We start from the raw sequence: 57,671 nt of genomic DNA, 5'->3' as shown, positions 1-57,671 counted from the left end.
AACCTGCTTGGCGTGCAGGGCAATTTAGAGCGCAACTAATGAGTTCAGACTCATTAAATGGTGAATTTTTGAGTTTGCAGCTAAAACCAAGCAAACAATGGCCCGCACATACAGCAGGGCAGCATGTTAGTTTGACCATTGAAATGAATGGACGATTATTAACGCGCGTTTTTACAGTTGCTTCAAGCGTTAAATATTTCAACGAAACGGGATTTATACGTTTGTTAATTAAAACAAGCGAACAAGGACGATTTACCGGTTTATTAAATAACAAAGCAAAAGCGGGAACATGGTGCAACATATCTGCTGCAACGGGTGAGTTTGTATTTAAAAATACACATACTCCTGCCACATTAATAGCTGGAGGATCTGGTATAACGCCGATGCTAGCAATGCTTGACGATTATTTAGCGCAAACAACTAAAGCAATAAATTTAGTGTATTACGCAAAATCGGGCGAACATCAATGTGTTGATGAGTTGCGTGAATTAGCCACACAATTTAGTCATTTTTCATTTTTATTATTAACTCGTGAGCAGTCGAGCGACATTACTAGCAATATTAAACATTGGGAGAATCCAGATATATATTGCTGTGGGCCGCTAGGGTTTATGCAAACGGTACAAGCGTTTGCTCAAAAACATGATCTTAATTATTACCAAGAGGCATTTGGTTTAGCGTTACCCAAAGTAAACAATGAAGATCAGTTTACTGTAAAGGTGAACAGCCAAGCTCATATAGTTGAAGGAAATGATGTACTTCTTAGCCAGTTTGAAGTTAAAAAATTACCGGTAAAGCGTGGCTGCGGAATTGGTATTTGCCATCAGTGCCAATGTATTAAAAAGTCGGGAATAGTACGTAATTTAAAAACAGGTGAAATGTCAGACAACGGTGAGCAATTAATCCAACTTTGTATAAGCCAACCTGTGAGTGATTTGGAGTTACAATTATGAAAAACATAAACTTTGATCAGCTTGCAAGCGATTTAGATACTATAAAAATGAATACGCTTGCTAAAGTAGGTCAAAAAGATGCTGACTACATTCGCTCTGTCGTTCGAAAGCAAAGGCTATGTGAGTGGAGTGGGCGAATACTATTAATGCTTGGATTTATTCAGCCTTTACTTTGGGGTGCCGGTGTTTTGTTACTGGCTTTGGCTAAAATTCTCGATAATATGGAAATTGGCCACAATGTTATGCATGGTCAATACGATTGGATGAACGACAAACAGCTTAACTCTCAGCAATACGAATGGGACATAGCCTGCGATGGCCAAAGCTGGCATCGGGTTCACAATTTTGAGCACCACACTTACACTAACATTATTGGTAAAGACCGTGATTTTGGCTACGGGTTGTTACGTTTGAGTGATGATTTTAAGTGGCGTTTTAAAAATGTGTGGCAGTTTTTTACTTACATAAATTTAAGTGTTTTGTTTCAGTGGGGTGTGTCATACCATGAGCTGGCAGCAGAGCGTGTTTTTATAGGTAAAAAGAAAGAAAATCGTGAAGGGGGTGTATCGCATGCTACTTTAAAGCAGCGTTTTTTTAGTAAAGGCGCTCGCCAGTTAATTAAAGATTATGTGATCTTCCCATTACTTGCAGGGCCACTGTTTTTATGGGTGTTAGCGGGTAATTTAGTGGCAAATTTGCTTCGTAACTTATGGACATCGACAATTATATTTTGTGGCCACTTTACCGAAGAAACCGAAACATTCAAAGAACAAGACTGCGTAAACGAAACCCAAGGCCAGTGGTATTATCGTCAAGTATTGGGCTCGTCTAATATTAAAGGGGCAAACTGGTTTCATATTTTAACGGGCCATTTGAGCTGCCAGATTGAGCACCACTTATTTCCTGATATGCCGTCGTCGCGATATCAAGAGGTGGCGCCTCAGGTGCAGGCAGTTATGCAAAAGCACGGTATTGATTACCACACTGGCGGATTTTTTAAACAATACGGCTCGGTGTTAAAGCGAATTATTAGATACTCATTTAAATAGTGATAGGGTGCATTAAGCGCCTTAAAAGCTAAAACATAAACCGGCATGTGTAAGCGCATATGCCGGTTTTTTGCTGTTGTGTTTAATAAACATACAGTGCGTTTGGTTTTTTCTTATTGTTAATTAAAAATCCGTTACTTTAGCTATGGTTAATTGATGCGTGATTGTCATACAATGGAGAAAAATAGACCACACAAGAGAGATAAAAAATGGCCGCATTTGGTACTGTGTTTATGCCACAGATGATTCAAGCTCGTTTTTCAGATAATCAATGGGGCGAAACCTCAGTTGTTCCATGCGATAAGCTTGAGTTTCATGCTGGTGCACACGTTCTTCATTATTCAAGCACCTGTTTTGAGGGCTTAAAAGCATTTCGTCATGAAGATGGGTCTGTTTATATTTTTAGAATGGATGCAAACATAGCACGTATGCAGCAAAGCTCTGCACTTTTAAGCTTACCAAGTTTTGATGGCGATATGCTTAAAACGATGATTATTGATATTGTTCGCCAATATGCCGATGAAACCCCATTACCGCCTGGCTCTATGTATATTCGCCCAACACATATAGGCACAGAAGCGGCAATTGGTAAGGCGGCAGCCCCTTCAATGAGCTCATTGTTGTACACTTTACTTTCACCCGTGGGTGATTATTTTGCCGGTGGTGCTACGGCATTACGAGTGTTACTTGAAGAAGACGGTATGCGCTGTGCACCGCATATGGGTATGGTTAAAAGCGGTGGTAACTACGCCAGTGCACTTGGCCCAATTAGCGCTGCACGTAAACAGTATCAAGCAGATCAAATATTATTTTGCCCAGGTGGTGATGTACAAGAAACGGGCGCTGCAAACTTTATTTTAATTGATGGCAACGAAATTATAACCAAAGCACTCGACTCCACCTTTTTACACGGCGTAACGCGTAATAGTATTTTAACGATTGCTAAAGATTTAGGCATGACTGTGAGCGAACGTAATTTTACAGTGACTGAACTTTTAGAGCGTGCTGCAAAACCAGGCACAGAAGCTGCGCTTTCAGGCACTGCTGCGGTATTAACGGCAGTGGGAACGTTTATTCATAACGATAAAGAATATAAAGTAGGCACAGGAGAGCCAGGGCCAACAACTGCACGTTTGCGCCAAGCATTGAACGACATTCAATGGGGTAAAAGCGAAGACAAGCATGGTTGGTTAACTAAAGTGGTATAGCGTTAAATACCCACGTTATTTGCACCAAAAAGCCACCTAATTAAGGTGGCTTTTTGGTGCGAGTAACTTTATTAAAATTTTATTTTTCCGGTTAATATATCTTTAAACATAACCCAGTCTCCCCACAAACTATAAAATGGGTGTTTAAATGTAGCTGGTCGGTTTTTTTCAAAAAAGAAATGCCCAACCCACGCAAAGCCATAGCCAATAACGGGTAGCAGCCACAATAGCGCAAATTTTTGACTTAATAATGCGCTAATAATAACCATAAGTACTAATAAGCTACCTATAAAATGCAAGCGCCTGCAGGTTACGTTGCGATGCTCCTTTAAATAATATGGGTAAAAAGCTTTAAAACTGTTGAAAGTGGGTTCTTGTTTTTCCATAAATCACGCTTTATTTTTATTGTATGTTTTTACTATTAAAGCGTAAGTTTACACTTGTTTACAGCGATAAATGGCACTTAACGCATCTTAATAGACATAAGCTTAAAAAACTCATAAATTATTCCTACTACTTAATCAATAAAAAGAACACAAATTATGTTACTCAAACGTACTCTTGCATGTGCTGTATTATTGGCACTTAGTGGCTGTTCAGAGCCAACCAATACATCAGATCAAAAAGAAGTAAAATCATCTATGAATCAAGTTAACTCAGTCGTGTATCCCGAAACCAAAAAAGGTGATGTAGTTGATACCTATTTTGGAGAAAACGTTGCCGACCCTTATCGGTGGTTAGAAGACGATATGAGTGCAGAGACTGCTGATTGGGTAAAAGCGCAAAATACGGCTACTTTTTCATACTTAGAACAAATCCCTTACAGAAACAAGCTCAAAGAGCGCCTTGAAAAACTAATGAATTACGAAAAAATAGGTGCGCCATTTGAAGAGGGCGGTTACACCTACTTTTATAAAAACGATGGCTTACAAAATCAATATGTTTTATACCGCAGCAAAGGCGATGAAGCGCCAGAGGTATTTTTAGATCCTAATAAATTTAGCGACGACGGTACAACGTCTATGTCGGGTTTATCGTTTTCTAAAGATGGTAGTTTATTAGCGTATCAAGTTTCGGAGGGTGGCAGTGATTGGCGTAAAATTATCGTTATTAATACAACGACTAAAGAGCAAGTAGAGCAAGCTTTAGTTGATGTGAAATTTAGTGGTATTGATTGGTTAGGTAACGAAGGATTTTATTACTCAAGCTACGATAAACCAAAAGGCAGTGAACTATCGGCTAAAACAGATCAACATAAAGTGTATTACCATGCTTTAGGTACATCGCAGAATGACGACCGCGTTGTATTTGGTGACAGCGAGGCGCAAAAGCATCGTTACGTTGGCGCCGATGTGACACATGACGGCAAGTACTTGCTAATTTCTGCCAGTGTTTCAACGTCTGGAAACAAGCTGTTTATAAAAGACTTAAGTAAAGAAAACAGTGATTTTATTACTGTTGTAGGTAACGCAGATTCAGATACATCTGTGATTGATAACGATGGCGATACGCTCTACTTAGTTACAAATTTAAACGCACCAAACAAAAAAGTGGTTACGGTAAATGCAAATAACCCAGCGCCTGAAAATTGGGTCGATTTTATTCCAGAGACCGATAACGTACTTAACCTAAGCAAAGGCGGAGATACTTTTTTTGCTAATTACATGGTGGATGCAATTTCGCAGGTTAAGCAATACAACAAACAAGGTGACTTAATCCGTGAAATTAACTTACCCGGCGTAGGGAGTGCACGTGGTTTTCGCGGTAAAAAAGATCAAACAACGCTTTATTACTCGTTTACTAACTATAAAACCCCAGGGACTACTTTTTCGTTTAATGTAAGCACTGGCGAGTCAAAGGTCTATCGTGAATCGGCAATCGATTTCAATACTAACGATTACACCTCTGAGCAAGTTTTTTATACCTCAAAAGATGGGTCAAAAGTGCCGATGATCATCACTTACAAAACGGGTATAAAATTAGATGGTTCAAACCCGACTATTTTATACGGTTACGGTGGTTTTAATGTAAGTTTGACGCCAAGTTTTAGCCCCGTTAACGCGCTTTGGCTGGAGCAAGGTGGAGTGTATGCCGTTGCAAATATTCGCGGTGGTGGTGAATATGGAAAAGATTGGCACAATGCTGGTACAAAAATGCAAAAGCAAAATGTGTTTGATGACTTTATTGCAGCAGCAGAGTACTTACAAGATAAAAAGTACACGTCTAAAAAACGTTTAGCACTGCGCGGTGGTTCAAATGGTGGTTTATTAGTAGGTGCTGTGATGACGCAGCGACCTGACTTATTTCAAGTTGCATTACCAGCGGTAGGCGTACTTGATATGCTGCGTTACCATACATTTACAGCGGGCGCTGGTTGGGCATACGACTACGGTACTAGTGAGCAAAGTAAAGAAATGTTTGAATATATAAAAGCTTACTCGCCATTGCATAACGTTAAAGCGGGCGTTGAATATCCTGCCACTATGGTAACAACCGGTGATCACGATGATCGTGTGGTGCCATCTCATTCATTTAAATTTGCTGCTGAATTACAAGCTAAGCAGGCTGGAAATAACCCTACACTTATTCGTATTGAAACAAATGCGGGTCATGGTGCGGGCACACCAACCAGCAAAGTTATAGATTTATACGCAGATATGTTTGGTTTTACGCTATATAACATGGGTGTAAAAGAGCTATAAAACACGTTAACGTTACCTTGTTTTAAAGTAAAAAAGCCGAGTAAATTTACTCGGCTTTTTTATTAACTTTATTTTGGAGTCAAAAACCTGTTTGTTGACTACTGCGCAGGCAAAAATAATCGCTGATAGGTTTTATATGCGTATTCATCACTCATACCACTTAAGTAGTCACAAATAATGCGCATGCCTTGATTATGTTTTTGAGCCTCAATATATTGCGCTTGCGTTGTTTCGGGTAGTAAACGAAGCGGATCGCTTGCAAACGCTGTAAACAATTCAATAAGTAGGTTTTGCCCTTTAAACTCAATCTGTTGCATTTCAGGGTCACGAATTAAGCGTTGAAATACAAAGTGCTTGAGTATGTGTAGTACGTTTTCATACTCTGGGTGCAACTTAGCAGTGTATTTTAAAATAGGGCATTCAAATGCTTCGTTTTGTATGTCTAAATGAATGTGAATAATGAAGGTGTTTACCAGCTCACCTATGGCGTCTTTTCGTTCAAAATCATTTTTTGAAAATAGTCGAGATGTTAACGTTTCAAGCACGGTATTCAGCCACTCAAAATTAAGCGCTTGCAAGTGCGGAAGTGCGTGCGTTTGCCAGTCATCTAATGTCAAAACACGGGTTGCAATGGCGTCTTCTAAATCGTGCACGGCGTATGCTATATCGTCGGCATGTTCCATTATGGCGCTGTCGAGGGATTTATAAAGTGTTTTAGCGCGGTGTTTATCTATTGTTGCGTGGGTATTTAATAACGTTCTGTCGTTTTGGCTTAATGGTTCAACAATCCAGTCAAATATGTGTGCGTCGTCTTGGTATAACCCTTTTGCTGGGCGCCAATCATCGGCTTTGATAAAAGCACGTGAGTTATGCGTATCGGGTATGGTGTGCCACAACTCGTTTATAAAGGCTGGGTATTTAATAAACCCGAGTAATGTACGGCGTGTAAGGTTCATACCATAACCATTACTGTAGGGCTCTAGTTTTGCAACTATTCGTAAAGTTTGAGCATTTCCTTCAAAGCCGCCATGGTCTCGCATCATATAGTTAAGAGCAATTTCACCTCCGTGGCCAAATGGTGGGTGGCCAATATCGTGCGCCAAACAGAGTGTTTCGAGTAAACCGGTTGATGGAAAATGGTTAAAATCACTGTGTTGTGTCTTTAAGTGCCTTAAAATACCAGTGCCAATTTGTGACACCTCTAACGAATGAGTAAGGCGGGTACGATAAAAGTCGTTTAGGCCAATCCCCATAATTTGTGTTTTAGCTTGTAAGCGTCTAAATGCAGCGGCATGAATAATTCTTGAGCGGTCAACCTGCCAGGGAGATCGGTTGTCGTTAGGTCTGTGTTTATATTGCTCTATTATTCTACTTTGCCAAACTTTGTCCATACTGCTCAATCACCATTAAACCTGTTTAGTGTTTAGTATACCCATGCACTTATAAATTGCGAATGAACATATTTTTGTAATTCGCGTTTATATAGTGGCTTAGGTATAATGAATGTTCGTATGTGTGTGTAGTTACCATACATAAATAGTTGTTTGAATGAGACAATACATGCTTAAAATTATCTTTCAGTTTTTGTTAGCCATCCTTTTTATATGGGCGCTTGCGTACCCGTTTGTACAAAGTGATGAAACCGATAGCGTAGATCAAATCACCAGTGAACAAGCTAAAAAAGTGAAGAAAAAAGAAAAGCCGCTACATAATGTAACGTTGCCTAAGTTTTCTGAATTTACGGATGTAAAAGAGAAAAAACGCGCATTTTTTGATTTTATCCGTCCCCATGTTGAGGCTGAAAATAAAAAAATATTACAACAACGTGCCAAGCTAGAAATAGCCCGTATGATGCTTGAAAACAACCTATCGCTTGAAGAGAAACAAAACAAAGATATTGTAAAAATCCTCAAACAATATGGCTTACCTGAAACGGTTAACACACTTGTGCTAACTCAGGCTTTGCGCCGTGTTGATATTATTCCTAAAGAAATGGCATTAATGCAAGCTGCTAATGAGTCGGCTTGGGGGACCTCTCGGTTTGCGCGAATTGGTCTGAATTTTTTTGGTCAGTGGTGTTACTCAAAAGGTTGCGGCATGGTGCCAAAGCGTCGTAACACTGGCGCAGCACACGAAGTCGCTGCATTTCAATCGGTGCGTGCTGCAGTAAGCTCTTATTTCAGAAATATAAATACTCATGGCGCTTACAAAGAGTTACGGGGCATACGTGAAAACCTGCGCCGTGAAAAAAAGCCAGTATTAGCAACCAAACTAACTCATGGTTTGATGTCTTACTCTGAGCGAGGTGAGGCATATATAGAAGAATTAAATACGATGATCAGACAAAACAGAGCTTATTTTGATGAATAAATACATGACAGGTTGTTTTTACGCGAGTTTACTTTTTTTGTTGGGCTTTAGTGCATTTAGCGCCAATGCCAGAGAGTTTGTAATGTCGTACGATGGTTTTTATGACCGTTTAAAAGTAGTTAATAAAGGGGATTTTCAATATGCTCGCGTTAACTTTTATATAAGCGATATTGCAACTAACGAGGCATGTGCAATAAAAAACGGAACCATTTTAACAGAAAATAACGAGTATCCGCTTAACTTCACAGATAGCGCACAGCTGTTGCTACCTTTTGATAAACAGCTTGACTCAGATAAAGCCGTTATTGTTATCGAGCCACAAAACCCTGAGCATGACTGCCAGTTAAAGCTACAAATAGAAGCTAACGAATTTGACGATTTAGCTTTCTCAAAACATGCGTTATATACCATTAACGAGGAGCTAGACGAATTACTAACTGATTTATCAGGTTTTTTTGTTAGTAAGCTAATGTGGTTTTTATTACCTGAGCAAAAAGGTGTGGCGGTTACCTTTAAAAACCCAATAAGCATTAATGATGAAAACGTAACCTGCGAGGAATCGATTTGTTATTTTGATGTGGACGATAATTGGGAAGAGGATAGCCAATCGTTCGGTGAAATTAGTAATGTATTAAAAGTAACTCCCTGGATTGCAAAGTAACGGTAACGTTGCAGTGGAATACAAAAAAGCGGCATTAGCCGCTTTTTTATTTTAGTGGCGCTGAAGAGTCACGCTGCATTAGTGTGGGTTCAAAAAAACGATTTATTTTAATATTTTTTGTTTGGTATACGTCTTTAAGAACAAGTTTTGCGGCCATTTCACCCATTTTAGCTACCGGATTATCAATCGTTGTTAGTGTTGGGTAGAGGTAGTTTGCAAATATTACGTTATCAAATCCGACTATCGATAAATCGTTGGGTAGGTGATAGCCGTGCTCTCGGGCATATTTCATCGCACCTGAGGCCATCTCGTCGTTTGCGCACACAAGAGCGGTAAAATTTAGCTTACTGTTAATGAGGTGCTCAAGCGCTGAACTTCCCCCGGTTTCGTTAAAATCACCTTCAAAATAAAGCGATGGGTCAAACGTTATATTGGCTTCTTCGAGGGCTTGTTTATGGCCAGCTAAACGGTTTGCAGCATCGGCCTTAAACTGAGGGCCTGCAATATAAGCAATTTCGGTATGGCCTTGTTCTAACACCGATTTAGTTGCTAAATAACCGCCTAGTTTGTTATCTAAGCTAATGCAGTGCTCTTTGAGTTCTTTGACGTAGCGGCTCATTAAATAAACAGGCGTTGTGCCTCTACTGAGCGATATCAGGTATTCGTCGGTCACTGCTTCAACATGCAAAATTATGGCGTCGCAGCGCCTGCTAATTAAAAAGTCGATGCCTTCTTTTTCTTTATCTTCTTCACTGTGGCCGGTTGTAATAATAACGTGTTTACCGGCAGCCCTAAGTTCAGACTCAATCCCCGCCATCATTTGGGCGAAGAAAGGGCCATGTAATTCAGATACTAAAATACCAACACTGTTAGTGCAGTTTGATGCTAAAGATTGGGCTATTGAGTTAGGTTTGTAACCCAATGTTTGCATTGCATCGAGTACTTTTTTAGTTGTTTTATCACTTACTTTTGTGTTTTTGTTCATTACCCGAGAGACGGTAGCTAACGATACACCTGCAAGCTCTGATACTTGATAAATTGTTGCCATGTTACTTATTGACTCGCTTTCACCCTTAACTTAATCAGCTAAATCATACCTTAGTGTTGTTGACTGTGGTTAGCTTTGATTGAATATTTTCAACAACCTGGTTAGTTAATGTATATTTTTTCATTGCATATGCTACAAAAAGGGATCCTAGGGCGGGTAGTACAGTAAACGACAGTAAAATTCCCTGCTGAGTACTCATTGTTTGCGTCACATCAGCCTGATAACTGTAAAATGATAATAGCCAACCCGCAATAGCACCTCCAACAGCAACACCCATCTTAATAAAAAATATAACACCTGAGTAAACTAAGCCCGTAATCCGTAATCCCGTTACTTCGTGACCATAATCTATGGTGTCAGCCATTTTTGCCCATAGGAGTGGGGTCGCCATATCTAAAAAGAATTTCCATAGAATAAAAGCAGTAAACGCGAGAACCAGTTGTTCACTGCCAATAAAGTAGCTAAACCCACAAATAGTTGCAGCGATAAGTTGTAAGCTAATGTAAGCCTTTATTTTGCAAAAACGCGCAGCTAGAGGCTGTGCAACGGCGCAACCTATCATACTAGCAACTACACCTAGGGTCATAAATAGAGTAATTAAATCTTCCCGGCCGAGGTAGTATTTGACGTAATATACCGCCAGAGTTAGCCTAAGCACTTGGCCAGTCAGCAAGAAAAATGCAGCAATACACAAGGTACGCCATTGATCGTTTTTTACTAGGGCTTGAATACTTTTAGCAAAAGGGATGTTTTGTTCTTTGGGTTGTTGAATACGTTCTTTAGTGCCTAAAAAGCAGAGTAAAAACAGCACAAGGCCTAAAATACTCATGGCGGTCATGGTTAGCTGGTAACCTTTAGCGTTATCGCCCTGGCCAAAGTATTCAACCATTGGCATGGTGCATCCAGCAACAATAACACCACCAAGCATCCCAAATACAAAACGGTACGATTGAATAGTAACGCGTTCTTTTGCGTCTGCGGTTAACACACCACCGAGTGCGCAATAAGGTATATTAATAGCAGTGTAAGCAACCATCAGTAAGGTATAGGTGCTAAAGGCGTAGATTATTTTGTCAGTGCCTTCTAAGTCTGGTGTAGTAAACGCTAAAATACTAATAATGGCAAAAGGGAGCGCAAGCCATAGTAGGTAAGGGCGAAAATGCCCCCATCGTGTATGTGTTTTATCAGCTAGGTTGCCCATTAGGGGGTCGGTTACGGCGTCAAAAATGCGAACAGCTAAAAACATAGTACCAACAACAGCAGGGGATAAGCCCACCACGTCGGTATAGTAAAGCATTAGGAACATCATTACCGTTTGGAAAATAATATTACTGGCGGTGTCGCCTAATCCGTAGGCTATTTTTTCTTTTACACTAACCATGGTTGCTTTATCTCGCTTTATGTTTTTTTAGTTGCGTTAATAAATACGTTTTTTTATCTATTTGAGATTAATGCTTTATAGGCTAGGCCACTATTTTTTATAGTACGTTGCTGTGTGCTGTAATCTACATAAACTATACCAAATCTTTTTAAGTAGCCTTCTGCCCATTCAAAGTTATCCATTAGGCTCCAGGCAAAATAGCCGTCTATTCTAACGCCTTGTTCTGTTGCATTATGAACGGCATTTAGGTGACTGTTGTAGTAGTCTAGTCGATCTACATCATTGATTTCACCATTATTATAGCTGTCAGGCATAGCTGCGCCATTTTCAGTAATAAAAATAGGCGGTAGGGTATAGGTTTTGTTAAGTGTGACTAATAACTCCGTAAACGACTTAGGGTAAATTTCCCAGCCCATATCGGTTAGCGGGCCAGTAGGCTCTATTGGCTCATATATTTCAGTAGGGTGCGCTTTATAAAATTGACGGGTATAAAAGTTAATACCTAAATAATCAATTGATTGCGAAATAACAGCCATGTCACCATCGTGAATATCTGGCAGATGTGCTGAAGGTAATTGTTCAATAATTGCTGGGTATGTACCATCCATGATGGGTTTCATGTACCACTGGTTTAAGTAGTCATCTGCAAAAGCTGTTGCAGCAATGTCATCAGCGTCTTCAGAGATGCTATAGCAGGGAGTAAAATTAAGCACGATACCGTTTAAAGTCGTCGGTGAGTTTTGCTTTAACACGGTCATGGCAAGCCCATGTGCTAATAACAAATGGTGGGCGGCTTTGCGCCCGTATTGTTTACCCACTTTACCTGGCGCATGAATGCCAATTTCGTAACCTAAAAAAGCACTGCAAAAAGGCTCGTTTAAGGTAGCGTATGAATGCACTCGGTCACCGAATGCAAAAGTAATTAAATCAACATAGTGAGCAAACGCATAAGCTGTTTCTCGATTTAACCAACCCCCTTCGTCTTCGAGGTGTTGAGGTAAATCCCAGTGGTATAACGTGACAAACGCTTTGATATTGCGCTTTTTCAGTTCATCTAAGATGTCGGTGTAAAACTTTACGCCTTCAGGGTTAAGCTCACCACTTTTTGTAATAACACGAGGCCAAGAAATAGAAAGTCTGTAAGCATCTACTCCTAATGATTCGATTAAATCTATGTCTTTTTTCCAATTATTGTAATGATCGCACGCAACATGCCCATTTGAGTTATCAGCTATTTTACCTGGAGTATCACAAAAGGTATCCCAGATACACGGCAGACGGTGAGTTGATCCACCTTCTATTTGGAAAGACGCTGTTGCTACACCATAAATAAACTCTTTTGTTAATAGAGGTGAACAAGTTGGTAAAGATATTTTAGTCATTAGTTACAAACCTTTTAAAACCTAAATTGCACTTTTAGCGCCGATATTTACTGCCTCGTAGCTTACTCTCGACTTGATAAAAAAATAAAAATTGTTGAATTATGTTACATGTTCGTATTTAATTAGCTGTGAAAGCGCTTACATTTTTAAGATTAATGTTAATTAACCTTCAGGTCAACTCTTTAATAGCATGGCTTAGCCGCCAATTTATTAACAATACAGAGAAGGTTAACGATAATAATAAATTGCGGAGAGCACATGGCTAGTTCAGCACCAACAACACACACACAATCGCAAAACACAGGCGATAATAATTATGGATTTGCACTTACATCGTTAACAACGCTATTTTTTATGTGGGGTTTTATTACCTGCCTAAATGATATTCTAATCCCGCATTTAAAAGCGGTATTCGATTTAACATACGTGCAGGCTATGCTTGTGCAGTTTTGTTTTTTTGGTGCTTACTTTTTAATGTCTATACCCAGCGGGCTTATTGTGAAAAAGCTGGGTTATAAAAACGGCATTGTTGTCGGGTTACTAATTGCTGCAGTTGGGTGTGTATTATTCTATCCAGCGGCACAAATGCATAACTATCCTGTATTTTTGTTTGCGCTGTTTGTTTTAGCAAGCGGAATTACTTTATTACAGGTATCTGCAAACCCATACGTAAGCTTATTAGGTCCTGCAAAAACAGCGTCTTCTCGTTTGACATTAACACAGGCATTTAATGCGCTTGGTACCACGGTTGCACCGTCATTTGGTGCATTATTAATACTAGGCTCAGCGTCGGATGCTTTTTTAACACCGGCGCAAAATGCCGAATCAGTTCAACTTCCTTACTTACTGCTTGCTGCAATGCTAATTGTATTAGCTGGTGTGTTTGCATGGCTTAAGCTTCCTGACATTATGAGCGAGCAAAAAGAAGCTGCCGAGAAATCAGACACTATTGAAGGGAGTGCATGGCAGTATCGCCACCTTGTTTTGGGTGCAGTAGGCATATTTATGTATGTGGGCGCGGAAGTTGCGATTGGTAGTTTTTTAGTTAGCTTTTTAGCGCAAGAAAATATTGCTGGATTAAAAGAACATGTCGCGGCTCATTACATTACCTATTACTTTGGCGGTGCAATGGTTGGGCGTTTTATTGGCGCGGCTGTAATGCAAAAACTTCCTGCCGGTAAAGTGCTTGGTTTTAATGCAACCATGGCTATTATTTTAGTGGTTATTGCTATGAGCACATCTGGTCAGTTAGCAATGTGGTCAATATTATTAGTTGGATTATTTAACTCCATTATGTTTCCTACTATTTTTAGCCTTGCACTAAATGGCTTAGGCAAGCACACAGCGCAAGGTTCGGGCATTTTGTGTTTGGCAATTGTAGGCGGTGCAATTGTGCCGCTTTTACAAGGTGCACTTGCTGATAGTGTTGGGGTTCAACTTTCGTATGCTTTACCAATTTTATGTTATCTATTCATCGTATTTTACGGCTTAAGTGGCAGCAAACCCGTTCAAGCTAAGGAGACTTTATAATGAACACACCTTTTACGCTTAATAAAATTGCATTAGCAACATTGGTTGCTTCAGTGACCACATTAACTGCTTGTTCAAACGACAATACTAATCAAGCTGATACTACAAAAGCGCATGCTAGTGCTGAACAAATATGGCCCAAGCTCAACATTGCGGTTAAAAAAGATGCAGAGATAGAAGCGCAAATAGCGAGTTATTTAAACTCAATGACGCTTGAGCAAAAAGTTGCGCAAATGATTCAGCCTGAAATACGCGATATTACCGTTGAAGATATGCGTAAATACGGTTTTGGTTCTTACTTAAACGGTGGTGGGGCGTTTCCTAATGGGGATAAACATGCCACACCACAAGATTGGGTTGCCCTTGCTGAAAAAATGTATCAAGCGTCTGTTGATGATTCAATAGACGGTAGCAAAATCCCTACTATGTGGGGAACAGATGCAGTTCATGGTCATAATAATGTGATTGGTGCTACGTTATTTCCACATAATATTGGTTTAGGTGCGGCTAATAATCCTGAACTAATTGAACAAATTGCAGCTGTTACCGCTGTAGAAGTTATGGCTACAGGTATTGATTGGGTGTTTGCGCCAACCGTTGCAGTTGTACGTGACGATCGCTGGGGTAGAACCTATGAGGGATATTCTGAAGACCCTGCAATAGTGCGTGAGTATTCAGCGGCTATTGTGAATGGCTTACAAGGTAAGGCCGATGAAGACTTTTTAAGTGATAAACGTGTAATTAGTACTGTTAAACACTTTTTAGGTGATGGCGGCACTGTTGATGGTGACGATCAAGGTAACAATATCGACAGTGAGCAATCGTTATTTGATATTCATGCACAAGGTTATGTAGGTGGGTTATCGGCTGGTAGTCAGTCTGTAATGGCGTCGTTTAACAGTTGGAACGGTGTTAAAAATCATGGTAATAAATATTTACTGACCGATGTATTAAAAACACGTATGGGTTTTGACGGGTTTGTTGTTGGTGACTGGAATGGACATGGACAAATAAAAGGCTGTACCAACGAAAGCTGCCCACAAGCTATTAATGCAGGGCTAGATATATTTATGGTGCCAACGGGCGCTTGGAAACCACTGTATGAAAATACCATAGCGCAAGTTAAATCTGGCGAAATTAGCATGGCGCGTATTGACGATGCTGTTGCACGTATATTGCGTGTAAAACTACGCGCGGGTTTATTCGATAAGCCAAGTCCAGCAAACCGTTTATATTCAGGTAAAACAGAATTAATTGGCGCACAAGATCACCGTGAAGTAGCACGACAAGCAGTACGTGAGTCACTCGTACTTCTTAAAAATAAAAATGACTTATTGCCGCTTTCGCCAAATCAACATGTACTTATTACCGGTGACGGTGCCGATAATATCGGTAAGCAGTCTGGTGGGTGGAGTATTACTTGGCAGGGCACAAACAATAAAAATGCTGACTTTCCAGGAGCCACGTCAATCTATAAAGGCTTAGAAGAGCAAGTTACTGCCGCAGGCGGTAAAGTTACACTCAGTGATGATGGCTCTTTTGAGCAAAAACCCGATGTAGCCGTTGTTGTATTTGGTGAAGAACCTTACGCGGAGGGTCATGGTGACAGAGATAACCTTGAATTTGAGCGCGGCAATAAAAAATCGTTAGCGCTGTTAAAATCATTAAAAGCGCAAGGAATAAACGTTGTTTCTGTATTTATTTCTGGTCGTCCAATGTGGGTAAACAGTGAACTTAATGCGTCTGATGCATTTGTAGCAGCATGGTTACCTGGTACTGAAGGCGGTGGTGTTGCCGATGTGCTACTAAAAGCAGCCGACGGTAGTGTTAACCACGATTTTAAAGGCAAACTTTCTTTTTCATGGCCTAAAACGGCAGTTCAAACAACGGTGAATAAAGGAGATAAAGATTACTCGCCGTTATTACCGTATGGCTTTGGTTTAACCTATGGTGATAAAAATATACTTGCGGATAATTTAGATGAAAATTCGCAATTAGATAATTCATCACTAACCAGTATGGATATTTTAGTGGGAGCACCGGTTGCGCCATGGCGCTTATTGCTCAAATCGGGTGATGAATTGTTAGATGTGTCGAGCAGTACCCATGAGTTTGGCGCTATAAAATACCGAACTGAAGATAAGGTTGTACAAGAAGATGCTCGTCAGTTTAATTTTGACGGGAGTGAAAAAGCGAGCGCAGAAATAGTAACGAGCTTTGCTGAAGATACTATTACTTATGTTGAAGCAAATGGCGTAATTAGTTTTGACATAAAGCTTAACCAAGCGCTTGGTAATGAGCTTTCACTTGCAATGTGCTCGGGTGAATGTGGTGAAAGTATTAACCTAGCTAACGTTGTAGATAGTCGTTTACTTAGTAAATGGCAGTCAGTATCGATTGACCTTAAATGCTTTGCTGATAAAGGCGTAAATTTTGCGAGTTTAACAAGCCCATTTAGTTTGCACAGCTCAGGTAAAGCCTCTGTGTCGGTATCAGATATAAAATTTGTACCAAACAAAGCAGATGAAGCAACGCTTAAGTGTAAGTAAGACTACGCTAAATTAAATAGATAGATTGTTGTGTGTAGTAAAGCCCTTCATTTGAAGGGCTTTTTTTATGAATCAAAATACACAGATAGTTTTATTTAGTAATTAAGTGTAGTAGCTCATATCTGATCTGACAGGCAGCTATGAGCGATAAGCGGACATTGAGATTGGCTAAATATCGTCGTTAATAGATTGGTTAAACTGCTCTTTGCGTATATATTCATGAAAAGGAGCGTCACGCGCATATTGTTCTATTTGTCTTTTCTTTAAAGTTTTAGAAAACTTAGTAATAGTAATACCTTAAACTATTTGTTAAAACTATATCATTCAGAAAAATGAGCGTGACGTCGGCAGAAATATGCGCGATGAGCGCACTATTAAATTGTTAGTTGCCTCTGGAGACCTTTGTGGAAGTAAATAAGAGTTCGAGACATTCAAAAATCACCGGAGATTTCTCAGAGTCACTTATTTTGTATTGGTTGTCGAAATATGGTTTTGAGTGTGCGCTAGTTGATCATACTGGAATTGATATTATTGCAAATAACCCTCACACCAATGAAGTCATGGGCATCTCTGTTAAATCTCGTTCAAGAAATACAGGCAAAGAAGGGCAGTACGTTGCAATTACAAATGACAACTTCCCCAAAGTTGAGCGAGCATGTGACGCTTTCAATTGTGAACCATACTTTGCTGTCGTTGTTGATGAAGGGTGTAAGATTTATGCTTTTATCACATCAATGGAACACTTATTTGAGCTTCATCCTAAAGCTAGTACCCGGGTTAGCTGGAAAATGTCTCAAAAATGGTTAGAAACTTATCAAGAAGATCCAGAGGTAATTATGATTGAGTTTGAACACTCCACACTATCATGGTGGTAGCGGCAACTAACAAACGCATCAAGTCGCTCGCAGGCTCGCTGGGACATCAAAACTACGCGGCGATTTAGTTTTGGGCTGCGCCTAAGTTTAAGCAAATCGCCGCTACGTTTTGCTGCCCCTTATGCGGGCGTTAGGCTACTTTCATATACGGAGTTCAAATGTCAGAGTATTTTGCCAAAATCAATTGGGTTAGAGGTAGCACTGAAAGTTATGTTGATAACAAATATAGCCGAGGCCATGAATGGATTTTTGATGGTGGTGTAACCGTTCAAGCCTCTTCTTCACCTCACGTAGTTCCTTTACCTTATTCCGTTGAAGCAAATGTAGACCCAGAAGAAGCATTTGTTGCGTCTCTTTCTAGTTGCCACATGTTGTTTTTCTTATCAATCGCAGCCAAAAGAAGATATGTTGTAGATTCATATGTAGACGATGCTGTAGGTATTATGGAGAAAGATAGCGATGGTAAAATTTCAATGACTAAAGTTACACTTAGACCACATGTTCAGTTTTCGGGTGATAAAAAACCAACGATGGAGCAGCTTGAAAAAATGCACCATCAATCACATGACCAATGTTTTATTGCTAACTCAGTAAAAACTGAAATTGTTACGGAAATCGTAGCCTAACAAGTCATTTCAAAGTACAAAAAACAGTTGGTTTTTGCTCCTGCGTCGCTAATTTTAACCAACTATTTTTTGCCTCTGAATGAGGCGTTACTAATGTCCGCAATTGGCACACAGACGTACTTCGACAACGAGCGATTAGCGGCCGTTGAGGTTGGCTAAATATCGTCTTTAATAGATTGGTGAAACTACGCTTTGCGCATATATTCATGAAAATGAGCGACACGCGCATATAACTCTACCTAAAAAATTTAGAAAACTTAGTGATAGCAATACCTTAGGTGATTTGTTAAAACTATATAAAGTAGATAAATGAGCGTTAAGTCGGCAGAAATATGCGCGATGAGCGCACTATTAAATTGTTATGTGGCATTCAGGCTAGGAGTATAATTTGGGGCCTCTTTTTCAATTAATCATCGTAGGGATTCTTTATTTCTTAGTAGCAAGTATTATTGGGCTCGCGCTGATGTTAATTGCTCGGTTAATTATGCTGCTAAAGAAAAAGACTGACATTACAGTTAACCAACTCTTTTGGTTCCCATTAAAGTTAGCGCCTTATTTTTTGCTGGCAGTTATTGTTAATGCTCTGGTTTGTCAATTTGTTAGAGATGTAGATCCACCTTTAACAGATTATTGGTCACTTCCCATAAATGATGGACTCACTATGGGAGCAATTGATATTCCTGATAAATGGTATTTATGGCCTACTCGAGAAGGTGGTGAAGCTATCATCAGTAATATTGTATTGGTCGGGATTACTGATAAGGCTCTATATGGTTCAACCGAGTCTGATGACTATTTCATTTATCGTTACGATTCTAATCAACAGGTTGTTAATTTATCTAAAGATGAATTGGAGATTGAGGCAAACAAAACAGAAGACTCTTTACCTACACTTAAGCGCCCATCTGACCTTTACTACGATGATCGAGATTTTGGTGATTTGATTACTTTTTTATTGTTATTAATATATCCTTTGTACTGTTTTTATAATGTCTCAAGTACATTTTGGAGCTTAGTGAGTAAGAAAAATAGTGAGCTTTTAAGTACTGCCACATAACAAGAATTTGAAGCGGGACTGCTAACAGTTTGCTCGGTTTCGCTTCGCTACACATTTTAGCAAACTATTATCAGCCCCTTAAATGGGTGTTACGACCGTCCGCTTCTGACACAAATCGGCTATTCACTGTCAGATTTAATTCAACTCTACAAATCGAATCTGGCAGATCAAGTTAAGACTATTTCAAATTAAGCTTGCAAAAGTAAGCTTTTTTCATCGTAGGTTACCACTTTGTCACGGCCAGTTTCTTTAGCAAGGTAGAGTCGTTTATCGGCGTTCGCTAGTAACTCTTTTATAGTCTGCTCGCCGTTTATTGTGCTACTGACGCCTGCACTCACCGATAAATTTATATCGTGCCCCTCGTAATAAAATGGATAACTGCTTATGCTTTCGCGTAGTTCTTCGGCATTATTTCTGGCATCACTTAATGAGCAGTTGGGCAACAAAATGGCAAATTCTTCGCCGCCGATTCTGGCTGATATTTCTTCATTTAAAAATTGTGATTTTACGTGCTGAGCGATCCACTTTATGGCTTGATCGCCTGCCTCATGGCCATAGGTATCGTTAACACGTTTGAAAAAATCAATATCGAGCAAAATAAGTGAAATATTTTTGTTTTGGTAAAGTGGTAAACTTAACGCGTTTTTTCCTTTTATAAAAAAACCACGGCGGTTAAATAGTTGACTTAAAACGTCGGTATTAGCAATGCTGGCAAGCGTATGTTCTGTATTAGATGCTAATAAGTAAGGGAGTAATAATGCACTGCAAGTGGCTAAAATTAAATGACTGCTTAAAATGAGCTCTAATGGTTCTAAATAGGTTGTCTCGCTTAGGCTTAAAATAGGTAAAGCAAGCAGCACTGTTTGAACAAACATAAGCAAACTATGGATTAAAAAGCAGGTAATTAATGCCTTTTTTTGTAAGGTTGCAACAAAGCTCATAGTGCTAATGATGTAAGCAGAAAATAAGTATAACCCTGCAATAATAAAGCTCGTTACCATTTGTGCCGCGGAGTAAGGGTACACTGATAATAAAATTACAGCGGTAAAAAGTAGCAAATAGTAAATAGGGCGTAAGTTTAAAGGTTTGCTGTATTTGTATTTATGTAGTCCCAGAATAATTAAAAATGGGCTGAGTATTATAAAAATATTCGCTAAATAACTCGTAATAAAAGGAAAATTAAGTATTAGTTTTAAACATGCGAGTAGTTCAGCAAATGAAAATGCAATGCACGCTAAACCAAAAATTAAAAAAGCAGATTGTTTTTTGTAATTATGAACAGATAAAAAAAACAACCCTATTAGTAGGTTAAGTATAAAAGAGAGACCAATCACAGTAGGCAGGTGTAGCATTCATTTTCGCTTTTATTAGGAAATTGTGTCTGACTAACTTAAGTATTATGTATTAATCATGAAAGGTCAATATGGGTAAATAGTACTAGTTACCCATATTGTAACTGAATAGAGTATACGCAGAAGATAATTAACGCCAGCTAAACCAAACTGTCCAAGGCCGATTTAAGGTTCTCGTAATGAAAACGATAGTTATGCTTTTGTGCTTTGGTTGGCACTACAAATTGCCCGGTAGTGAGTAAGTCAGACATTTCACCCATTAATACTTTCAGCACAAATGCAGGCATGGGCATAAAAGCGGGACGCGATAATGCATTACCCAAGCGTTTACTAAACTCTGAGTTACTAACCGGGTTTGGTGCTACGGCGTTAATTGGCCCCGAAATTTCAGGGTGTTTCATAATATATAAAATAAGCTGTGTCATATCGTCTATATGTATCCACGACATACCTTGCTCGCCGTCACCAATTGGCCCGCCTAAACACAATTTAAATGCGGGAAGCATCTTACTTAATGCACCACCTTTTTTAGCTAATACAATACCGGTTCGTAATAGGCAGACTCGTGTTTTTTCAGACTCTGCTTTTAATGCTGCGTCTTCCCAGTCTTTACACAGCTGATGACTAAATTCATTGTGGGGATCTGTAAAGTTTTCATCTATGCGCTTGTTGCTTTGGCGTCCATAGTAGCCAATAGCACTGCCTGATATAAACGTGTGTGGAGGGTTAGCACTTGCTGCAATAGCGTGGCTAATTTGCTGCGTTATATTAATGCGGCTGTCACGTATAATTTGCTTCTGTTTATCGCTCCAACGTTTATTAACGATTGGCTCACCGGCTAAATTAATAACAACGTCAACGGTATTAAAATCAACAGCGCTTATGTCAGTGACTGCTTTAATTTTATGACCCAATAATACATTTGCTTTTGTGGCATTACGGCTTAGCACGGTAACCGTGTTATGGTGCTCTAAAAAAGGACATAAATGTTGGCCAATTAGCCCAGTAGCACCCGTAACAAATATATGCATATTGAATCCTCAAATTATAATTGTAGCAAGTGTTTTTAATTTATACTCACTAGCATGTAGTTTCTATCCTTAATACGAAGTAACAAGGGTTATGATCACTTTGTAATTATTTCATTTCATTAGGTTTTGCCTTACACTGTGGCCTTATTACAAATAAAAGGATAAATAAAGTGGCAGGTTTAACGGGTGTAAATAAAAGCTTAATTGTTTTTGCTGCTTTAGTAGTGGTATTGGCAGGGATCAAATCAGCAAGTGTCATTGTTATTCCTTTCATATTAGCGGCATTTATTGCCATTATTTGTAATCCACTAATTAAATTTTTTGCTCGTTATAAAATTCCTAAAGGCATTGCAGTGATGCTTGTGGTGCTAATTATTGTTGGGCTTGGAGTCAGCTTAGGTGGCTTAGTTGGCCAGTCCATTAATGATTTTTCACAGCAGCTTCCTGAATATAAAGCCCAACTCAAAGAAGAGTTTATTTGGCTTGTAGACCTCGCCTCCCAGTACAATATTTTAATTAATAAAGAACAACTCATTTCGATGTTTGACCCAGGCAAAATGGTTGATGTAGCAACTAACATGCTGACAGGGCTTGGTGGCGTAATGGCAAACATGTTTTTAATAATCTTAACGGTTATTTTTATGCTGTTTGAAGGCCCACTGCTAAGCAATAAAATACATATGGCTCTTGAAGATCCTGATAGTAAAATGAAGCAAATTGACCGATTTTTAGAATCAATTAATTCTTACTTGGCTATAAAAACACTCGTTAGTTTAGCTACCGGTATTATTGTGTCTGTTTACTTGTGGGTTCTAAATGTTGACTACTTTATATTATGGGGTGTTTTAGCATTTATGTTTAATTACATTCCGAATATTGGGTCAATTATTGCGGCTGTGCCTGCCGTGTTACTTGCCTTAATAACTCAAGGTCCTCTAATTGCTGGTATGGTAGCGGCGGGTTACTTAACAATAAACACGGTGATGGGCAACATTGTAGAGCCTAAATTTTTAGGTAAAGGGCTTGGCCTATCAACCCTTGTTGTATTTTTATCTTTAATATTTTGGGGGTGGCTACTTGGTACAGTAGGTATGCTTTTATCTGTTCCATTAACAATGATTGTTAAAATAGGCCTTGAAACAAGCATAGAAGGTAAATGGGTTGCTACATTATTAGGCAGTGGTGAAGATAGCGCGATGCGTTAACCTTCAGCATTTATAGCCAACATAACCCATTTGAATTGCTATATAGCACTTAATGCGTCATCAACAGCGTTAAGTGCTCCCTCTAAATAACCTGCTTCTTTTTTCGCGAATTCACTTCCTACTAAGTGAATATTTAAATCTCTTAGCTCACTTGTTAGTTCACCTAAATGGAAATCAGGGTGTTGTGAGGGTTGTGTTTTATCGTCGTTATTGGCAATAAATTCATCCTCAGCCCAATCTTTTACAAAACAATGTGTGGGGTTTCTAGCGGCTTCGCCGTAAAAATAGATTAGCTGGTTAATACAAGCTTCTATTAATTGTGCTTTGGTAACTTTACTGCGAGTGGCGTATGGCACGCCGATAAAGCCAAATAAGGCAGCATGCTTATTGTGTTCTGCACTTGCATCATGTATTTCAACCATGGGGCCGACTCGGCTAAAGCATTGCCCAGATAGATTACGTTCTCGCCAAAAGGCGTAATCGAATGTGGCCACAAATTTAGCCTGTCCTGCCATCCAAGTGGGCGTTGTAGTCAAACGATTTATAAGCCTCTCACTTGCCCAAAAATTAGGTGTTAGATGTTGGGTGATCATTCGTGGAGGCAGGGCAGTGAGCACTGTGTTTGTTTCAAACTGCTGTATTTTACCATTGTTATTGACTGTTAACTGCCAGTTATCATTACTTTTTTTGAGTTCTGTTACGCAATGATTTAACAATATATGCTTTGCAGGTAGCTGTTTATAGAGTGCCTTGATTAAGGTACTCATGCCATGTTTTAGCCTAAACAATTGCATTTCGCCAGCGCCTGCAATTTGTTGAACTGCCTGATTAGGCGCTTGGTATAACACATCACCATGATTGTATTGCTCAAATATCGATAAGTTGAGCGATTTGACCAATGATTGAATTTTTGGTTGATGAGGAAAGATCCACGTCGGACCAAGATCAAACCCAACATTTTCATTTTTTATTGAATTTTCACAATAAACACGCCCACCTAAAAATGGTTTGGCTTCTAATAATAAAAACGCAATATTACGTTGATGCAACTGTGTTGCAGCATAAAGCCCTGCAAGTCCGCCACCAATAATTATTATAGGCTTGGCCATTATTTACCTTTTTAAGTTTAACAATCTACTAGTAGGTAGTTTGTTTTGTGTGTGCACTATTGTCAAGTGAGTATGCGAGCTAGTCGTGTTATTTACACGTGGTTTAAAAAGGTTGTTTCAAGGATTCTGTAAACTGATTTACTAACTGAATTTCACAGTGCTTGTAGCTGATAGCGGCTGCTTTTGCATTAGGAAGTTTTAATATGTAGCGCCACTGGCAGGCGCTTTCAATGTACTTCTCGTTATTTTTTATACTGCGCATAAATAACTGCAGTACTTGGGTATTACCCGTTGCTTCTTCAGATTGGACGAGTTCGTACTTACGTTTTTGTATCCAAGTCCCTTGCTCTTGTTTGGCTTTATCGAGCTGGGTGTCAAGGCATTGTATGTAACGCTTAGATTCATTCATAGTTGGCTTATCAACCAATTGGCATACAGCATTAGAATAAGCACTGCCACTTATTATAAGGAGAAAAAACGAAAACAAGTTTGCATACGTGTTACTTTTTATCATGGTAATTAAACTCTAATATAAATTGTGCGCCGCCTAGCTTGTCGGCTTCAGTGATTGTCAGTGTGCCATGGTAAGATGTAACCAAGTCCGAGACAATGGCCATGCCAACACCATGCCCACTTTGGTATGTATCTAGGCGTGTTCCGCGTTTAAGTAATGATTCGCGCTTATCTTCTGGCACACCCGGGCCGTCATCACTTATACCTATACATAATGTTTTACTTTGCACCACTTGTACCGTCACTTGAGAACGACACGCTTTACAGGCGTTATCAATTAAGTTGCCTAGTAACTCCATTAAATCGGTTTGGTCACCTAAAAAGTAGTCTTTATCAGAAACTATACAATCAAAAATAATATCTTTGTCGCGATAAACTTTAGCCATTGCACTAAGTATTGAGTCGATAACTGGTTTTATAGGCGTTTGTTTTTTCCACGTATCTGACGCGCCAGTAGCTGCACGCTTTAATTGGTGTTCGATCATCACATTTATACGGTCTAACTGTTCTTGTGCGTCAGCATCATTTGCAAGCGGGCTTGATTTAAGAACAGCTAGTGGGGTTTTAAGTGCGTGCGCTAAATCGCTGAGCGATGCTCTGTAGCGTTCTTTTTGCCGTTGCTGAGATTCAAGTAACAAGTTTAAGTCGGCTTTTATGGTTTGTAGCTCAATCGGATAAAGGCCTTTAATTTCTTGTATATCACCAGATTCAATGGCTTTTATTTCTTTATCTAAGCGCTGTAGTGGGCGAGCGCTCCAAATAAAACCAATAGCCATTAAAATTGTTATGGCAATACCCATAACAAACATCCACTCAACAAGTGTTTGTTTAAACCCATCCATTAAGCGAAGTAGAGCGTCGTTACGTTTTACTAAAATGAACCGAGCCTGCTCGGACTGATCAATATTATTTAATATTACGGTTAAACTAAGCTGCCAATAAACCGTATTTTTGTATTCTACGCGCCTAAAATCAGCAGCACCGGCTTTAGTTTCTATTTGTTGAGGTACAAAGTCGACATTCACCGCTGACTCCGAATGCCAAATTGGCTCTTCATCTCGGTAAATCATTGCGTAAGTGTCAGAGTTTAATCTGTTAAGCTCAGGCGCTAATATAGTGCTTGGCATAATTATGCCATGTTCAGTGAAGTCTACCTCAGATATGAGAGAATAGAGTTGAGCTTCTAGCGTTTTTTCTGTGGCATCGACCAAAGAGGCATAATAGGCTTTGCCAATTGAGTAAAACAAAATAGGCAGTGCCACCAATAAAACAAAGACAAGGATAAATCCTTGCCTTATTTTTAGTGATACTTGCGGTCCTACCACTGACTTTTTAGCCTGTAACCACGGCCACGTAACGTTTCAACTGGGTTTAGGGTGCCTTCGGGGTCTAACTTTTTACGTAGGCGTAAAACAAACACTTCAATTACATTCGAATCAAGGTCGAAATCCTGATCGTAAATATGCTCGGTAAGCTCTGACTTAGAAATAACCTTTTGTGGGTTTACCATTAAGTATTCAAGTACTTTATACTCATAAGCCGTTAGACTTAACTCTTTGTCATCGACCCAAACTTGTTGCGAACGGGTGTGTATTTTTATAGGTCCTGCTGTCATTTCAGGGTTAGCTTTACCTGCACTGCGGCGAATAAGTGCGTTACAACGCGCTGCTAATTCTTCAACATGAAATGGCTTTGTTAAATAGTCGTCTGCACCTGCATCTAGCCCTTCAACTTTATCTTGCCAGCGATCACGGGCTGTTAAAATTAAAATTGGAATTGTCACGCCTTGGGCACGTGCTTTGTTAATTAACTCAATTCCGTCAATTTTAGGTAAACCCAAATCAACCACAGCCATATCCAAAGGGTATTCCGTAATATGAAATAAACCAGCTTCACCATCGTGACATAAATCCACGCTGTAGCGTTCTTTCTCTAATGCATTTCGTAGGTTGTCTGCTAAATGTAGATCGTCTTCAATAACTAAAATTCGCATTTTTTAATCCTTTTTCACTTCGCCGGTTTTTTTATTAATATGTAAATCAACGACGTGGCCGTCAGATTTGAGTATTCGTACGGTATAAAACTCTGGTTTTTCAGTTATCTTTAGCGTTTTACCGCCAATGCTTTGTTTTGCAAGTATTACCGCTTTCTTTTTATCCACCGGTTGGTTAACCTTTTTTGCCGGCGTAGCCGAAGCTTGGCTGTTGCTAGCAAAGCTAACACAAGCAATAAAAATGAGGCTTAACAATACGCGCATAACAGAAACTCCTAGACCAGATAACCTTAGTTTAATTAACTAAGTTACTAAAATTCAAGTAAAAACGTTAAATCCGTAATTACATTAGTAATTTTAATTAAAAACGTGTGAACAAATCCTGAATTACAGGTTGGCTTGTAACAACACGCTGTTATTTATACTGGAAACACTTTTTTGAATGGTTTAACAATTGTATTTACGTATACGCCACCTGAAACGTAAGGATCATCAGTTGCCCATTCACGCGCAGCTTCTAGCGAATCAAACTCTGCAATAATAACTGAGCCAGTAAAACCGGCATCTTGAGGGTCCTCATTATCGACCGCAGGGAAAGGGCCGGCGGTAAGTAGCCTGTTTTGTGCATCAAGCTCTTTTAAGCGTTCTAAGTGCGCTGGACGTGCGGCTTTTCGTAATTCAAGGCTGTTTTCAACGTCTGTTGAGTAAATCATGTACAACATAATAGATTCTCACTTAAGTTGTTAAATTTAATTATGCAAATAGTACCACAGAGCTCAAATTTGGCTAACTAAAAGCGTATACACTTAGGTTTACAGTTGGATTTTATTTTTAACGCTAATTGCTTGAAAACCGCTGTATAACACTGGTAGAGTCGCTCAGATACTCAAAATAATAAAAAGGTTTTATACATGAGCGATAATAGAGAGCGATTTAGCTCCCGTCTCGGATTTATACTGGCTGCAGCTGGTTCTGCCGTTGGTATTGGTAATTTAGTGGGTTTTCCCGTTTCTGCTACTAAAAATGGTGGCGGCGCATTTTTATTAATTTATGCTCTATTTGTCGTGTTTATTTGTTTACCCGTGATGATGGCAGAAATGGCCATGGGCCGAAATGCTCAAAAAGATCCGCTCGGTTCATACAAACTTTTAGCAAATAACGATAAAAAATGGAAATTTGCAGGATTTTTAGCCGTTTTAACTCCATTTATGATTGCCGTTTTTTATATGGTAATTACAGTGTGGATTTTTGGCTACTTGATACAGGCAGGCATGGGTAACTTAGATGCGTTAGCCGATCCAAGCCATTTTGGGACATTTATTAACAGCTACACAGTATTTGCTTATATGGCAGTGGTGGTTGTTATTGTTAACCTTATTTTACTCGGCGGTGTAAAACAGGGCATAGAAAAAGCGGCTAAAGTATTAATGCCAGCATTGTTGGTGATGCTGTTGGCTTTGGTTGCTTATGTTTTAACGCTAGATAACGCATTGGCAGGCGTTGAGTATTACGTTATTCCTGACTTTTCAAAAATGAGTGCTAGCGTACTCAATGGTGCATTGAGTCAAGCGTTCTTCTCTTTATCGCTAGGTATGGGTATTTTAATGACCTATGCGTCGTATATTTCTAAGAAAGACGACATAGTTAGTAGTGCAAAAATGGTGGCTATTACAGACTCACTAGTCGCGTTTGTTGCCGGCCTTATGGTTTTACCCGCTATATTTAGTTTTGACCCAAATACTAACCCGGAGTCGTTATCAGACTCGTCTGTATCAATGATTTTTGTTTATTTACCTAAAATTTTATTAGCATTACAAAACGATATTGGCTATGTAGGGGCTTCAGTTGTCGCCTTTTCATTCTTTTTACTTGTATTTTTTGCAGCAATAACGTCTTTGGTTTCAATTGTAGAAGTACCAACGGCAACATTGAGTGATCGTAAAGGTATTAGTCGTAAAAAAGCTTTAGGTATACTAACGCTTAGCACAGGCTTACTTACAATTATATGTACTATGTCGTTTGGTATGGTTGACAGTTTAACGTCGTTTACCAGCTATGGCGGTGCCAGTAAGAGCTTTTTTGATATTGTAGTTGATGTATTTTACGACACTATTTTACCTCTAAATGGCTTAATGGTGTGTTTGTTTGTAATGTATCGATGGAAAAAAGTGCGTTTAACACAGGAACTAAGCCAAGGTTCACCTAGCTACGAAGGCAGCATGATGGAGAAATACGTTAACTTTTCTCTTTCAACGTTTATCCCATTTATTTTAGCTGTGATATTTATAAACACGGTTGCTACCAAGTTCTTTGGTTTAAAGTTATTTGGTTTTTAAAATGTGTAGTATAAAATTAGCCGCGATTGTCGCGGCTTTTTTTGCTAAACATTTAGGTTAAAGCACCTGAGTCTAAATAACTCCCAATACCTAGAGTAAACATCCAAATTCCCCACAAGCTATGCTCAATAACACATACAAAGGTTGAGCGGCTTTGAGCGTAAGTATACGAAAATAATAACCCACCTAAAAAAGCTAAACATACCGCAATCAAATTTGCATAAACTATATGAGCCAGTGCAAACACAGTGGCACTTACAATAATTCGCACACTTTTTTTAGGCATAATGTGTTTATAACGATGAAAAAAATAGGTTCTGAATATTAGCTCTTGAGGGATAACCGACAACACGGGGTATAGCAGTAACAAAAGCAGCCAATCATCAAAAGAATGACGAGGGAGGGCAAACCAGTTTTCTTGATAGATGATCCCGTAAAACATACCAGAGAAAACGGCGCCTAATAAAAAGAAACTAAACAGACGATTTTTTACAGCAGAAAACTGTCCAAAGCTGGTAAGCCTGAAGCGTTTAAAGTGTGGGTCGCTCAACAAAAGCATGCAACATACGCTCATTAATATTATAAGCGCAGGGAAAAGCCAATTTGCTAAATGGTTGCGTAAGCTAAAGCCTACTAGCGGTAAAAAAATAAATATGAGGGTAAATTCAAACCAGCGGTATTGATTAGCGTTCAAGGTCGTCTCAGGCTGTTTTTTTATAAACTAACAAGCTAAGACGACATTTTTATGACGAAAACTAGTTTACAGCTTCATCATCATCAGGGAGGTATTTATAAAGGGCAATAATTGTGGCAAAAATGCTTACAAATGTAATAGCCATCAAGCCAAAGACTTTAAAGTTTACCCAAAAGTCGAGTGAAAAGTTATACGCTATGTATATGTTAAGTGCTGCAATACCGGCGGTAATAGCTACCCACATTAAGTTTAATTTATCCCATAATGGCTCTGGCACGGTTATTTTTTTATCTGTGTCATTTGCGTTTTCTAAAATAGCGGTTAGTGCCTTTTTTACTAAGTTTTTATTGAGTATGTAACGACTCACAAGCAGCATAATGCTGAAACCCGCGTATATAATAGTGGCTTTCCACTTTACAAATTGCTCATCATGAAACACAAGCGTTAAGGTGCCAAACACGGCGGCAATAGAAAAGAAGATCCACTGGCGGGTCGGTACTTTCCCATGTTTGTAATAGCTAAATATGACTTGAATAAGCGATGTTGCAATTAATAAAGCCGTTGCCCAGTAAATATCTACAAGCTTAAACACTGCAAAAAACAGTATAAGTGGAATGTATTCAATTAATGCGTGCATATACTACCTAAATTATACAAAAATAAATTACAGCGTTTTTACCACATAACACTTGGTAACTACAAGGTTGACTTAAAGCCCTGTAAGCCTTAGCCTGCGTGGCTTTATTTATTCATCATTATATTCCCACGCTAAACGTATTCATTGTTTACGTGTATTTAGGAGCCTTATATGAACAAAACTCAACTTATTGCCGAAATGGCAAAACACAGCGAACTTACTAAAAAAGATTCACAAGCCGCTCTTACAAGTATTCAAAAAGTGATTACTAAATCGTTATCTGAAGGTGATCAGGTGCAAATTAATGGATTTGGTACGTTTGCACTTAGTTATTATCCGGCACGCACTGGGCGCAATCCACAAACGGGTGAGGCAATCGAAATAGAAGGGGCTAACAAGGCCGTTTTTAAACCAGCTAAAGCACTTAAAGATCGCCTTTAATACTTCACTTCTACTTACCTTTTTATTTGTACTATCTAGAACAACGCTCTTTTAACGTCATGTAGATTATTCATTAATTATAAATAATTTACATGGGGTTATATCATAAATTAAAATTTAATATAATTTTCAATGATTTAAATTTGGCATCCGTCCTGCTTATTGTTTAGTGAGTTAAACACTTAATTAATTTGTAAGGAGAGCCAAATGAATACATTACAATCGCGTACACCACTAAAAGGTAAAAAAATTGCCATTTTAGCCACTGACGGTTTTGAACAAAGTGAATTGTTTTCTCCTCGCGATGCATTATTAAATGCGGGTGCAGAAATAGAAATAGTCTCTATCAAAGAAGGTCAAATAACTGGGTGGAATGAAGATAAATGGGGCGAAAAAGTATCAGTAGATAAACTCGTCACTAATACAAACTCAGCTGATTACGATGCATTAATGTTACCCGGTGGGTTATTTAATCCAGACAGCCTTCGTCAAGACAAACATGCAAAAGCCTTTATAGACGGCTTTTTTGGTGCAGAAAAAAACAAACCAGTTGCTGCAATTTGCCATGCACCATGGTTACTGGCAGAAATTAACAAGTTACGTGACCGCACAATTACTTCTTTCCCAAGTATTAAAAGCGATTTAATGAATGCAGGCGGAAACTGGGTAAATGAAGAAGTGTGTGTAGACAGAGGTTTAGTGACCAGCCGCAGTCCAGAAGATTTAGATGCTTTTAACGCTAAATTTATTGAAGAAGTGCTAGAAGGGAAGCATAAAGCACACTAAATTTTAATAATGAAAAAGGGCATTAAAATGCCCTTTTAATGTGTTTAAATCTAAGTTTACTTAAAGCTCTGTAGCGGCTTTCATGTTGCTAACAAACGTTTTTAGTTGCGCTGTCATTGCATCCAAATCATCAAGATTGGCTTCAATAATCTTTACCACCGCAGAGCCTGAAATTGCACCGGCTGCACCTGCATTTAATGCTGATTTAACATCGTCTGGCGTTGAAATACCAAAGCCCAGTAGAGCAGGGGCTGCATGATACTCTTTTAATTTATTTACAATATTACCAGCAGGCATTTGTGCTTTGGTATCAGTACCTGTTACGCCCGCACGTGAAAGTAAATAAGTATAACCGCGTCCATATGAAGCACACTGGCGAAGAGTGTCGTCATCTGCATTAGGTGTTGCAATAAATATTGGGTCAATACCATTATCCATTGCAGCCTTTCTAAACATTTTAGACTCATGCAAAGGAACATCTGCTACCAAAATAGAGTCCACCCCTACGGCTTTTGCATCTTTGTAAAAAGCTTCTAAGCCACGTTTAAACACTAAGTTTGAATATAACAATAAACCAATTGGAATATCTGCATTGTATTCACGAATTTCTTTAATGATGTCAAAGCAATCTTGGGTGTTAATATTCACATCAAGCGCACGAATATTAGCGGCTTGGATAACAGGGCCATCGGCTATTGGATCTGAAAAGGGGATACCCAGCTCTAGTCCGTCAGCACCACCATCAATTAAGCTTTTAATGATAGCAATACTCTGCTCTTTACCTGGATCGCCAATAGTCACAAAGGGAACAAACGCACCTTGTTTTTTCTCATTAAGTGCACTAAACATGGCGCCATAACGGTCCGTCTTAACTTGGCTCATAGCTGGCCTCCTTCAGATAATACTTTGTGTACATGTGCTAAATCTTTATCGCCACGGCCACTTAAATTGATTACGATTACACTGTCTTGCGTCTGCTCTTCTGCATATTTTAGCGCGTAGGCTAAAGCATGGCTTGACTCCAGTGCTGGAATAATACCTTCGTTTTTAGCTAATGACTGAAATGCATCAAGTGCCTCAGTGTCACTGATACCTACATATTGTGCACGGCCAGTTTCATGTAAAAATGCATGCTGTGGGCCTACCGCAGGGTAATCTAGACCCGCTGATACAGAGTATGACTCTTCAATTTGGCCATCATCGTTTTGCATAATGTAAGTGTAAGTACCGTGTAGTATACCTTTAGTACCCTTACAAATAGTGGCGCCGTGTTCATGGGTGTCTAAGCCTTTACCCGCTGGCTCTACACCAATTAGTTTTACGCTAGGCTCGTCAATAAAATCGGTAAACATACCTATAGCATTTGACCCACCACCCACGCAGGCAATAACAGCGTCTGGTAAGCGTCCTTCAGCTTCAAGCACTTGTTGCTTGGCTTCTTCACCAATTACTTTTTGGTATTCTCGAACAATTGTTGGGAATGGGTGAGGGCCCGCCGCAGTCCCTAGTAAGTAGTGCGCTTCTTGGTAGTTAGCTGACCAGTCACGTAGCGCTTCGTTTACGGCATCTTTTAATGTGCCAGAACCCGCTGTAACAGGAATGACTTCTGCGCCCATTAATTTCATTCTAAATACATTAGGTTGTTGGCGTTCAACGTCTTTCGCGCCCATGTATATACGGCATTTTAAACCTAAAAGTGCGCATGCTAAAGCTGTAGCGACACCATGCTGACCTGCGCCGGTTTCAGCAATCACTTCTTTTTTACCCATACGTTTTGTTAATAACGCTTGGCCAAGCACCTGGTTTGTTTTGTGTGCACCACCATGAAGTAGATCTTCACGCTTTAAGTAAAGTTTAACCTTTGGGTTTTTAACTAAATTACGCGTTAAAGTAAGAGGCGTAGGGCGACCCGCATACTCGTTTAATAATTTGCTAAGTTCTGCCTGAAACTCAGGATCTTTTTGCGCTTTGTTAAATTCGTTTTCTAACTGCTTAAGTGCAGGGACAAGCAACTCGGGTACAAACATACCGCCAAACTCGCCAAAATAAGCTGGATTTTGCATTTTAACCTCAATAATTTCTGATACTTGTAAAAGCATGATGTAATTTGTTTGGGCACTTTTTGCCCGGAGCGTCTTCAACCCCAGAATTTAAGTCAAGGCCTAAGGCACCTTGATAAAGCGCATCTTTAATATTGTCTGGATTTAAGCCACCAGCTAGCATAAACGGTGTTGTTGCATCGCGAAGAAGCGACCAATTAAATACTTTTCCTGTACCACCAGCTTGTTTATCACTGTGAGTGTCGTACAAGTGCCGGTCAACGCCATTTACAGGAGTAGGTAGCACATCTTTAATTGCTTGTGCTTTCCAAATTTCACAATTGCTAGGTAACTGTGTACGCAACGCTTTAATGTAATCGTCACTTTCTTGGCCATGTAATTGAACTGCCGCTAATTTTAACACACTTGCGGCGTGAGCAACTTTCTCTGTTGACTCATTAACAAAAACACCCACAAACTTGAGGGGGGCTGATTGCGTTATGGCTTGGGCGCAATCTAAATCAACACAACGTGGAGACTTAGGATGAAAAATTAAACCGCCATATATAGCGCCCGCATTATACGCAGCTTGCGCATCTTGGCTGCGAGTAAGCCCACATACTTTATTTTCCCCAAAAATAACCCGGCGACATGCTTGTTCTAAATCAGCTTCGGCCATCAGTGAGCTACCAATTAAAAAGCCATCGCACAGCGGTGCTAAGCGTTTAACGTCTTGATGGGTATAGATACCTGACTCAGAAATAACAACTTTATCTTCAGGTATTAATTTACGTAGTTTTTCAGTAGTAGCTAAATCGGTACTCAAGTCACGTAAATCACGGTTATTAATGCCAATAATTTTAGCATTTAGGTCAAGTGCTCGGTGTACTTCTTCTTCGTTACTTACCTCGGTTAGCACCGCCATATTAAGTGAATCAGCGACTTTATGTAGTGCTGTGTATTCTTCATCATTAAGTACCGAAAGCATAAGTAAGATAGCATCGCCACCATAAATACGAGCCATATAAACCTGATACTCATCTATGAAAAAGTCTTTACAAATAAGTGGCTGATCAACTTGGCTACGTACAAACTCTAGGTAGTCAAAGCTACCTTGAAAGTATTTAGTATCGGTGAGTACGCTCATGCAGCTTGCATATTTTTTGTAAGCTGCAGTGATTTCAGTTAAATCAAAAGGTTCTCTTATTAACCCCTTAGAAGGGGACGCTTTTTTACATTCTAAAATAAATTGCGTACCGGGTGCCGCTAATGCTTTATAAAAATCACGGCTGGTTGGCACCGCTTGATCTTTAAAACTTTCAAGCGGACGAGCGGCTTTTCGTTCAATTAATTCTTGCTTTTTATCAGCAACAATTTTGTCTAATACATTAGCCATGACTTACCTCAATAATTGAATTTAATGTGTCCATGGCTTTGCCTGAACTTAAAAGTGAGTGTACTTGTTGTGCGCCATCTTTAAGTGAATCGGCTTTACCTGTTAGGTATAAAAGAGCAGCAACATTTACCACAATAGCGGCGTTGTGCGCATCAGTGCCTTTGCCTTGTAAAATAGCAACGCTTGCATCAGCGTTATATTGTGGGCCTTCACCTGCCAGTTGTTCAAGTGAATAGTTTGCAAGGCCGAAATCGCTTGGGTTGAGCGTGTACTGGCTTATTTCACCATTATTAAGCTCAACTACGTTGGTTGGGCCATGAAGGGCAATTTCGTCAGTGCCAGAACCGTGTACGATCATTGCGCGTTGTGTGTCTAATGTTTTAAGCGTTTGCGCCATAGGCATACATAGGGACTCGTCGTAAACGCCTAATAATTGCACATCAGGTGCCGCAGGATTCGCAAGGGGGCCTAAAATATTAAAAATAGTTCGTGTTTTAAGTGCAGTACGCACGCCCATCGCATGGCGCACACCGCTGTGGTAATGAGGTGCAAACAAAAATGTAAAGTGTGTTTGCTCAAGGCATTTTGCTGCTTGTTCTGGGCTCATATCTATATTAATACCAAGCGCTTTGAGTAAGTCGGCAGAGCCTGAGTTACTCGACACACTGCGGTTGCCGTGTTTTACCATGTTAATACCCGCGGCAGCTGCGACAATAGCGGCTGTAGTACTGATATTAATAGTATTTGACCCATCGCCACCGGTGCCACAACTATCTGCAAGTTGTGAGAAAGTAGTATTAAAAGCCACTGCGTTTTCACGCATAGATGCCGCAGCTCCCGCTATTTCATCACTCACTTCACCTTTCATTTTAAGACTAATAAGCAAAGCTGTTAGCTCAATATCGTTCATGTTACCTTGCATAATTTCATCAAATAGCGCTTTTGATTGGCTATAACTGAGTGATTGCTTAATCGTAAGTTGCTCAATGGCGTGTTGAACATTAAGTACGTTGGTTAAATGTGTACTCATAACGTCCTCTTAATTATTATTTGTTAGGTAAGCAACACTTTGTTGCAGCAACATAGCCCCGTTGGGCGTTAGTATTGATTCAGGGTGAAACTGATAACCCAGAGCACCGTCATCATGGTGATAAATAGCCATAGGAATATCTTGGTATTGTGCTATTACCTCTATGCTATCTGGTACTTGCGTAGCCATTAATGAGTGGTAACGTGCCACCGGCATTGTCTCGCCCATATTTTCAAACACAGGGTGTGTGCTTAGATCAATAATTGATGACTTACCATGTACGGTTTCACCCGCATGTCCGATTACTCCGCCATAACTTTGTGTTAACGCTTGTTGACCTAAACAAATACCCAGCATAGGGAAATGGCCTTTACACAGCGCAATAAGATCCATGAGGCAACCTGCATCGCTTGGTGTGCCTGGGCCTGGTGAAAGTACAAGTAATACTTGGCCTTGCTCTTGGCGCATTTTATTAAAAATAGTATCGGCGCTTATGTTATTTCTATACACAACAAGCTCACCACCGAGCATAGTTAGTTCGTCTACCAAGTTGTAACTAAACGAGTCAAAGTTATCTAAAAAGTAAATTTTGATTGGCTGTGATGCACCCATGTTATACCGCCTCGAAAGTTGATTTTATGGCGGTAATAACCGCTTGAGCTTTAGCGCGAGTTTCGTTAGCTTCAGATTGTGGGTCTGAGTCAAATACAACCCCGGCACCGGCTTGAACATAAGCCATGTTGTTTTTAACAAAGGCAGAGCGAATAACAATACAGCTGTCCATTGCGCCATCACCGGTTAAATAACCTACTGCGCCACCGTAACTGCCACGTCGTTTTCCTTCTGTTTGGCGAACTAATTCTGCAGCGCGAACTTTAGGCGCGCCTACTAAGGTACCCATGTTCATGCATGCTTGGTAAGCGTGAAGTGCATCAAGTTCTGGTTTTAATGTACCAACAACACGTGAAACTAAATGCATAACTTGCGAATAACGGTCTACTTTTAATAGCTCTTTGGCATGACGTGTACCTGCAACACTAATGCGGGCTACATCGTTACGGGCTAAGTCAACAAGCATTAGGTGTTCTGCACGTTCTTTTTGATCGTTTCTAAGTTCAAGCTCAATACGGCTATCTAAATCGGGATTTATTTGTCCATTAGCAAACTTACCACGAGGGCGCGTTCCTGCAATTGGGTACACTTCTACCTGCTGGTTATTAATATCGTATTTAAGGGCTGATTCGGGTGATGCGCCAAATAAAGCAAAGTCCTCATCGCGCATGTAAAACATATAAGGGCTTGGGTTTTGTTGTTTTAATTGGCTATACGCATGTAAAGCGTTAGGGCATGGCAGCGAGAAAGTACGAGAAGGAACAACCTGAAAAATATCACCGTCTACAATGTTCTTTTTAAGTTTTACAACCTGCTGACAGTAGGTGCTGTCGCTTATGTCTACGCTCACCTCACATTCGCCTTTGTTTAATGGGGCGCTGTATTGGGCTGCGTTATCGCAAAGGCTATTTAACTGCTCTAGCTGTTTGCCTACTTCAAAGCAGTTTGCGTGTACGTCAGGGCCGTTAAACACGTTACCGATAAGTTCGGTGGTCTGTTTTTGGTGGTCTATTACAACTAATGTTTCAGCTAAATAAAATACATAATCAGGACAGCTGTTCTCGCCATCGGGAACGTCACTTAGCTGTTCAAAGTTTGCAACCATGTCGTAGGCAAATACACCGCCTAAAAATAGAGAGAAAGGGTTGTCGGTGGTGCTTTTGATTGAGTTAATACAGGTTCGTAGGGCACTAAATGCATTATCGGCAACTAGTTTACTGGCTTCATCAATGTCGTTACTTGTACTCAAGTAATTTAGGGTTAGGCTTGTATCGTTTAATTCTGCATTGCAGTTTTTAACATGAGCTTGTAAGTAGCTTAACAGCTGGTGGCCATTGTTTGACTGAGCTGTAATCGTGACTTTTTTGCCTTGGCAAACGATGCGCAATGCGCAATCGACTAAAATTAAACTTTTTACACTGTCTTTAGAATCAATTTCAGCCGATTCAAGTAGCAGTGAGTTAGGTTTATCAAGTGCTGCGTAGAGCGCAAGTGGACTACTGATGTAGTCGCGTGTTTGCGTAATACTCGTTACTTCACCCGGTGTAGTTGTTATATGACTAAAAATCAAACCTCATTCCCTCAAAAAATTAAACCCCGCAATGCTGTGCAGTGCGGGGTTTGAATAACGATATCTAAATTACAAACAGATCATTACCGTCCCGCTATACCAGGCGCCACCACCAATGATGTGTAAGAGTAATACCGTTATTCATGTTTTCTGCCTCAAATTTATTATGTATTTATTAAAATTTAGTTATAAAAAAACCCGCATATTTGCGGGTTTTGAAATTTTGTCAGACACGACAATTCATCACCCGATAATTACGAGTGCCACCACCAAATTGTGTTTAGGTTTGAATTGTTCATTGTTTTTAATTCTTTATGTGTCTTTTACTGGCTACAGTAAAACGTATCTAGTGCTTTTGTGTCAAGTGTTTATTTAAAACAATTTAATGAAAAAACTTGTTATACTTGCATAAATACCTTTAAACCTTAATTTTAAGCAGTTTTCTTTTGATAAAATATGATTTACATAGCCACACAACACATTCAGACGGACATTTAACGGTTGAAGAATTATTAAACCGTGCAGTAGATAAAAATATTGATGTGTTTGCTATTACCGATCATGACACTGTGGCAGCTATTAAACCGGCTCAATCATTTATTAAGTCTGAGAATCTTCCGCTGTCATTAATTACAGGCACAGAAATATCGACAAAGTGGGAAAGCTTTGAGATCCACATTGTCGGGTTAAACATAAATATTGATAACGAAGAGCTCGATGCCTTATTAACTGCACAGCAGCAAAAGCGAGAGGAACGGGCAACACAAATAGGCTTTCGCCTTGAAAAAAATGGCTTTGAAGGCATTTACGACCAAGCTAAAGAACTTGCTGTAAATGGACAAATTACACGTGCCCATTTTGCACGTGCATTAATGCAGCGTGGAGTCGCTAAAAATTTCCCTGGAGTATTTAAAAAGTATTTAGGGCGAGGTAAAACGGGGTACGTACCAAGCTGTTGGTGTGATATGCAAACCGCTATTAAAGCAATACATGCAGCAGGAGGGGTTGCAGTGCTTGCCCATCCAAGTAGTTACAGAATGTCTAATAAGTGGTTGCGTAAACTGTTAGTTGAATTTAAAAATGCAGGGGGAGATGCAATGGAAGTAGCGCAACCTCAGCAAGCACCTAGTGAACGTCAATTTTTAGGTGAACTCAGCAGAGAGTACGAATTATTATGTTCACAAGGCTCAGATTTTCATTTTCCGACAAGCTATTTAGAGCTTGGTAAAAATTTATACTTACCTAAAGATTGCCAAGGTGTTTGGCAAGTTTGGGAAGGACAAAAAGGGGCATTAACATGAGTCAATTATTTCATATTCATCCAGATAACCCACAAGCAAGATTAATAACTCAAGCTGTTGATATAATAAAACAAGGTGGGGTTGTTGTTTACCCTACCGACTCTGGCTATGCGATTGGCTGTAATATTGGCAATAAGCAAGCCAAAGAGCGTATAGAGCGTATTCGTGGCATTGATAAAAACGACAATTTTACACTTGTATGTCGTGATTTATCAGAGTTATCTACTTACGCACGCGTTGATAATCAATTATTCCGACTGATTAAAAATAATACGCCGGGACCTTATACCTTTATTTTTAAAGGTACAAAGGAAGTACCTAAGCGTTTATTAAACGATAAGAAAAAAACGATTGGCATACGTGTTATTGAGCACCCGATTGCATGTGCGCTTTTAGCTGAGTTGGGCGAGCCACTCATGTCGTGTTCGCTAATCTTACCCGGACAAGAATTTACAGAGTCGGACCCAGACGAGATTTTAGATAGGCTTGATAAGCACGTAGATCTTATTATTCACGGTGGATACCTACCAGAGCAGGCAACAACGGTTATTGATTTATCCGAGGACGATGTAAAAATACTGCGTGTTGGCTGTGGTGATGTGAGCCCGTTTGAGTAATTAAACGTGGCTTCAACGACTAAACTTCCACCAGTAATTAATGAGCCAGTGCAGCAAATTCTGCCACTGGCTTTTTTGCATGGAAAGGCCGTTGTTGATAAACCTGAAGACTTATATATTCCACCCGACGCACTTGAAGTTATTTTAGAAACCTTTGAGGGGCCGCTTGATTTACTTCTTTATTTAATAAAAAAACATAAGCTTGACGTACTTGAGCTTTCAATATTTAGTATTACAGAACAATATGTTAGCTATGTTGAAATGATGAGCGAATTTCAATTAGAGCTAGCTGGTGAGTATTTAGTCATGGCGGCATTGTTAGCGCAAATAAAATCACGGCTGCTTCTTCCTGTTCACGAAGAGCTCGAAGAAGAGGAAGACCCTCGTGCTGAACTAATTAAACGCCTACAAGAATACGAGCAGTTTAAAAAAGCAGCTGAAAATTTGGATGATATTCCTCGTGTTGGCCGTGATATTTTCGTTGCTCATGCGGTAATGCCCATTAACGACGATACAAGCAAAAACCTACCCGAATTAGAACTCAAAGATTTAATGCTTGCCTTAAGTGACGTTATGGCGAGAGCTAAAACCTTTGAGCATCATCAAATAACAGCAGAGGTGTTATCAACCCGCGAGCGCATGAGCCAAATATTACACCAGCTTTCCAAAGCAAAGAGTGCAATTGTGTTTAACGAACTGTTTAAAGCATCAGAAGGTCGCAGCGGGGTTGTCGTAAGCTTTATAGCTATACTTGAGCTTATCAAGGAAGGGCTTATTACTTGCCTGCAAGTTAATGAAGAGAGCTTAATATACGTAAGCCTCACTGAATAGCCGCTTCGAGTAAAACTGAAACACTCTCTTTAACCACTAAACTCCCCTATGTAAACCATTTATGTGCATATACGCACACAAGCTGTTTGCACATGCTATTTTACTGCGCACTTCTTTTCTATATCTTGTTGTTATCAAAACACAGGATATTAATTATGTTTAAAAACACCCCACTCTCATATGGGTTAGTTGCCATTATATTGCATTGGTTGATGGCGTTTACCGTTATTGGCTTATTTGGTTTGGGTTTATACATGGTTGAACTTACCTACTATGACAGTTGGTACAAAGGTTCTCTTGATTTACATAAAAGCATTGGAATTACGCTTGCAGCTATTTTGATTTTTAGAATTTTATGGCGTGTTTTTTCTAAACAGCCAAAACCGCTAGGTACAAATACTAAAGTCAATCAACTAGCACATACTGCCCACATAGCTATGTACATTTTATTAGCTGTGATTGTGGTAGCTGGTTATTTGATCTCAACTGCTGATGGAAGGCCCATTGAAGTTTTTACGCTGTTTAATGTATCAGCTCTCGACTTTGTTTTTGATGATCAAGCTGATATAGCAGGAAAAGTTCATTACTACGGTGCATGTATATTAATTGGTTTTGTTGTTTTACATGCATTGGGTGCACTAAAGCACCATTTTATAGATAAAGATAAAACTTTAACAAGAATGATTACCCCATTGAAGGAAGATTAATATGAACAAACTATTACTAAATACGGCTGTATCGGCGGCTCTCGTTTTATCAGCATCGGCTGTAAATGCTGCTGAATATGTTATTGATACAAAGGGGGCACATGCTTTTGTGAACTTTAAGATAAAACATTTGGGTTACAGCTGGCTACATGGACGTTTTAATACGTTTGACGGTGAATTCAATTATGATGCAGAAAAACCTAATGCTTCACAAATAATGGTAAATATAGATACAACCAGTCTTGACTCTAACCATGCAGAGCGAGATAAGCACTTACGTGGTAAAGATTTTTTAAATGTTGATAAATACCCAACGGCTACATTTAAAAGTACTAACATTACATTTAACAACAATGATTCAGGCAAAGTAACTGGTGACTTTACATTACATGGTGTGACAAAAAGTATTACCTTTGAAATAGATAAAATAGGTGAAGGTCAAGACCCATGGGGTGGTTACCGTGTTGGATTTGAAGGTGAAACAAGCCTTAAATTAAGTGACTATGGCATTAACTATAATTTAGGACCTGCATCGACTCATGTTGATATTGGGTTATTTATTGAAGGTATTCGTAAATAAGCAGGGTTGTAATTATACAACTAACTTTGAAAGCGCCACTTTACGTGGCGTTTTTTTTCTTAGTTCATTCTTGTTTTTAGCAATGGCTTTAAATGCTCGGGCAACCACTTTGATAAGGCATTTATGTATGCATCAGTTTGTTTGATTACTTTAAGGTGTTTGTTTAGCAAAGCAATATTTTTAATCCCTTGCTCGGTTTTAGTGCAACCTATAAAACCATAGCTTAACGCAGGTGCTTCAGTTAATGGTCTTTGGGTTAAGTTATCTTGAAAGTTCATAGATTTAGCTAAATAAAAATGTTCACTTGGGTAGCCAAGTAAAATATCAATGCGTTTTAAGTTAAGCATATAGGTAAGACTAGCTAAGCTATCTCGGGTAGGGCGAATAACAATGTCAACATCGGGCGTTGAGTTAATTATACTATCGATAGCCTCCCCATAAGAGCGACTCAAAGACACGCCTAATGTTAGCTTTTTCTCTTGTAGTAAATCATACAAAGACACCTCAGCGTCGTTTTTAAGCGATAGCGCATTTGCTAGCTTTTTATGTAGTGCAACAGAGGGAGATAAACCAACAGTAGAGCTTTCTTGTGTAAATACCATTTGTTGCTTTCTGTTTTCGTTTTTATAAAGAGAAAGTACGCACGCGTCATTTGTTTTATCAGAAAGGGTTTGAATTAGCTTACTTGCAGGCACCACAACACGATTGAATTTGATATGAGGTAGTTGGTCTTCGAGTAATTTTATGATTGTTTCGTCGCGGCCTTGGCCCTGATACTTACCATTTAATATATAGTAAGGTGCAAAGTCGTTGGTTAACCAGTTAATTGTTTGAGCATGACAAACTGAAGTTAGAGAGCAACAAAATAAAAGAGTGAAAAATACACGTAACATTGCAGTAACCAACGAATGTAATTGGATTATTGTTTTAACACTTAAGTATTAAAAAGTAAAATGCCAGCAACAAGGCTGGCATAATATTACGTGTTATCGCGCATGAGATTGCGATATAGCTTTGCTTAGCTAACTTTTAGCCACTTAACAAATTGACGCGCATCGCTAGCTTTTTGAAACAATGCGTTTTTTAAACCTTGTGTATCACTAAAGATAACACGATGTTTATTAACTGAAATTGATTGCACAGGATGTGCTATTTGGATCATAGATCCGTTATATTTATAAGACATAATAAAACTCACTTTATTCTTGTAATTTATTCTGCGCTATTTTTTATAGCAGATTGCAGTCAATAAATTAACGATGTTGTGTTTAGCTTCATTACAGTGTTGACGATCTTTATGACACTTTTACGATGATTGTAAAATTCATCTCGGTATTATTTAAGGGGTACTCGCCGTACAATAACTTAGCTTTCAAATATACGTTGTGCGGGGCTTACTGGATCAGGGTAAATAGGTTAACCGCAGTGGTTTCTTAAAACCAGAGAGGGAATGTAACCTAAATAAATTATGCTCGCAAGTTATTTGTATAGTTTTTGTAGTGTAGACTTTATCAACTGGGTTAAATACTTTGAATTACACCAAAAGGGAATCGTATGCATTACATAATAGTAAGTGATATTTACGGAAAAACACCGGCTTTACATGACTTTTGTAAAACATTAAACACTCAGTTCACCCTTGTTGAACCTTACAGTGGGAAAGAGCAAGTTATTGAAAGTGAAGAACTTAACTATAAAAATTTTATAAAAGCATGTGGCCACAACGTGTATACGGCAATGCTGCATAAACAATTTGATAGACTCACAGAGCCAACAATTTGCATTGCCTTTAGTGCAGGGGCTAGTGCCGCATGGCGAGCCCAGTTATTAACAAGCAATCCACATCTTAAAAAAGTGGTTGGTTTTTATCCATCACAAATACGAAACTACTTAGATTTAGACGCAAGTGTACCCTGTGAGTTTATTTTTCCTTACGATGAGGTGCACTTTGATGTTACTGCTGTTATTAATGAGCTTAATAAAAAACAAAACGTAATTTGCAAACCAACAGATTATTGTCATGGATTTATGAATAAGCGTTCTTTAAATTATAATGAACAGGCTTATCAATACTTTTGTAACTATTTAACTTCAAATGATTTTTAGCATCTTGGTGATAGACGCCTAACTTTAAAATCAATATAGCTCAAAGTGTGTTTATTAATTTTTTAGTTATGTTTGGAAAGTCAGTGCGGTTTTTATATTCTGCATATAAAGAAGTAAAAATACTACTACGTGAGAGTTTATCTAGGTCTTTGATAAACGTTTTAGCACTTGAACGCGCTGTTCTACAGCATAGTTGATAGGCTTTTATTATCTCAGCAAGGGTTTGACCTTGCTGGTGAAGTGCTAAATCGGCTTCAACAAAAAATGCAGCGCCTGTCCAATACACACGTTGCTGTGCACCTTGGTTCCACATATCAGCAGAAAGCTCACTTAAGGGCTGCGACTTGGTTTTGCTTTGTAGTCTGCCTCTATTAAACCCAGCATCTAATCGTTGAACAAATTGCGCTTGGGTTATTACACCGCTGTCTCGCATAATTACGTTTTGCATATAACTAGCAAACCCTTCACTTAACCAAAAAGCAGAGTAGGGGAAAAGCGGCAAATATAAATGCGATAGCTCGTGATATAGGGTCCAGTCTTTAGTAAATGCATTTAAACTTGCAAATCTATCAATATGAAGTTCAACCCCATCGGGATTGCTTCGCTTTACCGTTGCCCATGGTACAGGCTCAAATGCAAAATATTGCGGCTTTAAATAAATAGGCAAGGTAGTTTGCTTTAAAGGTCCAAGCGTATTTTCAGTTTTTTTTACACTCTGATCAATCCAGGTAGAAACAACTTGCTGGCCATTTTTAGACAGCGAGTCTAGCTTGTGTATGTCAACCTCAAGAGCGTAGATGTTTAAAGAGCATAAAAATAGCAACGTCCACAATAATTTCATTAAAACCCCTCTATATTTAAAAACTAATACGAACCGTACACGCTATAAGACCATCCTTTTAACTACATAAGCACATCGTATTTGTTATTTTTTAAACTGATACCAACTATAAAAAGGCAATTAAAGACACGCCTTAATTAACATGGTTTAATCGACCATATACATTGATTTATAGGCTTTAATGATGCAATACCAACATATAAAAATGCCAGAGCAAGGGCAACATATAACGGTAGATGAGCAAGGGCAGTGGGTGATTCCTTCAGAGCCTGTTATTGCCTATATTAATGGAGATGGAGTTGGGCAAGATGTTATGCCCGTTATGAGAAATATTGTAGATTGCGCTATTAAACACTGTTACAAAAACAAGCGAAAAATACATTGGATGCAAGTGTTTAATGGTGAGCAAGCAGCCAAGCTTTACGATGGTGATTGGTTTCCACAAGAAACAATACAAGCAGTAAGAGCCTGTAAAATAGCAATAAAAGGGCCATTAACTACGCCTTTGGGTGGAGGGTTCCGCTCTTTAAATGTTGCTTTACGCCAAGAAATGGATTTATTTGTAAATATGCGCACTATCAAAGGGTTTAGTGCTTTGCCTTCTCCTTTAAAAAATCCTTTTTTAACCAACATTACGGTTCTTCGTGATAGCAGCGAAGATGTATATTCAGGTATTGAGTGGCAAGCAGGGAGCATTGAAAGTGAAAAAATGCTCGACTTTTTATGTGAAGAAATGGGGGTAACACGTCTTAGGTTTTCACAAGATTGCGGCATAGGTATAAAAAATATATCCAAAGAAGGCTCTGAACGATTAACACGTTTTGCTCTTAATTTTGCCCTTAATAACAATCGAGATTCTGTCACTTTTGTTCATAAAGGCAATGTGCTTAAGTTTACAGATGGTGCATTTAAACGTTGGGGTTTTGCACTCGCCAAAAAGGAATTTAATGCTATTGAACACGAAAATGGCCGCTGGCTGAAAATTGAGCGTGCTGGGCAGGCGCCTCTAATAATTAAAGAAGTCATTGCCGATAACATGCTGCAACAATGTTTAATGAACCCTGAACAGTTTGATGTAGTGGCAACTACGAATCAAAATGGGGACTTTTTAGCCGATATGCTCAGCGCTCAAGTGGGTGGTGTGGGCATTATGCCTGCTGCAAACTTGAATAATGATGTGGCTTTTTTTGAACCTACTCATGGTACATTTGAGCGAATTGCAGGGCAAAACAAAGCGAATCCAAGCAGCAGTATTTTGAGCGCAGTACTCATGCTTAAATTTATGAAATGGGATGAGGCTGCATTAACGATTGAAAATGCTTTAGAAAACACATTAGCAAGTGGGTATGTTACTTTTGATTTAACCCAGCAAGGCATTGATACTTCAAAAACTCATAACTCGACAACCTTAAGCTGCACAGACTTTGCAGATAAAGTTATCGAGCACTTTTAAACACATTCATTATTAAGCTGCTGAGGCAGTTTTAACAGTGTGTACGCATGGGCGATTAGTTAACTGTGCGGCACGATGGTAGATGTCGTGTGCATTTGGTTCATCGCATTGTGTACCACTAAGCGTATCCATTAAAGCAACAACAATGATTGCAGGAACCTGGCAGCAATATTCATCAAGTACCGCTTCAGTTGTTTGCGCATCCACATGACAGTGCGGATGGTTTTGCAGTTGGTAAGCGTTTAATAGTGTTTGTACTTCAAGTACATCGTTTGGTTGGTGTTTAGTTTTACGACAAGTACACCCAAATTCATCAACTAATGTTGCCAGTGTTTGATAAACATCAGTTGTTTGTAATGTTGCTTTAGAACATAACTGCTCTTCAATGAACTGATGTAAGTTAGCGTCGATGAATAACCCGTCTTGGCGTGTGAAAGAAGCTGTTGTCATAATAATTACTCTTAGTTTGTTGGCTTAACTTCACTCTAGCGCTAACTGTATTATTAATGAAATTGTTGTTTTCAATAACTGACATTGATTAAATCAATATAAAGCTTTATTCATTTAATTTACGCTAAATTTATCGGCTTCTTTTTTATTTAATTTGGTGCAAAAAATAAATAAATGCACAAAAGTGGTACAAATTTCAGAAGAAGGAGTATAGGGTTGTTTGTTAAGTTATTGAATTAATTTAAAATAAAAAACATGGTATCGGCTTTGCAAATTATTAATGAGTAAGGTTACTCCCCTTGCTAAGACTTATACGACTCCAAAGCAAAACATCGAGACACTCACTTTATTAAAGTGAGTGTCTCGATGTTTTATTTATTGAAAAATTAGTTTTTAAACGTTGTGTTTTTCTTACCTCTCACCTAGCCCGTCATTTTTAGTATGTATTTACTAGCAAATTGAATGTGTGCTTTTAGATTTTTTCAGTATTATCCGAAGCACGTTACAGATATTTTAAAATTTACCTATCTGCTACTGTCTTAGCGAACTCAAGCATTTCGCGGCGTAACCATTGATGCGCTGGCGCATGGTGAAGCAGTGGGCTCCATATCATTTTTACCTCAATAGGCACTATTTGAAACGGGGGGGGACTTATTACTAAGTTAGTATGTGTTGTTAATAGCTTAGCTTGCCTTCGTGGTAATGTCGCCACCAGTTGCTCTGATTGGCAAAGTAAACTGGCAATCATGTAGTGGCGGGTAAATACCCTAATTTTACGTGTTTGCTCTAACTGCCAGAGTGCTTCATCGACCCAGCCTAATTTCTGTTTACCTGACTTATTAGTTACTGCGGCTTCAGGGCCCCAACCAGCCCTGTTTACCCAAATATGTTCTTTTTTGAGGTAATCATCGAGCGTGGCGTTTTGTAAAAAAGTATTCTTGGGGTGTGTTAAACAGCAGTAGTTATCGCGCCATACTGTGGCTTGGTGAAACGATCGCGGTAATCCGTTAAAGCGATTAATAGCAAGGTCTATGGTGCCTTTTTCCATGTCTTGTAAGTTAACATCGCTTGGGCTTAAAACGTCAAAATTAATACCCGGATTTTTATTTAATTGCGCTGTTATAAATGGTGCAATTAACGTTGACTCTAAATAGTCGTTTGCCATTATTCTAAAGGTTATTTCAGCCGTAGCGGGGTTGAATTGCTCACTAGGTTGAGTAATTGCTTCAGCCATTTTTAATAATGATTCTATTTCGGGTTTAAGCAGGAGTGCTTTAGCTGTTGGGGTCATTGACCCTGCAGCGCGAACAAGAAGCGGATCTTCAAATAAATCGCGTAATCGCTTTAATGCATTACTCATTGCCGGTTGTGTTAGCGCTAATTTATTGGCGGCTTTAGACACACTTTTTTCGTCTATTAGCACGTTTAAATAGACGAGAAGGTTGAGATCGACGTTACGTATATTCATTAGATCAATCTTATTTATTTGCTGTATTAATTATCTAAATTAAAGCCTGCTTGCTAAGGTGTAAACAATTAATAAAAAATAACCGCCATAACGGGTAAAAATATAAGTGTTGTTAACATGCCAAATACGTTAATCGATGATTCAAATAATGCTCTTCAAAAGGTGATTGCGACTAAGCTTGCACGTGCTGTATTTGCAGGGTTTGATGCGATGTTCGCTGAGTTTTTAAATATAACACTTGGTGCACAAAGTCGGTTTGAGCAGCGCCAATATCATGATGTACAACGTGCAATGCGCGATCGGTTACAAGTTTATGAGCGCCAAGTAAAAAATGTGAGTGAAGCGGTTAAAATAATTGCTTATCAAGAACTAGACTGCCCACACACATGGCAACTAGCTAAAAATATTTATGGGGATATGGTTGAGCACCATGAGAATAAACCCATTGCGCATACTTTCTTTAATTCAACATTTGGTGCTATTTGGGACGATAAAAAAATTCGTACAGTGCATTTATTTGTATTAAAAGCCAAATACCGAAGTGAACCACGCTCATTTGAAAGTTTAGTAAGTAGAATATCGCTTCAAAATGGGTTTGAAACCGCAATTTCACAGCTTATTACTACGCAAATGTTTAGAGTTCCATTTTGCCAATTAAATGCCGATTTAAAGCGTTTAAAGCAAACCCTAATGCAAGGTGCTAAGCATCAATGTAAGCAGGTCTATGAACTGATAAATTTAAACGACGGGTTTATTGAATACGCAAACTCGTTATTTTTTAGAAACAAAGCCTGTTATTTGATTGGCCGTTGTATCGCTAAAAATGGCGATAACATGCCGTTTGCTATTGCTATTTTAAACACCGAAAAAGGCTTAAGAATAGATGCGGTTATGATGGGCGCCGATCAATTAAGCTTGTTATTTGGCTTTGCCCGTACATATTTTATGGTAGATACAGACCAACCCGCGCGTTATGTTGATTACCTTAGTGTACTTATGCCGCATAAAAAGCGTTTTGAATTATTTAACGCTATTGGCTTTATTAAACACGCTAAAACCGAGTTTTACCGTTACAAGGTTGATACCACTAAAAATAGCCCCGCAAGTTTTAAATATATAAACGCACCTGGTACACCTGGCATGGTAATGCTGGTATTTACTATTGAAGGCTCAGATTACGTATATAAAGTAATAAAAGATAAATTTAGTGCACCAAAAACCGCAACTAAAGCACAAGTAAAAGAAAAATATAACTTTGTGAAGCAAGCCGACCGAGTAGGGCGGTTGGTAGATACACACGAGTTTAGGTATTTAGCGTTTGATTTGAGCCGCTTTAGTGAAGAACTATTAACGCAGATGAAAACACACATTGGCAGCAGTTTAGTTATATCGGGCAAGGCACTTATTTTAAAACATGTGTATGTTGAACGAAAAATGACACCTCTTAATTTATATATTAACCACTGCGATAAACACGCATTGGACCATGTGATGCTTGATTATGGAAAAGCAATTAAAGATTTAGCTGGGGCGAATATATTTCCAGGTGACATGCTGATGAAAAACTTTGGCGTTACTCGCTGGGGGCGTGTTGTGTTTTACGACTTTGATGAGATTTGCCCACTAACTCAGTGTAATTTTAGAGATGTACCTCAAACACAAAATACATTAGAGGAGTTAAGTAGTCATTCTTATTTTGATATTGATGAAAACGATATATTTCCCAGCCAATTTAAGGTTTTTTTTAGCGCAAATGCTCATGCATTTGAGTGTTTTAACACCCACCACAGTGACTTATTTACAACAACCTATTGGCAACAGTGCCAGCAGCAAATACAAAATGGTTTTTTACCTGATGTTTACCCGTACAAGCAAAGCTGGCGGTTTAAATAGAAATAATTACCCCCATGTCTAAAGTACAACTTTAGTTAAAGCAAAGGAGTGGTAATGAAATATATTTCCCATGAAAGCGGAAACCTTGCCTTTAGTGATACCCGTAAACCGCAGCTAAAAAATCATGAAGTGCTTGTTAAAGTGGCTGCAATTGGGGTGAATCGGGCTGATTGCATGCAACGCCAAGGTAAGTACCCAGCCCCAAAAGGTGACAGCCCAATTTTAGGTTTAGAGTGTGCAGGCACTGTGGTAGAGCTGGGTAACGAAGTTGATAAAAGCTGGCTCGATAAACGTATTTTTACACTGTGTGCAGGTGGCGCTTATAGCGAATATGTTGCGGTAGATGCTAAACAATTAATGGAACTACCTGATGATGTAACTATGGTTGAAGGTGCTGCCATCAGCGAGGTGTATTTAACTGCTTTTGGTGCATTATTTGAGCTTGGCAAACTACAACATGGGCAAACGACATTGATACATGCAGGGGCTAGTGGCGTAGGTGGTGCCGCTATTCAAATGGCAAAAAGTGCAGGAGCAACTGTTGTTATAACCGCAGGTTCTGATGAAAAATGCCAGCACGCTAAGTCGCTGGGAGCAGATCATACAATTAACTACAAAAACACAGACTTTGTAGATTACATGCAAAGCCATAATTTAACCGCTAATGTAATTGTTGACCCCGTTGCAGGCAGTTATTTAAACAAAAATGCCCAAGTTGCTGCCATGGATTGCCAAATAATTATGCTTGCCTTTTTAGATGGGCGTTTTGCTGAGGTTGATTTTGCAGCCCTGTTACGTAAAAGGATTTCGTTTCATGCGTCAACCCTTCGTAACCGCAGTATTGATTTTAAACGCCAACTAAGAGATGACTTAGTAGAACGCTTTTACAACGACATAGTATCTAAAAACTATGACTTTAATGTGTACAAAACGTTGCCATGGACACAGGCTCAAGAGGCCCATGCAATATTAGAGCGCAACGAAAATGCGGGTAAAGTCGTATTGCTTGTAGAATAACGCTTTATTTTACACGTTATGCCCATATAATTTAGTTATACACACGTTATTATAAGACCAAGGTTAAAAATGAATCCAATAATTGCAATTTTAAAAGAACATAATGTAAGTGATGAAAAAGTAAAAGCGTTATTCGAGGCGTTTACACAAAACCCAATGATGGCTATGGCGCTTGTACAGGAGCTTGGCATACCGCCAGAAAAGCTTCAGCAATTAATGGCTGTTGTTATGACACAACCTCACTTAATCAAAGAGGCTACCGATGAGTTAGGTTTAGACTTTGAAAAAGTAAAAGAAGCGAAAGAAAAGCTTAATCAGTAATAAGGTCTAAGTATTTGTTAAAAAGAAGCATAAGCTTACGTTTATGCTTCTTTTTTTGTACATAAATTTTGCTGCTTATTCTTTTGGAAGAAGAACAGTGTCAATTACATGGATTACACCATTACTTGCTTTAACATCTGGCATCATCACGTTAGCGTCGTTTACCATCACACCCATGTTTGTTTTAATCATTACCGACTGCCCCTGGAGTGTTTTGGCACTATCTAACTTAGCCACCTCTTTTGCCATTATTTTTCCAGCGACAACATGGTAGGTTAGCACTGCCGTTAACTTCTCTTTGTTTTCTGGCTTTAGCAGCATCTCAACGGTACCGTCAGGTAACTTTGAGAAAGCGGCATCAGTTGGTGCAAAAATAGTGAATGGCCCTTTGCCTTTTAGAGTATCAACTAAACCGGCTGCTTTTACGGCTGCAACAAGTGTTGTGAACGAGCCATTTTCAACCGCAACATCAACCACATCTTTCTTCATGCCATGATGGTTGGCTTGCGCAGAAAATGAAAACCCTATGCTTGCGGCGGTAATTAAAATTGCGGTGGTTATCTTCTTAAACATGTTAGTTTCCTTTAAGTTAATATTTGCTAAATTCCTAAGATGCTACGCTGCTGAAAATTTAATCGATCAAAAACGTTTTTTGGTCAAACATCTTTTGTTACATCCTTTTTTGAACTGCCAAAGCGCTGTTAGGTCATACCATTACTTGATCAATTAAAGGGAGCAGTTATGAAAGTGCTTTATAAATTTTGGAAAAATAATCGTTCACTCATTGTATTCATTGCCTTGATGAGTGTGTTTAGAAGCGCAGTAGCCGACTGGTATGAAGTGCCTACGAGCTCAATGAAACCTACAATTGAGCAAGGAGATAGAATTTTAACAGACAAAATGGCGTACGACTTACGAGTGCCTTTTACGCATATTTCTTTGCTTAAAATTAACGAACCACAAACAGGGGACATTATTGTATTCGACTCACAAGCAGCAGATAACCGGTTAATTAAACGTGTTATTGGTGTGCCTGGTGATACCGTTTCTTTGGTAAATAACGAATTAATTATTAATGGCAAAAAGCTTAACTACGAACATGTGCAGAATAATATCGATTCGGTTGATAAAGTAGAGATATTAAACGGTAAGAAGCACACCATTAGGATAGCAAATGTACCATCCCAATTAGCTGGCTTTGAAATGATCACCATTCCAGATGATTACTATTTGGCAATGGGGGATAACCGTGACAATAGCGCAGACTCTCGCGTAATTGGTTTAATCCCTCGTGGTGAACTACTCGGAAAAGCAAATAAGGTCATTGTTTCGCTTGATTACGATAATTACTACATACCAAGGAAAGAGCGTGTACTGCTCTCTTTAAACTAAGTGCATTTAGATTTGTTTGAACAGAGTATTAAGTATTTGATGTAATTTAAGTTTGAACAATACCTAGTGATTACAGCAAATTAAAGACCTTTAATCAGTGGGTATGTCAGTTAAATAGTCATGAACTAACTGGGTAAGAGCTTGCTTGTCAGCGTGGCTAGTAATCACTTTTGAAAAATCACTACTAATGGCTACACCGCAAGCCCCTGCGTCAAACCACTGAGTAATGTTATTTAAATTTATCCCGCCAACGGGCATTAAATTGGCGCTATCAAATGGGCCTTTTAATGCCTTAAAATAGTCAATTCCCATGCTACCTGCTGGAAATACCTTAATAATATCCGCATTATACTCAATCGCGTTAGCGATATCTGTTGGCGTTAAAGCCCCCATTAAAACAGGTAAATTATGCTGATGGGCAACTGACACAATACGCTTATCAGTATTAGGGGTTACTATAAACTGTGCACCCGCATTAATGGCTCGTTGAGCTAGTTTAGTATTTGTGATGGTGCCTGCACCCACCAAAATATGTTGATGACGAATACGTGCACTTTTAATTTCTTGCTCAAACCCTGGTGTATTAGAGGTGATTTCAAGCACTTTTATACCAGCCTCAACCAAGCAATCGACAAGTGGTGCAACATCTGATTGCTTATTTAATCGAATAATAGCCACTATTTTGTGCTTTAAAATTTTGTTGCGAGTTACAGTCTTTTCTTGAGAAACCGTGCTAGGCATTGTATTACTTTTTTATTATTTATTGGTCGATGGTACAAAAAATCGATAAAAGTCGCAAATAGGATAAAATAACATATAAAAAAACCGCTGAGAGTCAGCGGTTATTTTATTCATATGTGTAAATTTACATTACACGCATTCCTGGCTCTGATCCGTCGTCTGGATTAAGAATATAAATTTCTTTTCCGCCAGGGCCTGCAGCAAGTACCATACCCTCAGACATACCAAAACGCATTTTACGCGGTTTAAGGTTTGCAACCATTACTGTTAGCTTACCTTCAATGTCTTCAGGAGCGTATGCTGATTTAATGCCTGCGAATACTTGACGCGTTTCGCCGCCTAAATCAAGGGTTAGCTTCAGTAGTTTGTCGGCGCCTTTTACATGCTCTGCTTTTGCAATTTTAGCAACACGAAGGTCTACCTTTGCAAAATCGTCAAACTCAATTTCTTCGCTAATAGGTTCTTTTGCAAGAGGGCTATTTGGGTCAATTGTTACTTTAGGCTCTAGGCTTTCTTTAGATTCTTCAACCATTTTGTTTACTTTGTCCATTTCTACGCGTTGCATTAACGGTTTAAATTTATTGATTGAGTGGCTTACTAGTGGCGTTTGTACTGCATCCCAAGCAAGATCATCGTTTAAAAACGCTTCTACATTTTGGGCCATAGCCGGTAGTACTGGTTTTAAATAGGTAATTAAAACACGGAACAAGTTAAGGCCAAGCGAACACACATCGTGAGCTTCTTGTTGCTTAGTTTCGTCTTTAATTAATACCCATGGTGCTGCGCCATCAATAAATTGGTTTGCTTTGTCGGCAAGGGCCATAATTTCACGAATTGCGCGACTGTATTCACGGTTCTCAAAATGGGTGGTAATACTTGGCGCGGCAGCTTGGAACTCTTCTAGGAGCTCTGGTTGCATAATGGTTGCGCTTAATTTGCCATCAAACTTTTTGGTAATAAAGCCTGCGCAACGGCTCGCTATATTAACGACTTTACCAACCAGATCTGAATTAACACGTTGTGCAAAGTCTTCTAGGTTTAAATCAAGATCGATAATACCGCTGTTTAATTTTGCAGCGTAATAGTAACGTAAGTATTCTGGATTTAGGTTGTCCAGGTAGGTACGCGCTTTAATGAACGTGCCCTTTGACTTAGACATTTTTTCGCCATTTACAGTAACGAACCCGTGTGCAAATACGTTAGTTGGTTTTCTAAATTTAGCGCCTTCTAGCATGGCTGGCCAAAATAAGCTGTGGAAGTAAATAATGTCTTTACCAATAAAGTGGTAAAGTTCTGCTTCTGAGCCTTCAGCCCAAAATGCGTCAAAATCAATCCCTTTTTTATCACACAGGTTTTTAAAGCTGGCCATGTAACCAATTGGCGCATCTAGCCATACGTAAAAGTATTTACCTGGGGCATTTGGAATTTCGAAACCAAAGTAAGGCGCATCACGGCTGATATCCCACTGTTGTAAGCCGTCAGTAAACCATTCGTCTAGCTTGTTAGCCATTTCTTGTTGAATAGTACCTGAGTGTAGCCATTCTTTAAGCATGCCTTCAAATGCTGGTAGGTCAAAAAAGTAATGCTCAGAATCTTTTAAAATAGGCTCGGCACCTGACATAACAGAGCGCGGGTTTATTAATTCGGTTGGGCTGTAAGTTGCACCACACGAATCACAGCTATCGCCATTTTGATCTTCAGACTTACACGTTGGGCAAGTACCGGTTACAAAGCGATCAGGTAAAAATATGCCTTTTTCTGGGTCAAACAATTGCGAAATAGTGTGCTTTTTTATATGGCCCGCGTCGTTTAAGCGGTTGTATATTAATTCACTAAATTCTTTGTTTTCTTGGCTATGCGTGCTGTGGTAATTGTCAAACTTAATGTTGAAATCAGCAAAGTCGCGTTGGCGTTCAATGCTCACATTTTTTACCATTTCTTCAGGTGTGATCCCTTGCTTCTGTGCATTAAGCATGATTGGTGTGCCGTGGGCATCGTCTGCGCAAACATAATACGTTTCATGGCCTTGAAGTTTTTGAAAACGTGACCAAATATCAGTTTGAATATATTCCAATAAATGACCTAAGTGGGTTGGGCCATTTGCATAAGGTAATGCGCTGGTAATCAGGATCTTTCGCTGTGCCATAATCATTCCGAATTGAGGATAAAATACCGTTTTTACTATTTAAACGGCTGTTATCATTAATTTATCTATAAACAGGTGGCTATGCGCTCACACTGCTTATGGATTTTTATTAATTGACTGGTGTTAATGACCTGAATGTTACATAATTCCGAGGCACTTTTCATCAAAGAAACGCTATTTAATTGCTATGTTTGGACTGTCGAAACTTTTCTCTTCTAAATCGGTGCAAAAACAACCGATTATTGCTGCTTTAGCGGCTTATCGTAGTGCGGCCTTTGCCGTAGGAATTGACGAAAGCTTTATTGAGTCAATTTCTGAAAACGACGATAAATCAATACAAATTAGTCTTACTTTACCTTTTGCTGCGCAATCAGAAATCCCCCTTGTAGAGCAGCATGTCCGTGATGTTTTAAATATTGAAATCTCAATAAAGGCTAAGGTTGATATTCAAGAGCCTGCAAAGTTTAAAGGAATTAAACACATTGTACTTATTGCTTCAGGTAAAGGTGGGGTAGGTAAATCGACTACAGCTGTTAATTTAGCGGGTGCATTAAAAGCTGAGGGAGCAAAAGTTGGTATTTTAGACGCTGATATTTATGGTCCTTCAATACCTATGTTGTTGGGCCTTGTTGGTGCTGAGCCAAAAACAAAAGATAACAAACAATTACTACCGTTTGATGCCAATGGCATTAAAGCCCAATCTATTGGCTTTTTAGTACCCAGTGATGACGCAACAGTATGGCGAGGCCCAATGGCATCGGGTGCACTTAGCCAATTACTGAACGAGACTGATTGGGGCGAACTCGATTATTTAATTGTAGATATGCCCCCAGGTACAGGTGATATACAACTTACTATGAGCCAAAAAGTACCTGCCAGTGGGACTGTTATTGTAACTACGCCTCAAGATTTAGCACTTGCTGATGCCCAAAAAGGCATTGCAATGTTTAATAAAGTAAATGTGCCAGTACTTGGTTTGATAGAAAATATGAGCCATTACGTTTGCAGCCACTGCGGTGAGGCAAACCATGTATTTGGCAAAGAGGGTGCACAAAAACTAGCCCACAAGCATGGCGTTCCGGTACTTAGCCATATTCCCCTTGCCATTGATATTAGAGAGTACTCTGAGCAAGGAAAACTTATTGCTAGCGATAACGATGCGGCAATAAGCAAAACATACAGCGCAGCAGCTAGGCTTATAGCCAGCACGCTATATTATCAACAGCATCACAACAGCATAGAAATTGTGATTACAGAAGATTAAAAGCATGAGACTTTCAGACACACATATTAAAGAACACCTAAAAGATGGCCGAATAGTTATAGAGCCTGCTCCGAGTAGTGAGATGATATCGGGTGTGACAGCAGATTTACGTCTTGGTAATAAATTTAGAACGTTCAATGCTCATAATGCAGCCTACGTTGATTTAAGTGGTCCAAAGGATCAACTCAATAAAGCCATGGAATCAATCATGAGTGAGGAAATTGAGCTTGCAGACGGTGAAGCGTTTTTTTTACACCCAGGTGAACTCGCGCTTGCAATCACTTATGAAAAAGTAACGCTACCTGCCGATATTGTAGGGTGGTTGGATGGGCGTTCATCGCTTGCGCGTTTGGGTTTGATGGTGCATGTAACAGCACACCGAATTGATCCCGGCTGGAGCGGTAATAT

The 57,671-nt window shown here is 39.2% G+C and carries 56 protein-coding genes (2 of these 56 running past the window's edge); 28 read left to right on the top strand and 28 right to left on the bottom strand.

Translation table 11 applies throughout. The annotated features are described in order from the left end of the window. The 3 genes from MTF67_RS10095 to MTF67_RS10085 all read left to right on the top strand — a co-directional run. Positions 1-953, top strand: partial view of a ferredoxin reductase gene (locus MTF67_RS10095; protein WP_248519442.1) — the 3' portion only. The gene continues 91 nt to the left of window position 1, outside the view; the window shows 953 of its 1,044 coding nt (coding positions 92-1,044); its start codon lies off the left edge, out of view; it ends in the stop codon at positions 951-953. After that, positions 950-2,002, top strand: a complete 1,053-nt coding sequence (locus MTF67_RS10090) for an acyl-CoA desaturase (RefSeq protein ID WP_248519441.1) — start codon at positions 950-952, stop codon at positions 2,000-2,002. Before MTF67_RS10095 ends, MTF67_RS10090 begins: the two co-directional genes overlap by 4 nt. Positions 2,003-2,211: 209 nt before the next feature. Beyond that, positions 2,212-3,210: a branched-chain amino acid aminotransferase gene (locus MTF67_RS10085; RefSeq protein WP_006792244.1), complete on the top strand. Its 999-nt coding sequence runs from the start codon at positions 2,212-2,214 to the stop codon at positions 3,208-3,210. Positions 3,211-3,281: 71 nt separating this feature from the next. Here the strand turns inward: MTF67_RS10085 and MTF67_RS10080 are convergent, their stop codons facing one another. After that, positions 3,282-3,596, bottom strand: coding sequence for a DUF962 domain-containing protein (locus MTF67_RS10080; RefSeq protein WP_248519440.1), 315 nt, complete (start codon positions 3,594-3,596; stop codon positions 3,282-3,284). Positions 3,597-3,752: 156 nt separating this feature from the next. On the opposite strand from MTF67_RS10080, the gene MTF67_RS10075 reads away from it, so the two are divergent. Then, on the top strand, positions 3,753-5,912 hold the full coding sequence (locus tag MTF67_RS10075) for a prolyl oligopeptidase family serine peptidase (protein ID WP_248519439.1): 2,160 nt from the start codon (positions 3,753-3,755) through the stop codon (positions 5,910-5,912). A 98-nt stretch (positions 5,913-6,010) separates the two neighbouring features. Here the strand turns inward: MTF67_RS10075 and MTF67_RS10070 are convergent, their stop codons facing one another. Continuing rightward, a complete protein-coding gene (locus tag MTF67_RS10070; protein ID WP_248519438.1) occupies positions 6,011-7,303 on the bottom strand; it encodes an anti-phage deoxyguanosine triphosphatase in 1,293 nt (430 codons plus the stop codon). Positions 7,304-7,472: 169 nt separating this feature from the next. On the opposite strand from MTF67_RS10070, the gene MTF67_RS10065 reads away from it, so the two are divergent. Both MTF67_RS10065 and MTF67_RS10060 read left to right on the top strand, forming a co-directional pair. Further along, entirely contained in the window at positions 7,473-8,282 is an 810-nt protein-coding gene (locus MTF67_RS10065; protein WP_203986887.1) for a glucosaminidase domain-containing protein, read from the top strand. Next, positions 8,275-8,943, top strand: coding sequence for a DUF2987 domain-containing protein (locus MTF67_RS10060; RefSeq protein ID WP_248519437.1), 669 nt, complete (start codon positions 8,275-8,277; stop codon positions 8,941-8,943). Before MTF67_RS10065 ends, MTF67_RS10060 begins: the two co-directional genes overlap by 8 nt. 46 nt (positions 8,944-8,989) lie before the next feature. Here the strand turns inward: MTF67_RS10060 and MTF67_RS10055 are convergent, their stop codons facing one another. From MTF67_RS10055 to MTF67_RS10045, 3 genes are read right to left on the bottom strand one after another with little or no spacing between them, the layout of a single operon-like run. Further along, on the bottom strand, positions 8,990-9,991 hold the full coding sequence (locus MTF67_RS10055) for a LacI family DNA-binding transcriptional regulator (protein WP_248519436.1): 1,002 nt from the start codon (positions 9,989-9,991) through the stop codon (positions 8,990-8,992). Between the two features lie 43 nt (positions 9,992-10,034). Continuing rightward, positions 10,035-11,372: an MFS transporter gene (locus MTF67_RS10050; RefSeq protein ID WP_248519435.1), complete on the bottom strand. Its 1,338-nt coding sequence runs from the start codon at positions 11,370-11,372 to the stop codon at positions 10,035-10,037. A 53-nt stretch (positions 11,373-11,425) separates the two neighbouring features. Next, complete coding sequence (locus MTF67_RS10045; RefSeq protein WP_248519434.1) at positions 11,426-12,754, bottom strand: GH1 family beta-glucosidase; 1,329 nt, start codon at positions 12,752-12,754, stop codon at positions 11,426-11,428. A gap of 258 nt (positions 12,755-13,012) precedes the next feature. Here MTF67_RS10045 and MTF67_RS10040 point away from each other — a divergent pair, with 258 nt between their 5' ends. From MTF67_RS10040 to MTF67_RS10020, 5 genes are all read left to right on the top strand, one after another. Further along, positions 13,013-14,284 (top strand): sugar MFS transporter, encoded by a 1,272-nt coding sequence (locus MTF67_RS10040; protein WP_248519433.1) that lies wholly within the window; start codon positions 13,013-13,015, stop codon positions 14,282-14,284. Further along, positions 14,284-16,833, top strand: a complete 2,550-nt coding sequence (locus MTF67_RS10035; RefSeq protein ID WP_248519432.1) for a glycoside hydrolase family 3 N-terminal domain-containing protein — start codon at positions 14,284-14,286, stop codon at positions 16,831-16,833. Before MTF67_RS10040 ends, MTF67_RS10035 begins: the two co-directional genes overlap by 1 nt. Positions 16,834-17,237: 404 nt before the next feature. Further along, the gene (locus MTF67_RS10030; RefSeq protein WP_248519431.1) at positions 17,238-17,708 is read left to right on the top strand and encodes a hypothetical protein; all 471 of its coding nucleotides are present in this window, start codon (positions 17,238-17,240) and stop codon (positions 17,706-17,708) included. 158 nt (positions 17,709-17,866) lie between these two features. Continuing rightward, complete coding sequence (locus MTF67_RS10025; protein WP_121638379.1) at positions 17,867-18,334, top strand: OsmC family protein; 468 nt, start codon at positions 17,867-17,869, stop codon at positions 18,332-18,334. A gap of 388 nt (positions 18,335-18,722) precedes the next feature. Beyond that, positions 18,723-19,391, top strand: coding sequence for a hypothetical protein (locus MTF67_RS10020; RefSeq protein ID WP_248519430.1), 669 nt, complete (start codon positions 18,723-18,725; stop codon positions 19,389-19,391). 188 nt (positions 19,392-19,579) lie between these two features. Here the strand turns inward: MTF67_RS10020 and MTF67_RS10015 are convergent, their stop codons facing one another. Together MTF67_RS10015 and MTF67_RS10010 are read right to left on the bottom strand one after the other, a co-directional pair. Beyond that, positions 19,580-20,743: a GGDEF domain-containing protein gene (locus MTF67_RS10015; RefSeq protein WP_039036831.1), complete on the bottom strand. Its 1,164-nt coding sequence runs from the start codon at positions 20,741-20,743 to the stop codon at positions 19,580-19,582. Between the two features lie 140 nt (positions 20,744-20,883). Then, a complete protein-coding gene (locus MTF67_RS10010; RefSeq protein WP_006792228.1) occupies positions 20,884-21,774 on the bottom strand; it encodes a TIGR01777 family oxidoreductase in 891 nt (296 codons plus the stop codon). Between the two features lie 170 nt (positions 21,775-21,944). On the opposite strand from MTF67_RS10010, the gene MTF67_RS10005 reads away from it, so the two are divergent. Further along, positions 21,945-22,979 carry an AI-2E family transporter gene (locus MTF67_RS10005; protein ID WP_008127717.1) on the top strand — a complete coding sequence of 345 codons (1,035 nt, stop codon included), beginning with the start codon at positions 21,945-21,947 and terminating at the stop codon, positions 22,977-22,979. A gap of 38 nt (positions 22,980-23,017) precedes the next feature. Here MTF67_RS10005 and MTF67_RS10000 read toward each other — a convergent pair whose 3' ends face one another. From MTF67_RS10000 to MTF67_RS09975, 6 genes are all read right to left on the bottom strand, one after another. Continuing rightward, the gene (locus MTF67_RS10000; protein ID WP_248519429.1) at positions 23,018-24,088 is read right to left on the bottom strand and encodes an FAD-dependent oxidoreductase; all 1,071 of its coding nucleotides are present in this window, start codon (positions 24,086-24,088) and stop codon (positions 23,018-23,020) included. 103 nt (positions 24,089-24,191) lie between these two features. Then, on the bottom strand, positions 24,192-24,602 hold the full coding sequence (locus tag MTF67_RS09995) for a hypothetical protein (RefSeq protein ID WP_248519428.1): 411 nt from the start codon (positions 24,600-24,602) through the stop codon (positions 24,192-24,194). Then, the gene (locus MTF67_RS09990; RefSeq protein WP_010557521.1) at positions 24,589-25,926 is read right to left on the bottom strand and encodes an ATP-binding protein; all 1,338 of its coding nucleotides are present in this window, start codon (positions 25,924-25,926) and stop codon (positions 24,589-24,591) included. The genes MTF67_RS09995 and MTF67_RS09990 overlap by 14 nt, the downstream gene beginning before the upstream one ends. After that, positions 25,920-26,594, bottom strand: coding sequence for a response regulator transcription factor (locus tag MTF67_RS09985; RefSeq protein ID WP_008127723.1), 675 nt, complete (start codon positions 26,592-26,594; stop codon positions 25,920-25,922). Before MTF67_RS09985 ends, MTF67_RS09990 begins: the two co-directional genes overlap by 7 nt. A gap of 3 nt (positions 26,595-26,597) precedes the next feature. Next, the gene (locus tag MTF67_RS09980) at positions 26,598-26,858 is read right to left on the bottom strand and encodes a PepSY domain-containing protein (RefSeq protein WP_006792222.1); all 261 of its coding nucleotides are present in this window, start codon (positions 26,856-26,858) and stop codon (positions 26,598-26,600) included. Positions 26,859-27,013: 155 nt separating this feature from the next. Then, positions 27,014-27,316 carry a YciI family protein gene (locus tag MTF67_RS09975; protein WP_008127726.1) on the bottom strand — a complete coding sequence of 101 codons (303 nt, stop codon included), beginning with the start codon at positions 27,314-27,316 and terminating at the stop codon, positions 27,014-27,016. A 189-nt stretch (positions 27,317-27,505) separates the two neighbouring features. Here MTF67_RS09975 and MTF67_RS09970 point away from each other — a divergent pair, with 189 nt between their 5' ends. After that, positions 27,506-28,930: a sodium-dependent transporter gene (locus MTF67_RS09970; protein WP_248519427.1), complete on the top strand. Its 1,425-nt coding sequence runs from the start codon at positions 27,506-27,508 to the stop codon at positions 28,928-28,930. Between the two features lie 52 nt (positions 28,931-28,982). Here the strand turns inward: MTF67_RS09970 and MTF67_RS09965 are convergent, their stop codons facing one another. Beyond that, a complete protein-coding gene (locus MTF67_RS09965; protein ID WP_248519426.1) occupies positions 28,983-29,624 on the bottom strand; it encodes a CPBP family intramembrane glutamic endopeptidase in 642 nt (213 codons plus the stop codon). Between the two features lie 61 nt (positions 29,625-29,685). Then, positions 29,686-30,261 carry a septation protein IspZ gene (gene ispZ, locus MTF67_RS09960; RefSeq protein WP_008127733.1) on the bottom strand — a complete coding sequence of 192 codons (576 nt, stop codon included), beginning with the start codon at positions 30,259-30,261 and terminating at the stop codon, positions 29,686-29,688. A 171-nt stretch (positions 30,262-30,432) separates the two neighbouring features. On the opposite strand from ispZ, the gene MTF67_RS09955 reads away from it, so the two are divergent. Both MTF67_RS09955 and MTF67_RS09950 read left to right on the top strand, forming a co-directional pair. Continuing rightward, a complete protein-coding gene (locus MTF67_RS09955; protein WP_248519425.1) occupies positions 30,433-30,702 on the top strand; it encodes an HU family DNA-binding protein in 270 nt (89 codons plus the stop codon). 207 nt (positions 30,703-30,909) lie between these two features. Continuing rightward, positions 30,910-31,488, top strand: a complete 579-nt coding sequence (locus MTF67_RS09950) for a type 1 glutamine amidotransferase domain-containing protein (RefSeq protein ID WP_248519424.1) — start codon at positions 30,910-30,912, stop codon at positions 31,486-31,488. A 60-nt stretch (positions 31,489-31,548) separates the two neighbouring features. Here MTF67_RS09950 and trpA read toward each other — a convergent pair whose 3' ends face one another. Genes trpA through MTF67_RS09920 form a run of 6 tightly spaced genes read right to left on the bottom strand, consistent with a single transcriptional unit; the run spans position 31,549 to position 38,135 of the window. Next, positions 31,549-32,370, bottom strand: coding sequence for a tryptophan synthase subunit alpha (gene trpA / locus MTF67_RS09945; RefSeq protein ID WP_248519423.1), 822 nt, complete (start codon positions 32,368-32,370; stop codon positions 31,549-31,551). Continuing rightward, positions 32,367-33,551, bottom strand: a complete 1,185-nt coding sequence (gene trpB, locus MTF67_RS09940) for a tryptophan synthase subunit beta (protein WP_006792214.1) — start codon at positions 33,549-33,551, stop codon at positions 32,367-32,369. The genes trpA and trpB overlap by 4 nt, the downstream gene beginning before the upstream one ends. A gap of 7 nt (positions 33,552-33,558) precedes the next feature. After that, the gene (gene trpCF, locus MTF67_RS09935) at positions 33,559-34,923 is read right to left on the bottom strand and encodes a bifunctional indole-3-glycerol-phosphate synthase TrpC/phosphoribosylanthranilate isomerase TrpF (RefSeq protein WP_248519422.1); all 1,365 of its coding nucleotides are present in this window, start codon (positions 34,921-34,923) and stop codon (positions 33,559-33,561) included. After that, a complete protein-coding gene (trpD, locus tag MTF67_RS09930; RefSeq protein WP_248519421.1) occupies positions 34,916-35,953 on the bottom strand; it encodes an anthranilate phosphoribosyltransferase in 1,038 nt (345 codons plus the stop codon). The genes trpCF and trpD overlap by 8 nt, the downstream gene beginning before the upstream one ends. A 9-nt stretch (positions 35,954-35,962) precedes the next feature. Continuing rightward, a complete protein-coding gene (locus tag MTF67_RS09925; RefSeq protein WP_010557514.1) occupies positions 35,963-36,565 on the bottom strand; it encodes an aminodeoxychorismate/anthranilate synthase component II in 603 nt (200 codons plus the stop codon). Position 36,566: 1 nt separating this feature from the next. After that, positions 36,567-38,135, bottom strand: coding sequence for an anthranilate synthase component 1 (locus MTF67_RS09920; RefSeq protein WP_006792210.1), 1,569 nt, complete (start codon positions 38,133-38,135; stop codon positions 36,567-36,569). A gap of 446 nt (positions 38,136-38,581) precedes the next feature. Between MTF67_RS09920 and MTF67_RS09915 the strand changes: the two genes are divergently transcribed. The 5 genes from MTF67_RS09915 (at position 38,582) to MTF67_RS09895 (ending at position 42,171) form a co-directional block, all read left to right on the top strand. Then, entirely contained in the window at positions 38,582-39,436 is an 855-nt protein-coding gene (locus tag MTF67_RS09915) for a PHP domain-containing protein (protein WP_248519420.1), read from the top strand. Next, the gene (locus tag MTF67_RS09910; RefSeq protein WP_006792208.1) at positions 39,433-40,053 is read left to right on the top strand and encodes an L-threonylcarbamoyladenylate synthase; all 621 of its coding nucleotides are present in this window, start codon (positions 39,433-39,435) and stop codon (positions 40,051-40,053) included. Before MTF67_RS09915 ends, MTF67_RS09910 begins: the two co-directional genes overlap by 4 nt. 6 nt (positions 40,054-40,059) lie before the next feature. Continuing rightward, on the top strand, positions 40,060-40,884 hold the full coding sequence (locus tag MTF67_RS09905) for a ScpA family protein (RefSeq protein WP_248519419.1): 825 nt from the start codon (positions 40,060-40,062) through the stop codon (positions 40,882-40,884). A 155-nt stretch (positions 40,885-41,039) separates the two neighbouring features. After that, the gene (locus MTF67_RS09900; RefSeq protein WP_006792206.1) at positions 41,040-41,591 is read left to right on the top strand and encodes a cytochrome b; all 552 of its coding nucleotides are present in this window, start codon (positions 41,040-41,042) and stop codon (positions 41,589-41,591) included. 1 nt (position 41,592) lies between these two features. Next, positions 41,593-42,171, top strand: coding sequence for a YceI family protein (locus MTF67_RS09895; protein WP_248519418.1), 579 nt, complete (start codon positions 41,593-41,595; stop codon positions 42,169-42,171). Between the two features lie 59 nt (positions 42,172-42,230). Here the strand turns inward: MTF67_RS09895 and MTF67_RS09890 are convergent, their stop codons facing one another. Beyond that, complete coding sequence (locus tag MTF67_RS09890) at positions 42,231-43,064, bottom strand: transporter substrate-binding domain-containing protein (protein WP_248519417.1); 834 nt, start codon at positions 43,062-43,064, stop codon at positions 42,231-42,233. A gap of 661 nt (positions 43,065-43,725) precedes the next feature. Between MTF67_RS09890 and MTF67_RS09885 the strand changes: the two genes are divergently transcribed. Beyond that, positions 43,726-44,277, top strand: a complete 552-nt coding sequence (locus tag MTF67_RS09885) for a hypothetical protein (RefSeq protein ID WP_010557508.1) — start codon at positions 43,726-43,728, stop codon at positions 44,275-44,277. A gap of 40 nt (positions 44,278-44,317) precedes the next feature. On the opposite strand, the gene MTF67_RS09880 is transcribed toward MTF67_RS09885, so the two are convergent. Beyond that, positions 44,318-45,118 (bottom strand): hypothetical protein, encoded by an 801-nt coding sequence (locus tag MTF67_RS09880; RefSeq protein WP_248519416.1) that lies wholly within the window; start codon positions 45,116-45,118, stop codon positions 44,318-44,320. A gap of 184 nt (positions 45,119-45,302) precedes the next feature. Between MTF67_RS09880 and icd the strand changes: the two genes are divergently transcribed. Beyond that, a complete protein-coding gene (gene icd, locus MTF67_RS09875) occupies positions 45,303-46,571 on the top strand; it encodes an NADP-dependent isocitrate dehydrogenase (RefSeq protein WP_248519525.1) in 1,269 nt (422 codons plus the stop codon). A gap of 12 nt (positions 46,572-46,583) precedes the next feature. Here the strand turns inward: icd and MTF67_RS09870 are convergent, their stop codons facing one another. Further along, positions 46,584-47,021: a hypothetical protein gene (locus MTF67_RS09870; RefSeq protein ID WP_006792199.1), complete on the bottom strand. Its 438-nt coding sequence runs from the start codon at positions 47,019-47,021 to the stop codon at positions 46,584-46,586. A gap of 520 nt (positions 47,022-47,541) precedes the next feature. Next, the gene (locus tag MTF67_RS09865; RefSeq protein WP_008131472.1) at positions 47,542-48,489 is read right to left on the bottom strand and encodes a LysR family transcriptional regulator; all 948 of its coding nucleotides are present in this window, start codon (positions 48,487-48,489) and stop codon (positions 47,542-47,544) included. A gap of 117 nt (positions 48,490-48,606) precedes the next feature. On the opposite strand from MTF67_RS09865, the gene aceK reads away from it, so the two are divergent. From aceK to MTF67_RS09850, 3 genes are all read left to right on the top strand, one after another. Beyond that, on the top strand, positions 48,607-50,382 hold the full coding sequence (aceK, locus tag MTF67_RS09860) for a bifunctional isocitrate dehydrogenase kinase/phosphatase (protein WP_248519415.1): 1,776 nt from the start codon (positions 48,607-48,609) through the stop codon (positions 50,380-50,382). Positions 50,383-50,436: 54 nt separating this feature from the next. Beyond that, the gene (locus tag MTF67_RS09855; RefSeq protein ID WP_248519414.1) at positions 50,437-51,399 is read left to right on the top strand and encodes a zinc-binding dehydrogenase; all 963 of its coding nucleotides are present in this window, start codon (positions 50,437-50,439) and stop codon (positions 51,397-51,399) included. Between the two features lie 69 nt (positions 51,400-51,468). After that, the gene (locus MTF67_RS09850; RefSeq protein ID WP_008131476.1) at positions 51,469-51,720 is read left to right on the top strand and encodes a DUF2999 family protein; all 252 of its coding nucleotides are present in this window, start codon (positions 51,469-51,471) and stop codon (positions 51,718-51,720) included. A 75-nt stretch (positions 51,721-51,795) separates the two neighbouring features. Here the strand turns inward: MTF67_RS09850 and MTF67_RS09845 are convergent, their stop codons facing one another. After that, the gene (locus MTF67_RS09845) at positions 51,796-52,293 is read right to left on the bottom strand and encodes a fasciclin domain-containing protein (RefSeq protein WP_006792193.1); all 498 of its coding nucleotides are present in this window, start codon (positions 52,291-52,293) and stop codon (positions 51,796-51,798) included. 168 nt (positions 52,294-52,461) lie between these two features. Here MTF67_RS09845 and lepB point away from each other — a divergent pair, with 168 nt between their 5' ends. Further along, entirely contained in the window at positions 52,462-53,112 is a 651-nt protein-coding gene (gene lepB, locus MTF67_RS09840; RefSeq protein ID WP_052242862.1) for a signal peptidase I, read from the top strand. A gap of 90 nt (positions 53,113-53,202) precedes the next feature. Here the strand turns inward: lepB and MTF67_RS09835 are convergent, their stop codons facing one another. Together MTF67_RS09835 and metG are read right to left on the bottom strand one after the other, a co-directional pair. Next, complete coding sequence (locus MTF67_RS09835; protein WP_039036849.1) at positions 53,203-53,853, bottom strand: bifunctional 4-hydroxy-2-oxoglutarate aldolase/2-dehydro-3-deoxy-phosphogluconate aldolase; 651 nt, start codon at positions 53,851-53,853, stop codon at positions 53,203-53,205. A gap of 124 nt (positions 53,854-53,977) precedes the next feature. Next, a complete protein-coding gene (gene metG, locus MTF67_RS09830) occupies positions 53,978-55,999 on the bottom strand; it encodes a methionine--tRNA ligase (protein WP_058429002.1) in 2,022 nt (673 codons plus the stop codon). 187 nt (positions 56,000-56,186) lie between these two features. Between metG and apbC the strand changes: the two genes are divergently transcribed. Both apbC and dcd read left to right on the top strand, forming a co-directional pair. Further along, on the top strand, positions 56,187-57,263 hold the full coding sequence (apbC, locus tag MTF67_RS09825; protein WP_039036851.1) for an iron-sulfur cluster carrier protein ApbC: 1,077 nt from the start codon (positions 56,187-56,189) through the stop codon (positions 57,261-57,263). Between the two features lie 4 nt (positions 57,264-57,267). Next, a protein-coding gene (dcd, locus tag MTF67_RS09820; RefSeq protein WP_006792188.1) for a dCTP deaminase crosses the window boundary here: on the top strand, positions 57,268-57,671 show its 5' portion. Its footprint extends 184 nt past the window's final position; the window shows 404 of its 588 coding nt (coding positions 1-404); its start codon is at positions 57,268-57,270; the stop codon falls past the right edge of the window.

Origin of the sequence: Pseudoalteromonas sp. 2CM32C, from assembly GCF_023161925.1 — a bacterium.
GTDB lineage: Bacteria > Pseudomonadota > Gammaproteobacteria > Enterobacterales > Alteromonadaceae > Pseudoalteromonas > Pseudoalteromonas marina.
This window is presented reverse-complemented; position numbering and strand designations above follow the sequence as displayed.

What these genes read in the sequence shown, in the direction of transcription:
- MTF67_RS10075 (WP_248519439.1), top strand. Translation starts at nt 3,753, where the DNA reads ATGTTACTCAAACGTACTCTTGCATGTGCTGTATTATTGGCACTTAGT.
- MTF67_RS10090 (WP_248519441.1), top strand. Translation starts at nt 950, where the DNA reads ATGAAAAACATAAACTTTGATCAGCTTGCAAGCGATTTAGATACTATA.
- icd (WP_248519525.1), top strand. Translation starts at nt 45,303, where the DNA reads ATGCAATACCAACATATAAAAATGCCAGAGCAAGGGCAACATATAACG.
- MTF67_RS10040 (WP_248519433.1), top strand. Translation starts at nt 13,013, where the DNA reads ATGGCTAGTTCAGCACCAACAACACACACACAATCGCAAAACACAGGC.
- MTF67_RS09970 (WP_248519427.1), top strand. Translation starts at nt 27,506, where the DNA reads ATGAGCGATAATAGAGAGCGATTTAGCTCCCGTCTCGGATTTATACTG.
- MTF67_RS10010 (WP_006792228.1), bottom strand. Translation starts at nt 21,774, where the DNA reads ATGCATATATTTGTTACGGGTGCTACTGGGCTAATTGGCCAACATTTA.
- MTF67_RS09895 (WP_248519418.1), top strand. Translation starts at nt 41,593, where the DNA reads ATGAACAAACTATTACTAAATACGGCTGTATCGGCGGCTCTCGTTTTA.
- MTF67_RS10035 (WP_248519432.1), top strand. Translation starts at nt 14,284, where the DNA reads ATGAACACACCTTTTACGCTTAATAAAATTGCATTAGCAACATTGGTT.
- MTF67_RS09880 (WP_248519416.1), bottom strand. Translation starts at nt 45,118, where the DNA reads ATGAAATTATTGTGGACGTTGCTATTTTTATGCTCTTTAAACATCTAC.
- MTF67_RS10055 (WP_248519436.1), bottom strand. Translation starts at nt 9,991, where the DNA reads ATGGCAACAATTTATCAAGTATCAGAGCTTGCAGGTGTATCGTTAGCT.
- MTF67_RS09865 (WP_008131472.1), bottom strand. Translation starts at nt 48,489, where the DNA reads ATGAATATACGTAACGTCGATCTCAACCTTCTCGTCTATTTAAACGTG.
- MTF67_RS09900 (WP_006792206.1), top strand. Translation starts at nt 41,040, where the DNA reads ATGTTTAAAAACACCCCACTCTCATATGGGTTAGTTGCCATTATATTG.
- MTF67_RS09890 (WP_248519417.1), bottom strand. Translation starts at nt 43,064, where the DNA reads ATGTTACGTGTATTTTTCACTCTTTTATTTTGTTGCTCTCTAACTTCA.
- apbC (WP_039036851.1), top strand. Translation starts at nt 56,187, where the DNA reads ATGTTTGGACTGTCGAAACTTTTCTCTTCTAAATCGGTGCAAAAACAA.
- MTF67_RS09950 (WP_248519424.1), top strand. Translation starts at nt 30,910, where the DNA reads ATGAATACATTACAATCGCGTACACCACTAAAAGGTAAAAAAATTGCC.
- MTF67_RS10025 (WP_121638379.1), top strand. Translation starts at nt 17,867, where the DNA reads ATGTCAGAGTATTTTGCCAAAATCAATTGGGTTAGAGGTAGCACTGAA.
- trpD (WP_248519421.1), bottom strand. Translation starts at nt 35,953, where the DNA reads ATGAGTACACATTTAACCAACGTACTTAATGTTCAACACGCCATTGAG.
- MTF67_RS10060 (WP_248519437.1), top strand. Translation starts at nt 8,275, where the DNA reads ATGAATAAATACATGACAGGTTGTTTTTACGCGAGTTTACTTTTTTTG.
- MTF67_RS09925 (WP_010557514.1), bottom strand. Translation starts at nt 36,565, where the DNA reads ATGGGTGCATCACAGCCAATCAAAATTTACTTTTTAGATAACTTTGAC.
- MTF67_RS10080 (WP_248519440.1), bottom strand. Translation starts at nt 3,596, where the DNA reads ATGGAAAAACAAGAACCCACTTTCAACAGTTTTAAAGCTTTTTACCCA.
- MTF67_RS09985 (WP_008127723.1), bottom strand. Translation starts at nt 26,594, where the DNA reads ATGCGAATTTTAGTTATTGAAGACGATCTACATTTAGCAGACAACCTA.
- aceK (WP_248519415.1), top strand. Translation starts at nt 48,607, where the DNA reads ATGCCAAATACGTTAATCGATGATTCAAATAATGCTCTTCAAAAGGTG.
- MTF67_RS09885 (WP_010557508.1), top strand. Translation starts at nt 43,726, where the DNA reads ATGCATTACATAATAGTAAGTGATATTTACGGAAAAACACCGGCTTTA.
- MTF67_RS09855 (WP_248519414.1), top strand. Translation starts at nt 50,437, where the DNA reads ATGAAATATATTTCCCATGAAAGCGGAAACCTTGCCTTTAGTGATACC.
- MTF67_RS10045 (WP_248519434.1), bottom strand. Translation starts at nt 12,754, where the DNA reads ATGACTAAAATATCTTTACCAACTTGTTCACCTCTATTAACAAAAGAG.
- MTF67_RS10070 (WP_248519438.1), bottom strand. Translation starts at nt 7,303, where the DNA reads ATGGACAAAGTTTGGCAAAGTAGAATAATAGAGCAATATAAACACAGA.
- MTF67_RS10050 (WP_248519435.1), bottom strand. Translation starts at nt 11,372, where the DNA reads ATGGTTAGTGTAAAAGAAAAAATAGCCTACGGATTAGGCGACACCGCC.
- MTF67_RS09955 (WP_248519425.1), top strand. Translation starts at nt 30,433, where the DNA reads ATGAACAAAACTCAACTTATTGCCGAAATGGCAAAACACAGCGAACTT.
- lepB (WP_052242862.1), top strand. Translation starts at nt 52,462, where the DNA reads ATGAAAGTGCTTTATAAATTTTGGAAAAATAATCGTTCACTCATTGTA.
- trpB (WP_006792214.1), bottom strand. Translation starts at nt 33,551, where the DNA reads ATGCAAAATCCAGCTTATTTTGGCGAGTTTGGCGGTATGTTTGTACCC.
- trpA (WP_248519423.1), bottom strand. Translation starts at nt 32,370, where the DNA reads ATGAGCCAAGTTAAGACGGACCGTTATGGCGCCATGTTTAGTGCACTT.
- MTF67_RS10000 (WP_248519429.1), bottom strand. Translation starts at nt 24,088, where the DNA reads ATGGCCAAGCCTATAATAATTATTGGTGGCGGACTTGCAGGGCTTTAT.
- MTF67_RS10015 (WP_039036831.1), bottom strand. Translation starts at nt 20,743, where the DNA reads ATGCTACACCTGCCTACTGTGATTGGTCTCTCTTTTATACTTAACCTA.
- MTF67_RS09845 (WP_006792193.1), bottom strand. Translation starts at nt 52,293, where the DNA reads ATGTTTAAGAAGATAACCACCGCAATTTTAATTACCGCCGCAAGCATA.
- ispZ (WP_008127733.1), bottom strand. Translation starts at nt 30,261, where the DNA reads ATGCACGCATTAATTGAATACATTCCACTTATACTGTTTTTTGCAGTG.
- MTF67_RS10085 (WP_006792244.1), top strand. Translation starts at nt 2,212, where the DNA reads ATGGCCGCATTTGGTACTGTGTTTATGCCACAGATGATTCAAGCTCGT.
- MTF67_RS09910 (WP_006792208.1), top strand. Translation starts at nt 39,433, where the DNA reads ATGAGTCAATTATTTCATATTCATCCAGATAACCCACAAGCAAGATTA.
- MTF67_RS09980 (WP_006792222.1), bottom strand. Translation starts at nt 26,858, where the DNA reads ATGCGCGTATTGTTAAGCCTCATTTTTATTGCTTGTGTTAGCTTTGCT.
- MTF67_RS10065 (WP_203986887.1), top strand. Translation starts at nt 7,473, where the DNA reads ATGCTTAAAATTATCTTTCAGTTTTTGTTAGCCATCCTTTTTATATGG.
- MTF67_RS09975 (WP_008127726.1), bottom strand. Translation starts at nt 27,316, where the DNA reads ATGTTGTACATGATTTACTCAACAGACGTTGAAAACAGCCTTGAATTA.
- metG (WP_058429002.1), bottom strand. Translation starts at nt 55,999, where the DNA reads ATGGCACAGCGAAAGATCCTGATTACCAGCGCATTACCTTATGCAAAT.
- MTF67_RS09835 (WP_039036849.1), bottom strand. Translation starts at nt 53,853, where the DNA reads ATGCCTAGCACGGTTTCTCAAGAAAAGACTGTAACTCGCAACAAAATT.
- trpCF (WP_248519422.1), bottom strand. Translation starts at nt 34,923, where the DNA reads ATGGCTAATGTATTAGACAAAATTGTTGCTGATAAAAAGCAAGAATTA.
- MTF67_RS09850 (WP_008131476.1), top strand. Translation starts at nt 51,469, where the DNA reads ATGAATCCAATAATTGCAATTTTAAAAGAACATAATGTAAGTGATGAA.
- MTF67_RS09995 (WP_248519428.1), bottom strand. Translation starts at nt 24,602, where the DNA reads ATGATAAAAAGTAACACGTATGCAAACTTGTTTTCGTTTTTTCTCCTT.
- MTF67_RS09870 (WP_006792199.1), bottom strand. Translation starts at nt 47,021, where the DNA reads ATGACAACAGCTTCTTTCACACGCCAAGACGGGTTATTCATCGACGCT.